55 protein-coding genes and 1 pseudogene (2 of these 56 cut by a window edge) are annotated in these 56,944 nt (G+C 56.7%); 49 read left to right on the forward strand and 7 right to left on the reverse strand.

Translation table 11 applies throughout. The features are described 5' to 3' along the window. On the forward strand, positions 1-102 hold the final stretch of the coding sequence (locus G5182_RS11220; protein ID WP_005338380.1) for a helix-turn-helix transcriptional regulator. Its footprint begins 756 nt before the window's first position; 102 of the gene's 858 nt are visible here — the last part of the coding sequence; its start codon lies beyond the left edge, outside the window; its stop codon occupies positions 100-102. A gap of 69 nt (positions 103-171) precedes the next feature. Beyond that, a complete protein-coding gene (locus G5182_RS11225; RefSeq protein ID WP_216951826.1) occupies positions 172-1,866 on the forward strand; it encodes an NAD-dependent malic enzyme in 1,695 nt (564 codons plus the stop codon). A 92-nt stretch (positions 1,867-1,958) separates the two neighbouring features. On the opposite strand, the gene G5182_RS11230 is transcribed toward G5182_RS11225, so the two are convergent. The 4 genes from G5182_RS11230 to G5182_RS11245 form a co-directional block, all read right to left on the reverse strand. After that, positions 1,959-2,996: an OmpA family protein gene (locus G5182_RS11230; RefSeq protein WP_266134075.1), complete on the reverse strand. Its 1,038-nt coding sequence runs from the start codon at positions 2,994-2,996 to the stop codon at positions 1,959-1,961. A 229-nt stretch (positions 2,997-3,225) separates the two neighbouring features. Then, complete coding sequence (gene ompA / locus G5182_RS11235) at positions 3,226-4,224, reverse strand: porin OmpA (protein ID WP_266134074.1); 999 nt, start codon at positions 4,222-4,224, stop codon at positions 3,226-3,228. 312 nt (positions 4,225-4,536) lie between these two features. Next, positions 4,537-5,556 (reverse strand): porin OmpA, encoded by a 1,020-nt coding sequence (gene ompA, locus G5182_RS11240; RefSeq protein WP_266134073.1) that lies wholly within the window; start codon positions 5,554-5,556, stop codon positions 4,537-4,539. Between the two features lie 308 nt (positions 5,557-5,864). Continuing rightward, positions 5,865-6,461, reverse strand: a complete 597-nt coding sequence (locus tag G5182_RS11245; RefSeq protein WP_266134072.1) for a hypothetical protein — start codon at positions 6,459-6,461, stop codon at positions 5,865-5,867. A 259-nt stretch (positions 6,462-6,720) separates the two neighbouring features. Here G5182_RS11245 and G5182_RS11250 point away from each other — a divergent pair, with 259 nt between their 5' ends. Both G5182_RS11250 and G5182_RS11255 read left to right on the forward strand, forming a co-directional pair. After that, positions 6,721-6,987: a helix-turn-helix domain-containing protein gene (locus G5182_RS11250; protein WP_005338367.1), complete on the forward strand. Its 267-nt coding sequence runs from the start codon at positions 6,721-6,723 to the stop codon at positions 6,985-6,987. Positions 6,988-7,184: 197 nt separating this feature from the next. Next, complete coding sequence (locus G5182_RS11255) at positions 7,185-8,525, forward strand: APC family permease (RefSeq protein ID WP_266134071.1); 1,341 nt, start codon at positions 7,185-7,187, stop codon at positions 8,523-8,525. 73 nt (positions 8,526-8,598) lie between these two features. Here G5182_RS11255 and G5182_RS11260 read toward each other — a convergent pair whose 3' ends face one another. Beyond that, positions 8,599-9,474: a patatin-like phospholipase family protein gene (locus G5182_RS11260; protein ID WP_139459998.1), complete on the reverse strand. Its 876-nt coding sequence runs from the start codon at positions 9,472-9,474 to the stop codon at positions 8,599-8,601. Positions 9,475-9,520: 46 nt separating this feature from the next. Beyond that, the gene (locus G5182_RS11265) at positions 9,521-11,059 is read right to left on the reverse strand and encodes a sensor domain-containing diguanylate cyclase (RefSeq protein WP_421254380.1); all 1,539 of its coding nucleotides are present in this window, start codon (positions 11,057-11,059) and stop codon (positions 9,521-9,523) included. Positions 11,060-11,258: 199 nt separating this feature from the next. Here G5182_RS11265 and G5182_RS11270 point away from each other — a divergent pair, with 199 nt between their 5' ends. The 41 genes from G5182_RS11270 (at position 11,259) to G5182_RS11470 (ending at position 51,597) form a co-directional block, all read left to right on the forward strand. Continuing rightward, positions 11,259-12,308, forward strand: a complete 1,050-nt coding sequence (locus G5182_RS11270) for an efflux RND transporter periplasmic adaptor subunit (RefSeq protein WP_216951819.1) — start codon at positions 11,259-11,261, stop codon at positions 12,306-12,308. Next, positions 12,308-15,412 carry an efflux RND transporter permease subunit gene (locus G5182_RS11275; RefSeq protein WP_216951818.1) on the forward strand — a complete coding sequence of 1,035 codons (3,105 nt, stop codon included), beginning with the start codon at positions 12,308-12,310 and terminating at the stop codon, positions 15,410-15,412. The genes G5182_RS11270 and G5182_RS11275 overlap by 1 nt, the downstream gene beginning before the upstream one ends. 347 nt (positions 15,413-15,759) lie before the next feature. Further along, entirely contained in the window at positions 15,760-16,077 is a 318-nt protein-coding gene (gene fliE, locus G5182_RS11280; protein WP_042011636.1) for a flagellar hook-basal body complex protein FliE, read from the forward strand. A gap of 45 nt (positions 16,078-16,122) precedes the next feature. Then, positions 16,123-17,829 carry a flagellar basal-body MS-ring/collar protein FliF gene (gene fliF, locus G5182_RS11285; RefSeq protein WP_266134068.1) on the forward strand — a complete coding sequence of 569 codons (1,707 nt, stop codon included), beginning with the start codon at positions 16,123-16,125 and terminating at the stop codon, positions 17,827-17,829. Continuing rightward, positions 17,822-18,883, forward strand: a complete 1,062-nt coding sequence (fliG, locus tag G5182_RS11290; RefSeq protein WP_421254381.1) for a flagellar motor switch protein FliG — start codon at positions 17,822-17,824, stop codon at positions 18,881-18,883. The genes fliF and fliG overlap by 8 nt, the downstream gene beginning before the upstream one ends. Positions 18,884-18,951: 68 nt before the next feature. Further along, entirely contained in the window at positions 18,952-19,770 is an 819-nt protein-coding gene (fliH, locus tag G5182_RS11295) for a flagellar assembly protein FliH (protein WP_421254382.1), read from the forward strand. Between the two features lie 52 nt (positions 19,771-19,822). Next, a complete protein-coding gene (fliI, locus tag G5182_RS11300; protein ID WP_421254383.1) occupies positions 19,823-21,154 on the forward strand; it encodes a flagellar protein export ATPase FliI in 1,332 nt (443 codons plus the stop codon). A 27-nt stretch (positions 21,155-21,181) separates the two neighbouring features. Then, the gene (fliJ, locus tag G5182_RS11305; RefSeq protein WP_421254384.1) at positions 21,182-21,622 is read left to right on the forward strand and encodes a flagellar export protein FliJ; all 441 of its coding nucleotides are present in this window, start codon (positions 21,182-21,184) and stop codon (positions 21,620-21,622) included. A 67-nt stretch (positions 21,623-21,689) separates the two neighbouring features. Beyond that, positions 21,690-23,624: a flagellar hook-length control protein FliK gene (locus G5182_RS11310; RefSeq protein ID WP_421254385.1), complete on the forward strand. Its 1,935-nt coding sequence runs from the start codon at positions 21,690-21,692 to the stop codon at positions 23,622-23,624. Positions 23,625-23,681: 57 nt separating this feature from the next. Further along, positions 23,682-24,197: a flagellar basal body-associated protein FliL gene (fliL, locus tag G5182_RS11315; RefSeq protein WP_227341088.1), complete on the forward strand. Its 516-nt coding sequence runs from the start codon at positions 23,682-23,684 to the stop codon at positions 24,195-24,197. A 7-nt stretch (positions 24,198-24,204) separates the two neighbouring features. Next, complete coding sequence (fliM, locus tag G5182_RS11320; protein ID WP_005343961.1) at positions 24,205-25,275, forward strand: flagellar motor switch protein FliM; 1,071 nt, start codon at positions 24,205-24,207, stop codon at positions 25,273-25,275. Between the two features lie 49 nt (positions 25,276-25,324). Further along, positions 25,325-25,717 carry a flagellar motor switch protein FliN gene (fliN, locus tag G5182_RS11325; protein WP_005343964.1) on the forward strand — a complete coding sequence of 131 codons (393 nt, stop codon included), beginning with the start codon at positions 25,325-25,327 and terminating at the stop codon, positions 25,715-25,717. Then, positions 25,714-26,094 carry a flagellar biosynthetic protein FliO gene (gene fliO, locus G5182_RS11330; RefSeq protein ID WP_216951810.1) on the forward strand — a complete coding sequence of 127 codons (381 nt, stop codon included), beginning with the start codon at positions 25,714-25,716 and terminating at the stop codon, positions 26,092-26,094. The genes fliN and fliO overlap by 4 nt, the downstream gene beginning before the upstream one ends. After that, on the forward strand, positions 26,081-26,854 hold the full coding sequence (gene fliP / locus G5182_RS11335; RefSeq protein ID WP_216951809.1) for a flagellar type III secretion system pore protein FliP: 774 nt from the start codon (positions 26,081-26,083) through the stop codon (positions 26,852-26,854). Before fliO ends, fliP begins: the two co-directional genes overlap by 14 nt. 25 nt (positions 26,855-26,879) lie before the next feature. Continuing rightward, the gene (gene fliQ / locus G5182_RS11340) at positions 26,880-27,149 is read left to right on the forward strand and encodes a flagellar biosynthesis protein FliQ (protein WP_005334727.1); all 270 of its coding nucleotides are present in this window, start codon (positions 26,880-26,882) and stop codon (positions 27,147-27,149) included. After that, complete coding sequence (gene fliR / locus G5182_RS11345) at positions 27,146-27,943, forward strand: flagellar biosynthetic protein FliR (RefSeq protein ID WP_216951808.1); 798 nt, start codon at positions 27,146-27,148, stop codon at positions 27,941-27,943. The genes fliQ and fliR overlap by 4 nt, the downstream gene beginning before the upstream one ends. Beyond that, positions 27,936-29,066, forward strand: coding sequence for a flagellar biosynthesis protein FlhB (gene flhB / locus G5182_RS11350; protein ID WP_216951807.1), 1,131 nt, complete (start codon positions 27,936-27,938; stop codon positions 29,064-29,066). The genes fliR and flhB overlap by 8 nt, the downstream gene beginning before the upstream one ends. Positions 29,067-29,173: 107 nt before the next feature. Continuing rightward, positions 29,174-31,279, forward strand: coding sequence for a flagellar biosynthesis protein FlhA (flhA, locus tag G5182_RS11355; RefSeq protein WP_421206218.1), 2,106 nt, complete (start codon positions 29,174-29,176; stop codon positions 31,277-31,279). A 16-nt stretch (positions 31,280-31,295) separates the two neighbouring features. Then, complete coding sequence (gene flhF / locus G5182_RS11360; RefSeq protein ID WP_227341085.1) at positions 31,296-32,720, forward strand: flagellar biosynthesis protein FlhF; 1,425 nt, start codon at positions 31,296-31,298, stop codon at positions 32,718-32,720. A 34-nt stretch (positions 32,721-32,754) separates the two neighbouring features. After that, a complete protein-coding gene (locus tag G5182_RS11365) occupies positions 32,755-33,597 on the forward strand; it encodes a MinD/ParA family protein (protein WP_408082997.1) in 843 nt (280 codons plus the stop codon). Continuing rightward, positions 33,590-34,309 carry an RNA polymerase sigma factor FliA gene (locus G5182_RS11370; RefSeq protein ID WP_216951804.1) on the forward strand — a complete coding sequence of 240 codons (720 nt, stop codon included), beginning with the start codon at positions 33,590-33,592 and terminating at the stop codon, positions 34,307-34,309. The genes G5182_RS11365 and G5182_RS11370 overlap by 8 nt, the downstream gene beginning before the upstream one ends. Positions 34,310-34,420: 111 nt before the next feature. Next, positions 34,421-34,804 carry a chemotaxis response regulator CheY gene (gene cheY / locus G5182_RS11375; RefSeq protein WP_041234108.1) on the forward strand — a complete coding sequence of 128 codons (384 nt, stop codon included), beginning with the start codon at positions 34,421-34,423 and terminating at the stop codon, positions 34,802-34,804. A gap of 12 nt (positions 34,805-34,816) precedes the next feature. Then, the gene (locus G5182_RS11380) at positions 34,817-35,557 is read left to right on the forward strand and encodes a protein phosphatase CheZ (RefSeq protein WP_216951803.1); all 741 of its coding nucleotides are present in this window, start codon (positions 34,817-34,819) and stop codon (positions 35,555-35,557) included. A gap of 11 nt (positions 35,558-35,568) precedes the next feature. Then, positions 35,569-37,806 carry a chemotaxis protein CheA gene (locus G5182_RS11385; protein ID WP_421222787.1) on the forward strand — a complete coding sequence of 746 codons (2,238 nt, stop codon included), beginning with the start codon at positions 35,569-35,571 and terminating at the stop codon, positions 37,804-37,806. Positions 37,807-37,838: 32 nt separating this feature from the next. Further along, positions 37,839-38,954, forward strand: coding sequence for a protein-glutamate methylesterase/protein-glutamine glutaminase (locus tag G5182_RS11390; RefSeq protein ID WP_227341083.1), 1,116 nt, complete (start codon positions 37,839-37,841; stop codon positions 38,952-38,954). 2 nt (positions 38,955-38,956) lie between these two features. Continuing rightward, a complete protein-coding gene (locus tag G5182_RS11395) occupies positions 38,957-39,694 on the forward strand; it encodes a flagellar motor protein (protein WP_227341082.1) in 738 nt (245 codons plus the stop codon). 2 nt (positions 39,695-39,696) lie between these two features. Next, on the forward strand, positions 39,697-40,617 hold the full coding sequence (locus tag G5182_RS11400) for a flagellar motor protein MotB (protein ID WP_421254386.1): 921 nt from the start codon (positions 39,697-39,699) through the stop codon (positions 40,615-40,617). Between the two features lie 4 nt (positions 40,618-40,621). Further along, on the forward strand, positions 40,622-41,416 hold the full coding sequence (locus tag G5182_RS11405) for a ParA family protein (protein WP_005334696.1): 795 nt from the start codon (positions 40,622-40,624) through the stop codon (positions 41,414-41,416). Further along, the gene (locus G5182_RS11410) at positions 41,413-42,285 is read left to right on the forward strand and encodes a chemotaxis protein CheW (protein ID WP_421254387.1); all 873 of its coding nucleotides are present in this window, start codon (positions 41,413-41,415) and stop codon (positions 42,283-42,285) included. The genes G5182_RS11405 and G5182_RS11410 overlap by 4 nt, the downstream gene beginning before the upstream one ends. Before the next feature lie 69 nt (positions 42,286-42,354). Continuing rightward, positions 42,355-42,843: a chemotaxis protein CheW gene (locus G5182_RS11415; protein ID WP_005343991.1), complete on the forward strand. Its 489-nt coding sequence runs from the start codon at positions 42,355-42,357 to the stop codon at positions 42,841-42,843. Positions 42,844-42,871: 28 nt separating this feature from the next. Continuing rightward, a complete protein-coding gene (locus G5182_RS11420) occupies positions 42,872-43,249 on the forward strand; it encodes a DUF2802 domain-containing protein (RefSeq protein ID WP_168769852.1) in 378 nt (125 codons plus the stop codon). 293 nt (positions 43,250-43,542) lie between these two features. Next, positions 43,543-44,178: a cytochrome c biogenesis heme-transporting ATPase CcmA gene (ccmA, locus tag G5182_RS11425; protein WP_216951798.1), complete on the forward strand. Its 636-nt coding sequence runs from the start codon at positions 43,543-43,545 to the stop codon at positions 44,176-44,178. Between the two features lie 5 nt (positions 44,179-44,183). Further along, a complete protein-coding gene (gene ccmB, locus G5182_RS11430; protein WP_421254388.1) occupies positions 44,184-44,852 on the forward strand; it encodes a heme exporter protein CcmB in 669 nt (222 codons plus the stop codon). Positions 44,853-45,025: 173 nt separating this feature from the next. Beyond that, positions 45,026-45,766 carry a heme ABC transporter permease gene (locus tag G5182_RS11435; RefSeq protein WP_005344000.1) on the forward strand — a complete coding sequence of 247 codons (741 nt, stop codon included), beginning with the start codon at positions 45,026-45,028 and terminating at the stop codon, positions 45,764-45,766. A 2-nt stretch (positions 45,767-45,768) separates the two neighbouring features. Continuing rightward, positions 45,769-45,975: a heme exporter protein CcmD gene (gene ccmD, locus G5182_RS11440; protein WP_005344002.1), complete on the forward strand. Its 207-nt coding sequence runs from the start codon at positions 45,769-45,771 to the stop codon at positions 45,973-45,975. Continuing rightward, a complete protein-coding gene (ccmE, locus tag G5182_RS11445) occupies positions 45,972-46,463 on the forward strand; it encodes a cytochrome c maturation protein CcmE (RefSeq protein WP_005344003.1) in 492 nt (163 codons plus the stop codon). Before ccmD ends, ccmE begins: the two co-directional genes overlap by 4 nt. Further along, a complete protein-coding gene (locus tag G5182_RS11450) occupies positions 46,460-48,415 on the forward strand; it encodes a heme lyase CcmF/NrfE family subunit (protein ID WP_421254389.1) in 1,956 nt (651 codons plus the stop codon). The genes ccmE and G5182_RS11450 overlap by 4 nt, the downstream gene beginning before the upstream one ends. Continuing rightward, positions 48,412-48,942, forward strand: a complete 531-nt coding sequence (locus tag G5182_RS11455) for a DsbE family thiol:disulfide interchange protein (protein WP_421254390.1) — start codon at positions 48,412-48,414, stop codon at positions 48,940-48,942. Before G5182_RS11450 ends, G5182_RS11455 begins: the two co-directional genes overlap by 4 nt. An 11-nt stretch (positions 48,943-48,953) precedes the next feature. Continuing rightward, on the forward strand, positions 48,954-49,433 hold the full coding sequence (locus G5182_RS11460; protein ID WP_227341076.1) for a cytochrome c-type biogenesis protein: 480 nt from the start codon (positions 48,954-48,956) through the stop codon (positions 49,431-49,433). Beyond that, complete coding sequence (gene ccmI / locus G5182_RS11465) at positions 49,430-50,698, forward strand: c-type cytochrome biogenesis protein CcmI (protein ID WP_421209524.1); 1,269 nt, start codon at positions 49,430-49,432, stop codon at positions 50,696-50,698. Before G5182_RS11460 ends, ccmI begins: the two co-directional genes overlap by 4 nt. Positions 50,699-50,784: 86 nt before the next feature. Continuing rightward, positions 50,785-51,597: an MlaA family lipoprotein gene (locus G5182_RS11470; protein WP_216951790.1), complete on the forward strand. Its 813-nt coding sequence runs from the start codon at positions 50,785-50,787 to the stop codon at positions 51,595-51,597. 112 nt (positions 51,598-51,709) lie between these two features. Here the strand turns inward: G5182_RS11470 and sodB are convergent, their stop codons facing one another. After that, positions 51,710-52,294, reverse strand: a complete 585-nt coding sequence (gene sodB, locus G5182_RS11475) for a superoxide dismutase [Fe] (RefSeq protein ID WP_005334664.1) — start codon at positions 52,292-52,294, stop codon at positions 51,710-51,712. A gap of 288 nt (positions 52,295-52,582) precedes the next feature. Between sodB and G5182_RS11480 the strand changes: the two genes are divergently transcribed. The 4 genes and pseudogenes from G5182_RS11480 to tdcD all read left to right on the forward strand — a co-directional run. Beyond that, entirely contained in the window at positions 52,583-52,927 is a 345-nt protein-coding gene (locus G5182_RS11480; protein ID WP_005353650.1) for a Grx4 family monothiol glutaredoxin, read from the forward strand. A gap of 359 nt (positions 52,928-53,286) precedes the next feature. Then, positions 53,287-54,291 (forward strand): bifunctional threonine ammonia-lyase/L-serine ammonia-lyase TdcB, encoded by a 1,005-nt coding sequence (gene tdcB / locus G5182_RS11485; protein ID WP_421254391.1) that lies wholly within the window; start codon positions 53,287-53,289, stop codon positions 54,289-54,291. A gap of 11 nt (positions 54,292-54,302) precedes the next feature. Beyond that, positions 54,303-55,665 (forward strand): annotated as a pseudogene (gene tdcC / locus G5182_RS11490) (threonine/serine transporter TdcC). A 201-nt stretch (positions 55,666-55,866) separates the two neighbouring features. Then, a protein-coding gene (gene tdcD, locus G5182_RS11495) for a propionate kinase (protein ID WP_216951787.1) crosses the window boundary here: on the forward strand, positions 55,867-56,944 show its 5' portion. Its footprint extends 131 nt past the window's final position; only the first 1,078 of its 1,209 coding nucleotides appear in the window; it begins with the start codon at positions 55,867-55,869; its stop codon lies off the right edge, out of view.

The raw sequence follows: 56,944 nt of genomic DNA on the forward strand, positions 1-56,944 counted from the left end.
GCCAACTTTGCCAACCGCTTTCGTCGTCTGACTGGTCAGACCCCCGGCGCCTTTCGTCGACTGGGTCGCAAACCTTTTGCAACGGATGTGCAAACTCTTTGAAATTAATGAGACAAGCCCCTAGGATCGGCGGGTCCCTGCGTCTAGCTAACCGTTTAGGTACCAAGATCCATGTTTGAAGATAATAACCAGAAACGTCCTCTCTACATTCCCTACGCCGGTCCCGCCCTGCTGGAGACCCCCTTGCTCAACAAGGGCAGCGCCTTCACCAGCGAAGAGCGCAGCAACTTCAACCTCGAAGGTCTGTTGCCCCAGAATATCGAGACCATCGAAGAGCAGGCCGAGCGCGCCTATCGCCAGTTTATGGCGTTTGGCAACGACATGGATAAGCACATCTATCTGCGCAACATCCAGGATACCAACGAGACGCTCTTCTACCGTCTGCTGCACAACCACCTGACCGAGATGCTGCCCATCATCTACACCCCGACGGTGGGCAAGGCGTGCGAGGAGTTTTCCAACATCTATCGCCGCGCCCGTGGCCTGTTTATCTCCTATCCGGACAAGGACAGGATCGATGACATGCTGCAAAACGCCACCAAGCAGAACGTCAAGGTGATCGTGGTGACCGATGGCGAGCGGATCCTGGGTCTGGGTGATCAGGGGATCGGCGGCATGGGCATTCCCATCGGCAAGCTGTCGCTTTACACCGCCTGTGGCGGCATCTCGCCTGCCTACTGCCTGCCGGTGGTGCTGGATGTGGGCACCAACAACCAGCAACTGCTCAATGACCCCTTCTATATGGGGTGGCGCAATCCGCGTATCTCGGGGGATGAGTACGCCGAGTTTGTCGATGCCTTCATTCAGGCGGTCAAGCGCCGCTGGCCCGATATTCTGCTGCAGTTCGAGGATTTCGCCCAGAACAACGCCATGCCGCTGCTCAACCGCTACAAGAACGAGCTCTGCTGCTTCAACGACGATATTCAGGGTACCGCGGCTGTGACGCTGGGCAGCCTGATCGCCGCCTGCAAGGCCTCCGGTGCCAAGCTCTCCGAGAAGCGGGTTGCCTTCCTCGGTGCGGGCAGCGCTGGTTGCGGCATCGCCGAGCAGATCGTGGCGCAGATGAAGGCCGAAGGGCTGACCGATGCGCAGGCCCGCAGCCGGGTCTTTATGGTGGACCGCTTTGGTCTTATCACCGACAAGATCCCCAACCAGCTCGACTTCCAGCGCCGTCTCTCCCAGCCGGTGGAGCGGATCAAAGACTGGCCAGTGGGGGACAATATCTCCCTGCTGGAGGTGATGGAGCACGGTCGCCCGGACATCCTGATCGGGGTATCCGGCCAGCCTGGGCTGTTTACCGAAGAGGTGGTCAAGACCATGCACAAGCACTGTGCCCGTCCCATCATCTTCCCGCTCTCCAACCCCACCTCCCGGGTCGAGGCGACGCCGGCAGACCTCATCCGCTGGACCGACGGTCAGGCGCTGGTGGCAACCGGCAGTCCGTTTGCACCGGTGGAGTACAAGGGCAAGCGCTACGTCATCGCCCAGTGCAACAACTCCTTCATCTTCCCGGGGATCGGCCTTGGCGTCATCGCCTCCGGCGCCACCCGGGTGACTGACGCCATGTTGATGTCGGCCAGCCGCGCGCTGGCGGAGTGCTCGCCGCTGGTGAAAGGGGAGGAGGGCTCCCTGCTGCCGGACCTGGCGGATATCCATCAGGTCTCCCGCTACATCGCCAAGATGGTGGCCAAGACCGCCATGCTGCAGGGCAAGGCGGTGCAGACCCCGGACGAGGTGATCGATCAGGCCATCGAAGCCAACTTCTGGCATCCGGAGTATCGCCGCTACCGCCGCACCTCCTTCTGATTGGGGAGAAGGGAATGCCACGGCAAAGCAAAAGGGATGCGAAAGCATCCCTTTTTACTGCACGTCTGACATGGTTATCGCCTCAAGATCAACTACTCGCTGGCGCCCTGTACGCCGGTGACGCGCACCTCGACCCGGCGATCCGGCCCAAGGCAGTCTATGAGGGCGGTTCTGGCTTTGATGTCGTCACACTGGTTGCCGGTGACCGGATTGCTCTCGCCATTGCCCTGAATGCTTACCTTGTCGGCAGGCAGCCCTTTGTTGATCAGAAAGTCGGCAACGGTTTGGGCCCGAGCTTCTGACAACCTCTGATTGCTGGCATCCGAGCCGATACGGTCGGTATATCCCATCACGACGGCACTGCCATCCTTGGGTTGTACATCGACGATCTGCTGGTAGAGAGCGTCCAGCGCGCTTATCCCCTCCGGTTTGAGGTCCGCTTTGCCAAAGGCGAACAACACATCGGAACTGAGGTTGAAGGTCTGATCTACCATCTCCGGTTCGGCCGGTGGCGGGGGGACCACGACCGGTGCGGGCGTGGGAGCCGGCTCTGTCGGCTGGCTGCGATTGGGATGGATCACTACTTCCAGGGTTGCTGTGCTGATGTCGCTGACCCAGCGCTGGGTGCCGCTGTTTGCCTTGTCATTGTCAGGATCATCGCCGACCCTTACCAGATAACGATACCTGGCCTGGAGATCGACCCAGTCATGGAGCCGGGCCGTCACTCCCAGGCCTGCCAGCGGTGCCAGGTTGTCGTCCCCGCCATTGATCGATTCAACGTGATAGATATAGCCACCACCCTCGGCAAACACCGAGAACATCTCGCTGAGCGGCAAACGACCAATCACAGACAGGGTAGCTCCCTTGCTGTTGAAGTCATGGCCGCTGATATCCCAGTCACCTGTGGAGAGGTAACCAATTTCGGCGCCCAGGTTCTCCGTGAAGTTGTAGCCGCCAAACAGGGAGAGCGCAGTCGCATCCTTGCTGACATCCTGGCTGAAATCATTCAGATCGTGGGCTATCGCCCAGCCACCGCCTATCCCGGCATACCAGTCATGGACCGGTACCGCTTGTGCGCCTGTGCTCGCCAATGCCAGTGCAATCCACACAGGTTTTAATCTTATGTTCATCGCGTATCCTCGTCGATGTGTGGTTTAGTGGGGCTGCTTGTTGGTCAAACCCCACACTTATGTATAGGTGACGGGTTGTTTTTAACCACTCAAGAGGTGTGGATTGCGGCAATAAGTGAACCTATGTCACTGAAACCATGCGGGAAGAGGAAAGATAGCCTGAGGTGGGCGGCATGGAAGACAATAAAAAGGAGGCCATATGGCCTCCTGCTTATCCAGGTGATCAGGATTATTGTGTGACTTGTTGCACACCGGTGACGCGCACTTCAACGCGGCGATCCGGCGCCAGGCAGGAGATCAGCTGAGCCTTGCCCTTGACGCTGTTGCACTGGGTGCCTGTGACCGGATTGGCTTCACCGCGGCCTTCGATGGCAACTTTGCCAGCCGGCAGGCCCTTGCCAACCAGGAAGTCGGCTACGGTACGGGCGCGTGCTTCGGAGAGTTTCTGGTTGTAGGCGTCAGTGCCGATACGGTCGGTGTAACCGACGACCACGGCACTGCCATCTTTTGGCTGTACGTCGACGATCTGCTGATACAGGGTGTTGAGCGCTGCGACACCTTCTGGCTTGAGGGTGGATTTGCCAAAGGCAAACAGCACGTCAGAGCTCAGGGCGAAGTTCTTGTCAACCACCACAGGCTCTGGGGTTGGCTCGGGTGCTGGTGCCGGAGCGGGGGCCACGTAAGTGGTGCGGTTCGGGTGCATCACCAGCTCCAGGGTTGCGACGCTCATGTCGCTCTCCCAGGTCTTCTGCTCGTCACCCAGACTCCACATGTAGCGGTAGCGGGCTTGCACATCGATAAGGTCGGAGAGCTTGGCAGTCAGGCCCAGACCCGCCAGCGGCGCAGTGCCGTTGTCGCTGTTGCCATTGCCGTTGACGTGGTTGAAGTAGGCACCACCTTCGGCAAACACCGAGAAGATGTCACCCAGTGGCAGGCGGGCGATACCGGAGAGGGTTGCACCCTGGGTTTTGAAATCGGCACCGTCAACGCCCGCTTTACCTGCGTAGAGGTATCCCAGTTCTGCCGAGTAGTAGTCGTTGAAGTTGTAGCCGCCGAACAGATTGAGCGCGGTGGCATCCTTGTCAGTGTCTGTCCCGAAGTCATCCAGGTTGTGAGCATAAGCCCAACCGGCACCGACACCGGTATACCAGTTATCGGCGGCCTGAGCCGTGGTTCCTGCGGCGGCGAGCGCCAGTGCAATCAGGGTAGGAGCCATTTTGAGTTTCATCGGTTTATCCTCGTTGTGTTAGCCCATGTCGGGCAATGCACTTGTTTTTATTGCTGCGAAAAAACCGCCAGCAAAGTGGATAGCGAAGGCTTATGGACACTCATGAGGCAGTGGCGTCATGGACAACAGACCGGACAAGAAGCGCTTTTTAGTGCTTATCCAATACCTTACAGGCGCAACTACTTTATGCTTTCGGGGCGGGGCAGGCAAGGGTAGGGAGGCGGGAGTGAGGGATGATGCAAGCGAGAATGAGGCAAACAAAAAGGGATGCCGCAGCATCCCTTTCTTTTGCATTATTTAAACGAGGTCAGATTATTGCTGAACTTCTTGTACGCCAGATACGCGAACTTCTACGCGACGATCCGGAGCCAGGCAGGAGATCAGCTGAGCTTTAGCGGTTACGCCGTTGCACTTGGTGCCGGTAACCGGGTTGGCTTCGCCACGACCTTCGATGGCAACCTTGCTGGCAGCCATACCTTTGCTCACCAGGAAGTTGGCAACGGTACGGGCACGGGCTTCAGACAGCTTCTGGTTGTACGCGTCGGAACCGATACGGTCGGTGTAACCAACAACAACAGCGTTGCCATCTTTCGGCTGGAACTCAACGATCTGCTGGTACAGCGCATTCAGGGCTGCAACGCCTTCCGGCTTCAGAGTCTCTTTGCCAAAGGCAAACAGCACGTCTGAGTTCAGTGCGAAGTTCTTCTCTACAACTTGCGGAGCAGGAGCCGGTGCTTCTTCAACAACCGGGGCAGCTACCGGAGCTACGTAGGAAGTGCGGAACGGGTGGTATACCGCTTCCAGAGTAGCGATGCTCTGGTTGGCCTTGTAACGCTCACCGTTGGCGTGCAGGTCAGCCACGTCCCACATGTAGCGGTAACGAGCTTGCAGATCCAGCGCGTCATTTACCTTGTAGGTCACACCGGCGCCAGCCAGCGGGGAAACTTTAGTGTCGCTGGTACCCAGACCATCGGTGTGACCCCAGTAGGCGCCGCCTTCAGCGAACAGGGAGAAGTCGTTGCCAACCGGCATACGGGCGATACCGGACAGGGTGGCGCCCTGGCTCTCGTAACGGTTGCCGTCGGTGTTGCCACGACCGGTGTACTGGTAGCCCAGTTCGGTACCGAAGTTCTCGGTGAAGTTGTAACCCATGAAGGCGTTGGCGGCAGCCGCGTCTTCCTGGCCTACATTGGTGCTTTCCAGCTTGTTCAGGCCGTTGAAGTGAGTAGCACCGACACCGGCACCGAAGTAGATGTCGTCAGCGGCGTGAGCAGCGGTAGCACCCAGAGCAGCCATGGCGATGGCGATCATGGAAGGAGCCATTTTCATCATAAAAAAATCCTCGTTGAGATCGCACGTTATTCACGTGCTTCACACTTTGTAATTTATGTAAGCTGCAGGCTCCGCCGTACGGCTGGCGTCGAGTCTGGCAGATGACCCGGTATAACCGGGTTGCACACTCTCCTGGTGTGTCGAGTGCGCTGGCATGGCACGCAATGCGTGAGAAACCACTGCCAGGCAACTGATGTCATTCCGATGACGAGGCGCACTCTATGCCGATTTTAAAACATGATCAAGCTCACAAATGAGCCTTGTGGCAAATTGTGTCGTGCCCTTAACTGGCTGTTTATCCAGATTAATTAGTGATCCAGATAGGCCCTGTGCAGTTTCTTTTCCAGCTTCATATAGGCCTGAACCCAGTCGCTATGCGGGTTGGCAGGATTCGCTCTGGCGGCAAAGACCGCAAGGTAATCTGCCTGGGTTGCGCTCTGCAGCAAGGGGGTAAATGTCATCAAGAAATGTCGGGCCAGATAGGGGTCAAGGGGCCAGATGTTGAGGATGGCGCGAGCCACAGGCTGAACCGCAGCTGAACAGATGAAATGACGGTGTCCCGCCTCCAGCCAGTCGGCCATCTCGCACATGCCCGATTCGGGCACCAGACCACCATCACCTTGGGTGGTTGCCAGCGCAATCGCCTGACCATTTACCGTGACGAGCTGCTCATTGTTATGCAGGGTGCCGTCGTGGCTGCGCAAGGCCAGGTCCGGGCATGCCTGTTCAAGAAACAGGCTGCAGCTCTCCGGCAGGGCGGCCAGCAACTCGCTGGCGTGGCTGGACATCAAGGCCGGAAGCCAGAATGCTTCGGCACGATATTGTGCACCTTGACTGAGCTGTTGTTGCAATTGGGCCGGGTCAGAAACCGGGTGCAGGCGAGAGATAATGCCGGGAAACGCCATACTTATTCCTCTTAATGGGTAGCTGGCGGATTATACGAGTTATTCTGGTGGCAACAATAAAGGTTTCTTTTCGAGACTGTTTACCTGAGACAGCTGAGCGATTACCATCCCCCGTTGAAGATAAGGGTTGTCGCCGAAAGGCGCTCATAAAGATAGAGGCTCGACCATAACGAGTCCGAACAAAACTGATACACTTGACTACGAGTCGTCGCGAAAAATAAAAGGCGGAGTAAATCCGCCAAACGGAGTATGGAACATTATGAATTCAAATATCGTCACTGTTGGCAAGAAGATCCGTCAGATCCGTGAAGCGGTCGGTTTGAGCCGTCCGAAGTTTGCAGATTTGCTGGGTGTTCCTCCCACCACGCTGAAAAACTACGAGCTGGGTTACCGTGAAGTTGGGGGCGCCTTCCTGGTTGCCCTGGCGCACCACCCGGATCTGCACAAGTTCACCCTCTGGCTGCTGGCAGACAAGAAAGTCGCCGAAATCGGCCAGATTGGCCCGGATGACCTCGCCAAGGCGTGATCATCGATGTGAATAGAAATGCCGCCTTCGGGCGGTATTTTTTTGGGTTGCCGATCGATATTTTGATCTAACACGCTTTGAATTGTCCATGCAGGCCAACGAGAATAAGCGGCCCCGAAAAGTGGGCCCTGGTGGTATCTGGCCACCGGAACACTATTACATTCAGGATGATATGAGCAATCGTATGGAGTATGGGTATGAGCAGTAATGAGTTGGATAAACGCTATGGCCTGATGACTGCCATTGCGATGGTGGTCGGCGTGGTGATCGGCTCCGGTGTCTTCTTCAAGGCCGATGATGTACTGCGTCTGACTGGCGGTAATCTGGCCATTGCGCTGCTGGCATGGGCGCTGGGGGCATTTTCGATGATCTTCGGCGCGCTGGTGTTTGCCGAGTTTGCCCAGCGGATCGAAAAGTCCAACGGTATCGTCGATTATGCCGAAGCGGCATACGGCAAAATGTTTGGTTATCTGGTGGGGTGGTTCAAAGGCGTACTCTATTACGCCCCTCTTTCCGCCATTCTTGCCTGGGTCGCCGCTCTGTACACCATGATCTTGCTCGGCAGTGATAATCCGACCAACTCTGGTGCGACCTGGATACTGGCGGCTGTCTATATGACGGTCACCTACCTGATTAACTTCTATACCCCGGTTCTGGCGGGCAAGCTGCAAGTGGGTTCTACCCTGATCAAGTTGATCCCGCTGATCCTGGTTGCCATTGTGGGCACCATTTCAGGGTTGCTCAATGGTGTCACCGTGACCAACTTTGTGCAGGCAATGGATGGGATTGGAAGCACCGGAGGCACGCTGGCCACGGCCGTGGTTGCCACCGCCTTCGCTTATGAGGGATGGATTGCCGCTGTGACCATCAACAGCGAAATTCGCGATTCCAAGAAGAATCTGCCCAGAGCACTGGTGATTGGCACCCTGATAGTCTTTGTGGTCTATGTCACCTATTTTCTGGGGATCGCCAGCGTCTTGCCGACGGACGAGATAGTGGTGCAAGGGGATAACGCGGTAAATCTCGCGACAACCAGCCTGTTTGGCGGGACTGCCTCGACCATTTTGACCGTGTTCGTGATTATCTCCTGCCTCGGCACCCTCAATGGTCTGGTGTTGGCGACCATGCGCATTCCCTACTCGCTGGCGATCCGCAATCAGGGGCCAGCCCCCAAGTGGATGAGCCGTATCGAACCGCATCACCACATGCCAATCAACTCGGCCCTCGCGGCAGCGTTGTTGTCGGTGATCTACTCAGTGCTGTGGTACTGCAGCATCAACGAGACATTCGGTCGTTACATCGCTCTGGACGAGATGCCGATCGTGCTGATTTATGGCCTCTATCTGTTCCTCTATGTCTGGTACATGCGCACCTTTACCGAGTTGGGCTGGATAAAGCGGTTTGTGATCCCGACCTGCGCCACTTTGGGGGCACTCATCATTCTGTATGGCGGTATCACCAATCCCAGTCTGGGACTCTATCTGCTGGTCTCTGTGGGGGTGATTCTGCTCGGGTTGCTCTTCTACCGTAAGGAGTGACCGGGTAAGTGAGTTGAAAAAAAAAGCGCCGAATGGCGCTTTTTTTCATTTGTAAACCGCAGCATGTCGACAACTAATTGCCCAGCAACCCGAGGCGGCCCAGTTCATCCTTGAGCTGATCGAGGTTGCGCTCGACACAGGCTTCCCCCTCGTTGATGGCATCGCTGGCGCGATGAAAATCCATGATGGAGAAGCTGCCAAGGCGCGGGCAGAGCTGGATCTCCGGTGGGTCACCGGCCATCCGGGCGCGGGTGATCCGCTCCTGCATGATGTTGATGGAGCCACTCATCACGCTCCACAGACCCGGGGTGGCTGGCGCGGATTCTCCGCGATTGAGCCACTGGCTGAGCAGACCGCCGCTGCCGGGTTGATCCGGCTCGTCGGTCCAGGGTTGGTGCATATCGGTGTTGAGGTTGACCGCAATCACCACCTCGGCCCCCATGGCGCGGGCCAGCGAGATGGGCACCGGATTGACCACGGCGCCATCGACCAGCCAGCGGTCGTTGATCCGGGTCGGGGTTAGGATCCCCGGCATACCGCAGGAGGCGCGCACCGACTGGCGCAGCGGGCCTTGTTGCAGCCAGATCTCGCGGCCGGTATCGAGCTCGGTGGCGATGCAGGCGAAGGGGATGGGCAGGCTCTCGAGATCGGGATCCCCCAGATGGCTGGCGGCAAGACCAAACACCTTTTCGCCGCGAAACAGACCGCCGGAGAGGGCCGGGTCGAGCAGGCTGACCACCTGCAGGCGGGTAAAGCCGCGCACCCAGGTTTCCAGCCGATCCAGTTCTCCGGCGGCATAGGCGGCACCGACAAAGCTGCCGATGGAGCAGCCAGCGATCAAATCCGGTTTGATGCCGAGACGTTCAAGGGCGCGGATGACGCCGATATGGGCCCATCCTCTGGCTGCGCCGCTCCCGAGAGCGAGCCCTACGCGGGGTTTACGTGGCACGACAGTCCTCCAAAAAAGGGGTTGAGGGCTCAGCTTACTCCGAGAGTCAGGAGGCGTCATCCTGCCATCTTTCGCTGCGGTTGCGACCGTTGGCCTTGGCCTGATAGAGCGCCACATCGGCGCGGCGTACCGCTTCGTGCAGGGGAAGGTTCTCCTGGTGGGGCAGATAGCCGAGACTGATGGTGACCTCCAGCCCGGGCTCGATGGCGGCCCAGTCGTGATCTGCCACCGCCTTTCTCAGCCGCTCCGCCAGTTCGCCGATCTGTGCGGCGTTACTGCGGCCAATCAGCAGCAGAAACTCTTCACCCCCCCAGCGGATCAGGCGATCAGTGGGCCCAAGCTGCTGCTGGCAGATCTGCACCAGCCGGATCAGCACGATATCGCCGACGGCATGGCCGAAGTTGTCATTGACCCGTTTGAAGTGATCCGCATCGAACATCAGGATCCCCGCTTGCAGCCGGGCCAGCTCTCCCGCCTGCTCCAGTAGCACCACATAGTGGCGGTTGAAAGCGCCGGTAAGGGCATCGTGGCAGGAGAGGTAGTTGAGCCGCTCGTTGAGGCGATGGGATCTCAGGTTGGAGAGGACGGCCAGCAGCATAAAGAGGATGGCGAGCAGGGTCGGCGCGGACTGGCAGAGCATGGCCCACACCAGCGGTAGCAGGGTCACGCTGTGCACCAGCCGCAACGGGGTATCGGGGATGGCCATGGTCAGCTGCAATGTGCCTTGCCGCCATTGATATTCGCCGGTCGGTTCGGTGTTTTGCGGCGCCACGGGTTGGCGCGCGCTGCTGGCCAGCACCTGGTGGTACTGATTGAGCAGCAGATATTCCCCCAGCGCCGGGGTCATCTGATCGAGCTGCTGCTGCAGGCGGGCGAGCAGCACATCCATGTTGATCATTCCCACCAGAGTTCCCTCTTTGTAGAGGGGCTGGGACATGGTGACCATGGGGCCGCGCCCGATAAAGTCCTCATAGGGGCGCGAGAGAACGGTCTTCTTGTCCGGATTGGTGCTGTGCAGCGCATCTTGCCAGAAACTCTTCTGGTAGATGGTGGGATAAAAGCGAAACCGGCTGGAGGGTTGCCAAGGGTAGAGATAGATAAAGTTGTCCACACCGGTGAAGTAGACCCAGGCGATCTCGTTGCCAAGGCGCTGGCTGGCGGTGGCAAGCAAGGGGGAGAGGCTCAGGGCCAGATGAATGCGTGCCTCACGCTCGCTGCCGGGGGGCGGCAGCGGGCCATCACCGGTGAGGTTGCCTGCCAGTCCGGCCGGCAAATCACCGGGGAGCTTGTCGAGAGCCAGCCCCTCTGGCAGCGTCTCGATATGGCGATAGAGCTGGCGGGTGAGCACCGACTGGGGGTCGCTGCGCAGTCGCTCCTCAGCCTGCCCGCGCATCGCCTCCAGAAATACTTCGGTCCGTTTGAACCGATCCCGCAGGTAGATGGCACTGTTGAGGGTATCGCTTTGATAGAGGCGTTCAATCTGTTTCAGGCTTTGCCACAAAGTCAAACCAATCAGCAGGATGACCACGGCGAACAGGAGCCAGGTCAGGCGTGTGAGAAAACGGTGGCCAGACATGTTGGGCATAGGCAGTCAGTCGGGTTGCGAAGGAAATTGTCGTTAGTGTATGCGATGTGGTGTGAAAACAAACTGAACTACCTGAAACCGGGTGAGTTCACCATGCACCTGTTACGTTTTGTCACATTTATACATAGTCACGGCATAGTCTGGGGCTAAAATGGCCCCCACTCAGATTTCCCCTTCTTAACACTTCATGGATTGTTTGATGAAAATGCGTATCTGGATTGGCCTCGGCCTGCTCTCTCTGGTAGCGGCCATCTGGTGGGCGGTTGGCCACTTGCAACCAGCAGCCAAAGCCCCTTCCCGCGAGATAAATATTCGTACCCAGACCGTCAAGCAGAGTCTGGCCGAGCCGACTCTCAAGCTGGTAGGTAAACTGGCGGCCAACCACTCGGTGGTGATCACTCCCGAGGTGACCGGGCGCCTGGTCAAGATTGCGGTGCAGTCGGGTCAGCAGGTCAACAAGGGCGATACGCTGGTCGCGCTGGATGCGGGCAAGCAACAGGCGGAGCTGGCCGAGCAGAGTGCCAGTCTGCGCGACGAGAATCGCAAGCTGACCGAGATGCGCAAGCTGGTCGCCCGTGGAGCCGTCACCCAGTCGGTGTTGGAGGGGCAGGAGGCCACCGTTGATCAGGTGCAGGCGCGGGTCGATGCCGCCCGTTACGAACTCTCCCAGCGCACTCTCACCGCTCCCTTTGCCGGTACCGTGAGCCTGATTGATTTGAGCGAAGGGGCCCTGGTCAATAGCGGCGATACCCTGTTGCACCTCGACGATATCGACACCCTGCGCCTCGATCTGGCAGTGCCGGAGCGCTACCTTTCCCTGCTGCGCCCCGGCATGGCGGTGACAGCGACCAGCGCAGCCTGGCCGGATCAGCGCTTTAACGGCACCCTCACCACCCTCGATAGCCGTATCTCCAACGAGACCCAGAACATCAAGGCGAGGGTCGAGTTACCCAATAATAACGGCCAGTTGCGCCCGGGCATGCTGCTCAACGTGGAGCTCTTGCTCCCTTCCCGCCAGCTCACTCTGATCCCTGCCCAGTCGGTGGAGTACGCCGGCGAGCAGCGTTTCGTCTATCGCCTTGAGGCCGATGGCCGGGTCAAGCGGGTGCCAGTGGTGCTCGGCGAGACCGAGGGTGAGACTGTCTGGGTTACCGAGGGGCTGAAAGTCGGCGATCGCATCGTGGTCGAGGGGCTGGTCAACTTGCGTGATGGTGCCAAGGTGCACGATCTGGCGGAGGTAAATGGCTGATGTGGCTCTCCGATATCTCAGTACGCCGACCGCTGGTGGCGGTGGTGCTCAGCGCCCTGCTCAGCGTGTTCGGTCTGGTCGCTTTTAGCAAATTGACGGTGCGGGAGATGCCGGACGTGCAGATCCCGTCGGTCTCCATCACCACCACCTATGAGGGAGCGGCTCCCGCAGTGATGGAGAGTCAGGTCACCAAGCCCATCGAGGATCAGCTCTCCGGCATCAGCGGTATCAAGAATATCAACTCGGTGACTCGCAAGGGGCGCTCGATGATCACGGTGGAGTTCAAGCTTGGCTGGAACATGGTGGAGGGGGTCTCCGATGTGCGCGACGCCCTGACTCGCGCCAAGAGCAAGCTGCCGGAGGATGCCGACGAACCGCTGGTGACCAAGGATAGCGGTAGCGGTGACGTGGCGGTCTGGCTCAACTTCAGCAGCAGCCAGATGGATCGCACCGCCATGACCGACTACGCCAACCGGGTGCTGGTCGACCCCTTGAGCCTGGTGGATGGGGTGAGTGAAGTGGCGCTCTCCGGCGATCTGACCCAGGTGATGTATGTGCGGTTGAGGCCGGCCGATATGGCGGCCCGCGGCGTGACGGTAGCGGATGTGCAGGATGCCCTCAAGCGCGAGAACATAGAGCTGCCGGGGGGGGAGATCCGCAACAACTCCATGACCATGTCGGTGCAGATTGCCCGGCTCTACCACACCGCCGAAGATTTCCAGCAGTTGCAGGTCCGTACCGCGACCAACGGTCAGAGTGTCTATCTGGCCGATATTGCCGATGTGGAGGTGGGAGCCAAGAACGAAGACAGCGCCTACCAGCGCAATGGCCGCGAGAGTCTGGGTATCGGCATCGTCGCCCAGTCCACTGCCAACCCGCTGGCGGTGGCACAGGGGGTGGAGAAGAAGCTGGTGGAGATGCAGCGCTTCCTGCCGGAGGGGGCCACCCTTGAGGTTGACTACGACTCCACCATCTTTATCAAGCAGGCCATCGACGAGGTATATGAGACACTGGCCATCTGTGCCGTGCTGGTGGTGGCAGTGCTCTATCTGTTCCTCGGGCAGGGGCGCACCACACTCATTCCGGCCATCACGGTCCCGGTGTCGCTCATCTCCGCCTTTATCGGCGCCTGGTATCTCGGTTTTTCCATCAACCTCATCACCCTGCTGGCGCTTATTCTCGCCATCGGTCTGGTGGTGGATGATGCCATCGTGGTGGTGGAGAACATTCACCACCATCTGCAGCGGGGTGAGCCCCCCCTGCTGGCGGCCTGGCACGGCACCCGCGAGGTGGGCTTTGCGGTCATCGCTACCACCGCCGTGCTGGTAATGGTCTTTATTCCCATCGCTTTTATGGATGGTATGGTGGGCAGGCTCTTTACCGAGTTTGCGATGTTGCTTTCGTTGGCGGTGCTCTGCTCCTCGCTGGTGGCGCTGACCCTCACGCCAGCCATGGGCTCCTGGCTGATGCGCCCGCTCGACAAGCCGAACCGGCTGACGGCGGCCCTCGATCGTGCTTTGGGCCGGATGGAGGGGCACTATCGTCATCTGCTGCAGGGGCTGCTGCGTCGCTCGCGCTGGATGCCGCTGGCGCTGCTGCTCTGTCTGGCCGGTATCGGTGCCCTCTTTACCCAGCTGCCTAGCAGTCTCACCCCGACGGAGGATCGCGGTGTGGTCTTCGTCTTCGTCAAGGGGGCGGAGGGGACCAGCATCGAGCGGATGAAGCGCAACATGCAGCAGGTGGAATCGACCATCATGCCGATGCTGGGCCAGGGGGTGGTCAAGGCGATGAGCTTCAGTACCCCCGCCTTTGGCCGTGGCGGCGATCAGACCGGCATGGTGATCATCCAGCTCACCGACTGGGCCGAGCGTGATGTGACCGCCACCGAGTTTTCCCGCTCGCTCGGGGCCAAGCTGTCGGTTATTCCCGATGTGATGATCCGCACCTTCCAGCCAGGCTTCCGTGGCGGCTCTACCGCTGCGGTGCAGTTCGTGCTGCAGGGCAACGACTATGCCGAGCTCTACCAGCAGGGGCTAGAGCTGCAAAAAGCAGCGCAGGCCAGTGGCCTGATGATAAGCCCGGATCTCGACTACGCCGAGAAAACGCCGGAGCTGCAGGTGACCGTCTCGCGCGACAGCGCCAGCCAGCTCGGCATACCGGTCTCCACCGTTGCCAGCACCCTGCAGGCGATGTTGGGCGGGGTGAGCAAGACCACCTATGTGGACAGGGGCGAGGAGTATGACGTCTATCTGCGCGCCAACCAGAAGGAGTTCAACGGCATCTCGGATCTCGGCCGCATCTACCTGAAAGCGGCCAATGGCGAGATGGTGAGCCTCTCGACCCTGGCGACCGTCAAGCAGGTGGCGACCGCCAATCGCCTCAACCACTATCAGCGCCAGAAGGCGGTGACCCTGACCGCCGATGTGGCACCGGATCACACCCTGGGCGAGGCGCTCGACTTCCTCGACGGCTGGGCCAACGAGCATCTGCCGAGCGGCATGACGGTCGATTACGCCGGTGACTCCAAGGATTACCGCGACAATCAGGGGGAGATGGCGATGGTCTTCGGCCTCGCCCTGCTGGTGGTCTATCTGGTGCTGGTGGCCCAGTTCGAGAGCACCCTCACCCCGACCGTGGTGATGATGACGGTGCCGCTCGGCATCTTCGGCGGTCTGCTTGGCCTCTGGCTGACGGGGCAGGAGATGAGCATCTACAGCCAGATCGGGATGATCATGCTGATCGGCATGGTGACCAAGAACGGTATTCTCATCGTCGAGTTCATCAACCAGTTGCGTCAGCGCGGTGAAGGATTCGAAGAGGCGATCATCGCGGGTTCGGTGCGCCGTCTTCGGCCGATCCTGATGACCTCGCTCACCGCCATCATCGGCGCTGTGCCGCTGATGCTCTCCATGGGGGCTGGCTACGAGAGCCGGATGGCGGTGGGGACCGTGGTCTTCTTCGGTCTCTCCTTGGCGACCCTGGTTACCCTGCTGGTGGTGCCCGCCACCTACCACCTGATCGCCCGTCACGCCGGCATGACCGGGCAGCGGGATCAGCAGGTAGATGAGGCGCTGGCCGCCAGGGGGGACACTTCTGAGCCATAACGGCAGTGTCCGATGCCAGCTTTGACTGGGGCCGTGGAGCGCATCAGTCCGCACCCACAAGCGTGCAGAGCCCGATAGCCGGCTCTGCACGCGCCATCCCCCCGGACTGATAGCCCGTCGAGTGGTTAATCTTCACAACAAACCACTGGTCAAGTGGCTCGACAAACATCACGGTTCTACGGTGTGGCCGGTTACGGAGCCGTGCCGTGCGTGAAGCGGCCTATTCCCCGATCCCCCTCATCATCTCTTTTTCCCCTCCATTTCTGCGGCTTGAGAACGTTTTTACCTAATTGGCACTTTTATTGCTTTTGGTCCGTCAGCGTCAATGATTTGTCTGGGGACAGAAAATGGAAATTAGTGCAAGCAGCCTGATGCAAGAGATGCAGGCTCTCAAGGTAGAGGCCGGTGCAACCCCGCTGTCACAGCCTGGCCGTCAGGTGACCTCCGATTTTGGCCTGCTGTTGCAGCAGGCGCTCGGTAACGTCAACGAGTTGCAGGGCGCAGCCAATGATCTGCGCACCCGTTTCGATATGGGCGACAAGTCGGTGGATCTGGCCGAGGTGATGATCGCGGGCCAAAAATCCTCCATCGCCTTTGAGGCGACGGTGCAAGTGCGCAACAAGATGGTTGATGCCTACAAAACCATCATGAATATGCCGGTCTGAGCGATGACCGTGCATCATGACATGTCAGCAATAAGGACATAAATCGTGGCTACTGACCAAAATGGCGATCTGCTGATAAACGATGAGGGCACCGCCGCCCTCGATGCCAACGAGCAGAAGAGCTCGGCACTGGGATTCTTGTCCAATACCGATGTACTGCGCCAGATCACTCTGATCCTGGGGCTTGCCATCTGCCTGGCCATCGCCGTCTTCATCCTGCTGTGGGGCAAGGAGCCGGATATGCGCCCTCTTGGCACCTATACCACTCAGGAGCTGGTCAAGACCCTCGACTTTCTCGATCAGCAGAAGATCCCCTATGAGGTCGATGGCAAGAGCGTGCTGGTCAGTGCCGAGAACTTTGCCAGTATCCGGTTGGCACTGACCCGGGCCGGCCTCACCAATGCGGCCGATGTAGCCAATGGTGGAGAGGATATTCTGCTCAAGGACTCCAGTTTCGGTGTCAGCCAGCGGATGGAGGCCGAGCGCCTCAAGTTGAGTCGCGAGCGCCAGTTGGCGAGCGCCATTGAACAGTTCCAGAATGTGGCCAAGGCCCAGGTGCTGCTGGCCATCCCCAAAGATAACGTCTTTGCCCGCAACGAGCGCAAGCCCAGTGCTACCGTGGTACTCAACCTGAAAGGGGCGGCACTGGGGCAGGGGGAGGTGGACTCCATCGTCGATATGGTGGCCTCTGCGGTACATGGCCTGGAGCCGACTCGTGTCACCGTCACCGACCAGAATGGCCGCCTGCTTAATTCCGGCTCCCAGGATCCCGTCTCTGCCCAGACGCGCAAGGAATTTGCGATGCAACAGAAGCAGGAGCTGGAGTACAAGCAAAAAATTGACGCCATTCTGATCCCGGTGCTTGGCGCCGACAATTATACGGCGGAAGTGGATCTCTCCCTCGACTTCTCCCAGCAGGAGCAGACCCGCAAAACCTACAACCCGGATCTGCCTGCAGTGCGCTCCGAGATGACGTTGGAAGAGAACAGCTCCGGCGGCAGCAATGGCGGAGTGCCGGGGGCTCTCAGCAACCAGCCCCCTGCCGCGTCCAATATTCCTGAACAGGCCACTGGCGGTGATGGGGCCAGCGCTGCTGCCTCGGGGCGTTCTCGCAAAGAGGCGACCCGCAACTTCGAACTGGATACCACCGTCAGCCATACCCGGCGTCAGATGGGGGGCATTCGCCGCATGACCGTCTCGGTCGCGGTGGATTACAAGGCGGTGCCCGGTGCCGACGGGGCTGTGACCCGCGAAGCGCGCACCCAGGCGGAACTCGATACCCTGCGCCGTTTGCTGAGCGGTGGCCTTGGCTTTGATGTGACCCGTGGTGATACCCTCGAGGTGGTCGCCATTCCGTTCAATCGTCCCGAGCTTGATACCGTGGCCGAGGTGCCGCTCTACGATCAGCCCTGGTTCTGGCGTGCGGTACGGATTGCCGCCTCGGTACTGGTGATTATTGTCTTGATCGTCACCGTGGTTCGCCCCATGCTCAAGCGGTTGCTCTATCCGGATGCCAAGCCGGAAGGGGAAGTGGACTTTGACAACCACACCGTATTGGGGGGTGACGACGAGCTCAGCTTGCTGGCAGCCCAGGTTGAGGGAGAGCAGGTATTCGGGGTGCGCGATGGTCAGCTGAAACTGCCGGATCTGCACCGTGACGAAGATTTGCTCAAGGCGGTGCGTGCGCTGGTGGCGAACGAACCGGATCTGGCCGCTCAGGTCATTAAAGAGTGGGTAACCAAAGATGCCTGAAGAAACTAAAAGCCAGGTGACCGGCAACGACATTACCGACAGCCAGCGCCAGTTGCTGGATCAGATGTCCGGTATGGATATGGCGGCTGTATTGATGTTGAGCCTCAACGAAGAGGATGCCGCCCAGATCTTCCGCCATCTCGAACCCAAGCAGGTGCAGCGGCTCGGTATGTCGATGGCCTCCATGTCCGATTTCAGTCACGATCGGGTGGCGGCGGTGCACCGTCAATTCATCGACGATATCCAGAAGTACACCAACATAGGTATCGGTAGTGAAGACTTTGTGCGCAAGGCGTTGGTGGCGGCCCTTGGCGAGGACAAGGCGAGCAATCTGGTGGACCAGATCATTCTCGGTTCCGGCGCCCGTGGCCTCGATTCGCTCAAGTGGATGGATGCCCGTCAGGTGGCCAGCATCATCCAGAACGAACACCCGCAGATCCAGACCATAGTGCTCTCCTATCTGGAGCCGGAGCAGTCCGCCGAGATCCTGAGCCAGTTCCCGGAGCAGGTGCGCCTCGATCTGGTGATGCGTATCGCCAACCTCGAAGAGGTACAACCGGCGGCACTGCAAGAGTTGAACGACATCATGGAGAAACAGTTCGCCGGTGCGGCCGGTGCCCAGGCAGCCAAGATGGGCGGCCTGAAGGCAGCCGCCAACATCATGAACTATCTGGATACCAATATCGAAGGCCAGTTGATGGACTCCATCCGCGAGTCGGACGAAGAGATGAGCCAGCAGATCCAGGATTTGATGTTCGTGTTCGAAAACCTCATCGATGTGGACGATCGCGGTATCCAGACTCTGCTGCGGGAAGTGCCTGGGGATCTGTTGCAGCGCGCCCTCAAGGGGTCCGACGATCAGATGCGCGAGAAGATCTTCAAGAACATGTCGAAACGGGCGGCAGAAATGCTGGCAGACGATCTGGAGGCCATGGGGCCGATCCGGGTCTCCGAGGTGGAGGCTGCCCAGAAGGAGATCCTCTCCATCGCCCGCCGTCTGGCGGATGCCGGCGAGATCATGCTGGGTTCCGGCGGTGGCGAGGAGTTCCTCTAAACCATGGCCAACTCATGTAACCTGTCTGCCGCCCAGTATGTTGTCTTGGCAAGGAGCGGCGCGAATAGATGAACAACAAGCTGCGTGGTTATGTGCGGCCTGAAGGGGAAGAGACCCGGGTAGAGGCCTGGGGCTGGCCCGAAATGGACGTGGTGGCTGAGGCCGAGACCAATGCGCTCGGTCTTGCACCTGACTGGTATCAGCAGGAAGAGGAGGTGGTGGAGCCGGAACCCGAGCAGGAGCCGACCCCCAGCATCACCGCCGAAGAGCTCGAAGCGATCCGTCAGGCCGCCTGGGAAGAGGGGATGGCCGAGGGGCGCGAGTCCGGTTATGCCAAGGGGATGGAAGAGGGCAAGCTGGAAGGATTGCAACAGGGCCACTCTGCCGGTCTCGAACAGGGGCGCGAGGAGGGGCTGGCTATGGGGCGCGAGCTGGTGGAGCAGGAGATCGCCCACTGGCAGGGGCTCGCCGCCCGCCTTGCCAATCCGCTTAACGAGCTGGATCAGGCGGTGGAGCAGCAGTTGGTCTCGCTGGTGATGCAACTGGCTCGTGCGCTTATTCGTCACGAAGCGGAGACCTCCCCCCGCATTCTGCTGGAGGCGCTTAAAGAGGGGCTGGCCTTGCTGCCTGCCGCCGAACAGGGGGTGACTCTGATGCTGCATCCCGACGATATCGCGCGAATCGAACAGGCATTTGGCGCCGACGAGTGCGCCAAGCGCCACTGGCGATTGCAGAGCGATCCCACCCTCTCCCCCGGCGATCTGCAATTGGCTACCGAGCTCTCCAGCATCGATTTGACCCTCTCCGGGCGCATCGATCAGTTGCTGCGCAACTTCTTGCGGGACAATGCGTCGCAGAAACCGGCTTCGCAGGATCCACGCCCATAACCGATGCCGGACGTTGCTGTCCGGCTGCACTTTTTAGCTCTCAGGAGGCCAGATGAGCGGCTCGCTACTGAACCGGTTGCAAGGGTACAAGGTACGCGACAGCGCCCCCAAACCGCCGGTCGCCGGTAAATTGACCCGGGTGGTGGGGCTGACCCTCGAAGCCATCGGCTGCCGTGCCGCCATCGGTGCCCTCTGCCGTATCGATACCCTTGATGGGACGCTGGAGGCTGAGGTGGTCGGCTTCTCTGGCGATCGCCTCTATCTTATGCCGAGCGAGCAGCTCAAGGGGGTCATTCCCGGTGCTCGGGTGGTGCCCATCACCGAAGAGCACGGTATTCCTGTTGGCATGAACCTGCTTGGTCGGGTCATCGACGGCATCGGCCAGCCACTCGATGGGCTCGGCCCCATTTTCTCCTCCCAGACCGTGCAGTTTGCCCAGCATCGCATCAACCCGCTCTCTCGCCGCCCGATCCATCAACCGATGGATGTCGGGGTGCGCGCCATCAACGCCGTGCTGACGGTGGGTCAGGGCCAGCGGATGGGGCTGTTTGCCGGTTCCGGTGTCGGTAAATCGGTGCTGCTTGGCATGATGACTCGCGGCTCGGTGGCGGATGTGGTGGTGGTCGGCCTCATCGGTGAACGGGGCCGGGAGGTGAAAGAGTTTATCGAGGACATTCTGGGGGAGGAGGGGCGTGCCCGCTCCGTGGTGGTGGCCGCTCCCGCCGATGCTTCGCCGCTGATGCGGCTCAAGGGGTGTGAAACGGCGCTGGCCATTGCCGAGTATTTTCGCGATCAGGGGCTCAATGTGCTGCTCTTGATGGATTCGCTGACCCGTTACGCCCAGGCTCAGCGGGAAATCGCACTGGCGGTGGGCGAGCCGCCAGCGACCAAGGGCTATCCACCGTCGGTATTTGCCAAATTACCGGCGCTGGTAGAGCGGGCTGGTAACGGCAGCGACGGCCAGGGCTCCATCACCGCCTTCTTCACCGTACTGACCGAGGGGGATGACCTGCAAGATCCCATTGCCGATGCGGCGCGGGCGATCCTCGATGGCCACATAGTTCTGTCGCGCGATCTGGCCGATGCAGGCCACTATCCGGCCATTGACATCGAGAAATCCATCAGCCGGGTTATGCCCATGGTCACTTCACCTGAGCACATGGAGTTGGCGCGCACCCTCAAGCAGTTTTACTCCCTCTATCAGCAGAACCGGGATCTCATCACCATCGGTGCCTACAGTCAGGGTTCCGACCCCCGCATCGACCGCGCCATCATTCAAAAACCCTACCTGGATCAGTTCTTGCAGCAGGGGATGCGCGAGGTCATTCACTACGATGATGGCCTGCAAGCCTTGCAGATGGTGGCGATGCCCTTGATGCGTTGATGACGGTTGGGAAGAGAGGGTGCGGCTATGAGTAAAGGGTTGCTATTGTTGGCAGAGCGGCTGGCTGAGGCAGAGCAGCAGTGTGCGCAGGCGCTGGTGAAGGCGCAGCAGGATCTCAAGCTGTTTATGGATCAGCAAAATGCCCTCAACCAGTACCGCCAGATCTACCACCAGCAGTGGACCGATCGCGGTTTACAAGGGATTTCGCCCCAGCAAAACAGCCAGTATCACGCCTTTATCAACAAGCTTGAGCAGGCGGCGACCCAGCAATACGAAGGGGTGCTGCAGGTGCGTCAGGCGCTGGAGCAACGTCGTGGAGAGTGGCTGGCTGCCCAGCAGCGACGCAAGGCGGTAGAGCTGTTGCTGGAGAAGCAGGCGAGCCGCGAGCAGCAGAAAGCTCTGCGTCAGGAGCAGAAGATGCTGGATGAGTACGCCATGTTGCGGCGTTTTCATCAATCTGGCCTGTAACTTGCTTTGATCTGGACATTGTCGGCGGCCATCTCGTAGGGGGCCGCCAGAATTCAGGGATGCCATCATGATGCAGACAGTGTTGACACAAACGCCTTCGGCTCCGGCCAACGGGTTGGACAAAGCGCCTCTGAGCAGCTCAGTCGAGAGCAATGGCATCGATCTGGGGGGGCGCGACAGCAAGGGTGATTTCGCCACTCTGATTGCCAAGGCCCGGAACAGCGAACACGGCGCCGCCGAGGCTACTCAGGGCGATAAAAATGTCCGATCAGCCAAATCTTTGGCGACCGAAAGCGCCTCTCCCAAAGAGGAGATCGGCAAGGAGGAGGATCCTGACGCCGTCAACAAGGCGGAGGAGCTCCCTGCCACCGACTTTCTGCTCCGTCTGCAAGACTCCCTCAAGCTCGATACCTCGCTAGTGACTCCCCAGCTGGCGGTGGCGGCCCAACAGAGCGCCACTGCGGCAGACGGCAATCCGTTGCCGCAAGAGGGTGCGCTGGAGGGGATTGCGCTTGATGAAAGCGAGCAGTCCCCTGCAACTGTCAGGACTGTACGCCAACTTGCCGATCAGTCCGGGGCGCAGTCGCTTCTGGCTACGACTGGTAAATCTTCCCTTGAAACTCCGGTTTCACTCTCTGCAGGAGGAGTGATTGAGCAGGGCGACGCCTCGACCGCCGTACTGTCCTCCGCTTCCAACACTTCTGAGGGGAAGGATGCCGCCGCCACCCAAGATGGTCAGCCCGGGGAGAAAGTCTTTGCCAAGGGTGAAACTCTCGGGGCAGATGGCAAGCTCACCAAGCCCCTTACGGTGGCTGAGCGGATGGCCCAACTGGCCAGGGTGTTGCCGGTTGAGGCGTCCGCCAATGCGGCAAATAGTGGTGAGTCACCCGCAGTGAAAGAGGGAGATGACAGCAAATCCGACCCCGCTGCCAGCAGCGTCGTGACCGGCAAGGGACAAGCTGCTCAAGCCACGACTCAGGGGGCGGTGCTCAAGGCATTCGGTGAGGGGGGCAAACAACCAGATGCGGGTAGCTCAACCACTTCTACTGCCGTAGAGAGCACCGCTAATGGGTCTGGCAAGGGAGCTGATAAGAGTAGCGCCGAGGGGGGACAGCAGGCAGCGACAACCACATCCTCCAATCCAGGTGCGGCGCAAGTGACGACAGTGCAAAGTGCCACAGCCCAGAGCAGCGTGACGGCAAATGTGACGACTCAGACCGATAGCGCTGCCGCACCCGTGATGGTGGCGCCGCAGCAGGTGTTGGCGCAGTCCGAATCTCAGGGGCCGCAAGCGCCGCTGTCGAGCATTTCAGCCGGGATCAGGCAGATGGAAGTGACGGGCACCGACGAGGTGCGCAAAGCGGTTTCGCTTGAGGTAAAACCGAAGGTCGGTGAGTCTGAGAAGAGTCTTGTCGCTACGACATCGAGCAGCGAGAGCAGCCAGAGCCAGACTGTACAGCATGGCCAGAACAGCCAGCCTCAGCCCCAGGTGGCCGACAGCCGGGCGCCCGCCGCTGAGGGCACGTTGCGCCGTGAACCGCAGAATTTACCCCATTTGAAACTGTCTAGTCAGGAAGCACCCGCCGAATTGCACCAGAAGGTCAACCTGATGCTGGCCGACAAGCTGCAGCAGGCCGAGCTTCAGCTAGACCCCATCGGCCTTGGCAAGATGAAGATCAAGATCCAGATCGACGCATCCAGCCAGGCGAGCGTCCATTTTGTAGTTCAGCACGGACAGACCCGTGAGATGCTGGAGCAGGCGATGCCCCGTCTGCGTGAAATGCTGGCGGGGCAGGGGATCCAGCTTGGCCAGACCCAGGTGCAGCAGCAGTCACAACAGTCACCGCAGCAACAACAGCAGGGTCAGTCGGCGTTTGCCGGGCAGGGACAATCAGGAGAGGGACACTCCGGTCATAGCCATCTTGACGGGGAGGTCACTACGACCAACCCCAATTTGTCGGTGGAATCGACAAACGGTTCAGGAATAGATTTCTATGCTTGATGCAATCCCGAGTAAGTTTATGATATCGAACAAGTTTGAGACTAGGGTGGACAAGGGATGGCTGACGATAACGAATTGACGCTAAAAGACCCGGCTGCGGGCAAGAAAAAGAAGCTGATTATTATCATTGCCCTGGCGGTCATTTTGCTGGGCGGTGGTGGAGCAGGCGCTTGGCTTATGCTGTCCGGCTCGGATACCCCCCCTGCCGAAGCGGCGGAGGGTGCTGAGGCCAAACCCAAGGTGGAAGCACCCCAGCCATCCCTTTATGTCGGGATGCCGCGTCCCTTTGTCTTCAACGTCGCGGGAGCCCAGCGGGATCGACTGGTGCAGATCAAGATCCAGCTGATGGTGCGCGGCACCGCCGACGAGACGCTGGCCAAACAGAATATACCCCTGATTGAAGGCACCTTGCTGCGGGTGTTCAGTGCAGCCAGTGCCGAACAGCTGATGACCTTTGAAGGCAAGGAGAAGCTGCGCAAGGATTCACTGGAAGAGTGCCGTCGGGTGCTTAAGGACCTGGTCTCTTCCCCCGTTATCGAACAAGTGCTGTTTACCGGCTTTGTAATGCAGTAGGTGAAGCGTGAGCGATCTGTTAAGTCAGGACGAAATTGATGCCCTCTTGCACGGTGTCGATGATGTCGAAGAGGAAGAGATAGGCGGCGCCGGAGACCCCGGCGTTGCCCAGTTTGACTTCTCCTCCCAGGACCGCATCGTCCGTGGCCGGATGCCGACCCTGGAGCTGGTGAACGAACGTTTTGCTCGCCACATGCGGATCAGCCTGTTCAACATGATGCGTCGTACCGCCGAGGTCTCCATCAACGGGGTGCAGATGCTGAAGTTTGGTGAGTATGTTCACACCCTGTTCGTGCCGACCAGCCTCAATATGGTGCGTTTCCGGCCATTGAAAGGAACCGCACTCATCACCATGGAGGCACGACTGGTTTTCATCCTAGTGGAGAACTTCTTCGGTGGTGACGGGCGCTACCACGCCAAGATTGAGGGGCGCGAGTTCACGCCGACCGAGCGACGGATCATCCAGATGCTGCTCAAACTGGTGTTTGAGGATTACAAGGATGCCTGGGCGCCGGTGATGGACGTAGGGTTCGAGTATCTCGACTCTGAAGTGAACCCGGCGATGGCCAACATCGTCAGCCCGACCGAAGTGATTGTGGTGAGCTCGTTTCACATCGAACTCGATGGTGGCGGCGGCGATTTCCACGTGGCCATGCCCTACTCCATGCTGGAGCCGATCCGTGAACTGCTCGATGCCGGTGTGCAGAGTGACAAGGGTGACACAGACGTGCGCTGGAGCAAGGCACTTCGTGACGAGATCATGGATGTAAAGGTCGAGTTGAGGGCCAAACTGCTGGAGACCGAACTCACTCTGCGTGAACTGATGGAGCTGCAGCCGGGAGATATTATTCCGGTCGACATGCCCGAACATTTGCTGGTCTACGTGGAAGATTTGCCCACCTTCCATGCCAAGATGGGGCGGACCAAGGAGAATGTGGCACTCAAGATCACCGACAAGCTCAAGCGCCCGGAAGGGGTCAAGACCGAGATGCATCTGGTGACCCGGGGTGGTGTACGTATCGATGGTGAGGCCGAGCTTGAAGAGCTTGAGCGCAGCATCGAAGAACAACAGCGTTAATCGACGGTTTGCAGTTATTGATCGTCACGAAGTGGTATAAGGAAACAAGATGAGCGGAACAGAGGAAGAGGATCTGATGGCTGATGCCTGGGCGGCAGCACTGGAGGAGCAGGTGACGGCGGAAGCCAAACCGGCCCCGCTGGAAGAGCTCAAGGACGATGCCCCCATCAGTGCCGAGGAGCGGCGCAAGCTTGACACCATTCTGGATATTCCGGTCACCATCTCGATGGAGGTCGGTCGCAGCCAGATTAGCATTCGTAACCTGCTGCAGCTCAACCAGGGCTCGGTCGTGGAGCTGGATAGGGTGGCGGGCGAGCCCCTCGACGTGCTGGTTAACGGTACCCTGATCGCTCACGGCGAGGTGGTGGTGGTGAACGACAAGTTCGGTATTCGCCTGACCGACGTCATCAGCCAGATTGAACGGATTAAGAAACTCAAATGATGCGTCTGCTGCTGTTGTGGCTGCCATTGCCGGTGTTTGCCGAGGTGGGGGGGGCCGCCAACCCTCCCAGCCTGAGCTCCTGGCTGCTCTCCAGCCTGATGGTGATCGGGCTTATTCTGGTGCTGGGTTTCTTGCTCAAGAAGAGCAAAATTGCCACCGCCATGGGGGGCGGGCAGATGAGAGTGATTGCTACGCTGCCTGTGGGCTACAAGGAGAAGTTGCTGGTGGTCAAGGTGGGTGAGCAGCAGCTGCTGGTCGGCGTAACGCCGCAGCAGGTCAACTTTCTCTATCGGCTGGAGGAGCCGCTGGACGAACAGCAGCCGCAGGCGTTTTCCCAGCAGCTGGGTAAGTTGATGGGCAAACATGAAAAAAACTAACGGCTTGTTGTGGCAAAGCGGATTGCTGGCCAGCCTGTTGATTTCGCTGTTTTGCGCCTGGCCTGCGCTGGCGCAGGACGGCATGTCGGCAGTGACCGTCAAGACCATGGGGGATGGCTCTCAGGAGTACAGCCTGACCCTGCAGGTGCTGGCGTTGATGACGGCACTTTCATTCCTGCCGGCAATGGTCATCATGATGACCTCGTTTACCCGTATCATCATAGTGTTGGGTATCTTGCGTCAGGCGATCGGTCTGCAACAGAGCCCCTCCAATCAGGTGTTGATCGGCATCGCCCTGTTCATGTCGTTCTTCATCATGTCGCCTGTGCTGGATCGCATAAATGACGAGGCACTGCAGCCCTATCTGGCCGAAACCATTGAGGCCAAGGAGGCGCTGGAACGGGCTGAATTGCCCATCCACCAGTTCATGCTGGCCCAGACCCGGATCAAGGATCTCAATACTTTTATGGAGATCGCCAACGTGCAGGTGGAGAAGCCTGCCGATGTGCCGCTGCGGGTGCTGATCCCGGCCTTTGTCACCAGCGAACTGAAAACAGCCTTCCAGATTGGCTTTATGCTGTTCTTGCCGTTTCTGGTCATCGATCTGGTGGTCGCCAGTATCTTGATGGCGATGGGGATGATGATGCTCTCGCCGATGATCGTCTCGTTGCCTTTCAAACTGATGCTGTTTGTGATGGTGGATGGCTGGAACCTGATCCTGGGTTCGCTGGCCAACAGTTTCGGACTGGGTGCCGGTTAACCGGTCCCATGCAAGGAGCCCGAACATGAGTCCAGAAACCTTTGTCGATGTATTTCGTGAGGCGCTCTGGCTGGTCAATATCATGGTCAGCGCCGTGATCCTGCCCAGCCTTGCTATCGGGTTGGTGGTAGCCATCTTTCAGGCCGCCACCTCCATCAACGAACAGACCTTGAGCTTTCTGCCCCGTCTCATCGTGACCCTTTTGGCCCTAGGGATTGGTGCTCACTGGGGAATGCAGAGTCTGATGGACTTCTTCATCCTGATGGTCAATCAAATTCCCGAGGTGGTGGGGTGACCTATACCACCGCTCTGATCATGGAGTGGTTGTCGTCCATTCTCTGGCCACTGGCTAGAATAAGCAGCCTTTTCATGGTGATGGCGGTATTTGGCAGCCGGCTGGTCGCCGCTCGGATCAGGTTGGGGCTGGCGGTAGCCGTGACGTTTCTGGTTGCTCCTCTGCTCCCTCCCATGCCCCCAGTGGAGCTCTTCTCTGCCGGCAGTTTTCTGGTCTTGGGCCAGCAGCTGCTGATCGGTATTGCGCTGGGGTTGATGACCCAGTTTCTGATGGAAAGCTTCGTGATGGCGGGGCAGGTGATAGCCATGCAAACCAGTCTGGGTTTTGCCACCCTGGTGGATCCGATGAATGGCCAGTCGGCCCCTGTGGTCGGTCAGTTTTATCTGATGCTGGCGACTCTGGTATTTCTGGCGCTTGATGGTCATCTGGTGATGCTACGCCTGGTTATCCTCAGTTTTGAGACGCTACCCATCTCCGATAGCGGTCTGTCACTCTCTTCTATGCAAACCCTGAGCGCGTTCCTGGGGGTCATGTATCAGGCCTCGCTGGTGATGGCCCTCTCTGCCATCGTGGCGCTGTTGCTCATCAACTTCGCTTTTGGCGTGATGACCCGGGCAGCCCCCCAGCTCAATATTTTCAGTATCGGTTTTGCCGTCAGCATGATGTCGGGTTTGCTTATCCTCTGGCTTACGATCGGCGGGTTCCTCGGCCATTTCGACACCTTGTGGGAGCGGGTGCAGGAGGTCAGTTGCGAGCTGATTGACACCCAATGTTTCGGAGGTGTCAATGGCTGATACCGACCAGGAACGTACCGAACAACCCACGGGCAAACGACTGCAACAGGCCCGTGAAAAAGGGCAGATTGCACGTTCAAAGGAGCTGGGAACAGCCAGTGTGCTGTTGTCAGCCGTATTTGGCCTGCTGTTTATCAAGGGTTACCTGGCGAACGCCATGCTCAAGGTGGTGACCATGGGCTTCACGCTGAACAGAGAGCAGGCTTTCGATCCCAATGCCATGGTTGCCATGGTGCCGGCGCTGCTGGGGGAACTGGTGTTTCCGCTCGGATTGCTATTCGCTCTGGTCGCTATTGCAGCTTTTATCGGCAATATCCTGATGGGGGGGATGAACTTCTCCACTGAAGCAATGATGCCGAAATTCAGCAAGATGAGCCCCATCAGCGGGTTCAAGCGGATGTTTGGGGTGCAGTCGCTGATTGAGCTGGTCAAGTCCATCGCCAAGGTGGTGTTCATCACCCTGTTTGCCTGGTGGATGCTCTCCAGCCAGTTTGATCATCTGCTCAACCTCTCCATGGAGGGATTCCCCGGTGGGATTATAGATGCCCTCGACCTTTTTTTGTGGATGCTGATCATTCTTTGCTGTGCCCTGTTGCCTATTGTGGCCATCGATGTGCCGTTCCAAAAATGGAACCATATGCGTCAGCTCAAGATGACCAAGCAGGAGGTGAAGGACGAGTTCAAGGATAGCGAGGGTAAACCCGAGGTAAAGGGCAAGATCCGCCAGTTGCAGATGCAGATGGCGATGCGCCGGATGATGGGGGATGTACCCAAGGCTGATGTGGTGATCACCAACCCGACTCACTACTCGGTAGCGCTCAAGTATGATGCGGGCAAACCCGGTGCTGCGCCCAAGGTCTTGGCCAAGGGAACTGATGAAATTGCAATGAAGATCAGGGAGATAGCTAGAGAATACGAGATACCCATCATGCCGTCACCGGCCTTGACCCGGGCTATCTACCACTCTACCGAGTTGGGCCACGAGATCCCGGAAGGGTTGTTTGCGGCGGTTGCCCAGGTTCTGGCCTATGTCTTCCAGCTCAAGAAATTCCGCCGTGGCCAGGGGCGCCGTCCTCAGCCGCTGGCTAAAGATCTGCCCATTCCGACCGAATATCGCAAATGACAAAGTTCTGACGTTGTCAAAATAAATTCATTGCATTTCAATGTGTTGCATTGTTGGCTTAATGTTTGCTTTAATCTGGCACCAGCAGGTTGACATTGAGAAGAGCGATGGAATTCAAGGCAGTATTGGGCCAGTTAAAACAGTCTCGGGGAGTATTGAGCAAAGGCCTTGGTACCCCTCTGCTGGTATTGGCCGCGCTCGGCATGGTGGTGTTGCCCATCCCGCCACTGATGCTGGATGTGCTCTTCTCCTTCAACATTGCGCTCTCTATCGTGGTGCTGCTGGTATCCGTCTATACCCGGCGCCCCCTCGAATTTGCTGCTTTCCCGACCGTATTGCTGCTGGCCACCTTGCTGCGGTTGGCATTGAACGTGGCCTCGACCCGAGTGGTGTTGCTGGAAGGTCACAATGGCAGTGCAGCGGCAGGCCATGTGATCGAGGCATTCGGTAATGTGGTGATCGGCGGTAACTATGCAGTCGGCATCATCGTCTTTACTATCCTGATGATCATCAACTTTGTGGTTATCACCAAGGGGGCCGGGCGGATCGCGGAAGTGAGCGCCCGTTTTACTCTGGATGCGATGCCGGGCAAACAGATGGCCATCGATGCCGATTTGAATGCCGGCCTCATCAACCAGGAAGAGGCGAAGAAGCGTCGCCAGGATGTGACCCAGGAAGCGGACTTCTATGGCTCTATGGATGGTGCTTCCAAGTTCGTCAAAGGGGATGCCATTGCGGGCATCATGATCCTCTTCATCAACATCATCGGCGGCTTTATCATCGGGATGATGCAGCATCATCTTACCTTCAGGGAGTCTGCCGAGATCTATACCCTGCTGGCGATAGGTGACGGTCTGGTGGCGCAGATCCCCTCCCTGTTGCTCTCTATCGCCGCCGCCATCATAGTGACCCGTCAGAATACCGATCAGGATATGGGCACGGCGGTATTGGGCCAACTGTTCGACAATCCCAAGGCCTTGATCATCTCTGCCGGTATCCTGCTGATGATGGGACTGGTGCCGGGGATGCCGCACTTCGCCTTCCTGAGTCTGGGGGCGATCGCTGCCGCTGGAGCCTGGTGGCTGCTGCGCCGCGAGAAGCTGGCGGTAGCCAAAGCAGCCAGCGGCGAGTTGATGCCGACCAGTACTGACCAGCCATCGCATGAACAGAAAGAGTTGAGCTGGGACGATGTGATGCCGGTAGACATCATCGGGCTGGAAGTGGGTTACCAGCTAATCCCGCTGGTGGATCGCAATCAGGGGGGCGAACTGCTCAACCGGATCAAAGGGGTGCGCAAGAAACTCTCGCAAGAACTGGGCTTTCTGGTGCCTGCCGTCCACATCCGCGACAACCTGGATCTGGCACCAAATCAATATCGCATCACCTTGATGGGAGTCAGTACCGGCGAGGCCAGCGTCTACCATGATAAAGAGATGGCCATCAACCCGGGGCAGGTATTCGGCCAAATTCAGGGGATTGCTACCCGGGATCCCGCGTTTGGACTTGAAGCAGTGTGGGTAGCCAAGGAGCAGGTGTCACAGGCGCAGACCCTGGGGTATACAGTGGTGGATACTGCGACCGTAGTTGCCACCCATTTGAGTCAGATCTTGACCAACCATGCCTCACTGTTGCTCGGCCATGACGAGGTACAACAACTGCTCGACATGATTGGCAAACACCAGAGCAAGTTGGTCGAAGGGCTGGTGCCGGAAGTGATCAGCATGGGTAACCTTGTGAAGGTATTGCAGAATTTGCTCGATGAAGGGGTGCCAATCCGCGATATGCGCACTATCCTGCAGACCCTGGTTGAATACGCGCCGCGCAGTCCGGATCCGGAAGTGCTCACCGCGGCTTGCCGGATTGCCCTGCGTCGTCTGATTGTGCAGGAGATTGCCGGCCCAGACCCAGAGCTACCGGTGATAACATTGGCACCTGAATTGGAACGTATATTGCATCAATCCCTGCAGGCGGGTGGAGGTGATGGTGCCGGTATTGAGCCGGGTCTGGCGGAGCGAATGCAGCGCTCGCTGGTGGAAGCCACTCAACGACAAGAATTGGAAGGCCAACCGGCCGTGCTTCTGACATCGGGGATCTTGCGCAATACCCTGGCAAAATTTGTCAAGAATGCCATTCCTGGGTTGCGTGTTCTGTCTTATCAGGAAGTGCCCGACGACAAGCAGATCCGCATCGTCAGTGCGGTAGGGCAGAACTAGTTAGCGGAGACGATGGGTGAAGATTAAGCGGTTTTTTGCCAAGGACATGCGAACGGCTCTGGCCGAGGTCAAGGAGACGCTCGGGCCTGACGCTGTCATCATGTCCAACAAGAAGGTCACCGGAGGGGTAGAGATAGTCGCCGCAGTCGATTATCAATCCCAGGTTCCGGGGCCCAAAGATGCGCCGGTTCGCCGTCAGCTGAACGATGAGAGTGTCAATATTTCGTCTGCTGCTCGGCAGATGACCCGCCCCGAGCCCACAAAGGTTCAGGAACAGAACGAACATTATGCCGATACCCTGGCAGCCTTGCTGGCGCGCCAGCAGAAGCTCAAGCCGGGCAATGGGGCGCCAATGGGCAATACCCAATCGGCCGGTCTGGCCGCTGCCAATGCAGCGCCCAGAACATTGGCCGAGCAGGGGCAATGGGGCGCCGCCCCGGAACCTGTCAAGCCCAAAGCCCGGGTTGCCTCCGCCCAGCGTTCTTCTCAACCTGCTCAGCGGGATCAGGAGATGGAGGGGATGCGCAAGGAGATGGCCAGTATCCGCAAATTGCTGGAGCACCAGATCTCCGGTCTGATGTGGCAGGAAGTTGAGCGACGTGAGCCGATGCGGGCTCTGCTGATCAAGGAGCTCAAAAAGATGGGCTTTGACGATGCGTTTGCCGATCAACTGGCGGGGCTGATCCCTGAAGACATGCCCATCCATCAGGCGATGGCCCAGTTGGCGGAAGTGTTGACGGCTCAGCTCAAGATCAGCGAGGACGAGATTTTACGTCAGGGGGGCGCCGTTGCCCTGCTGGGGCCGACCGGGGTGGGCAAGACCACCACCATCGCCAAATTAGCCGCCCGTTTTGCCATGAAGTATGGTGCCGAGCAGGTGGCCCTTATCACCACTGACAACTACCGGATCGGTGCTCATGAGCAATTACAGACTTATGGCCGGATCATGGGCTGTCCGGTACGTCAGGTGCGTGATGCCGAAGAGCTGGCCAATGCCCTCTATCAGTTCCGCCACCGTCGGCTGGTATTGATCGATACGGCAGGCGTGGGGCAGCGGGATATCCGTCTGACCGAGCAGCTCGATACCCTGGTCAAGAATGCCAAGGTGAGGATCCGCAGCTATCTGGTGATGTCGGCAACCTCCCAGCGTCGGGTAATGCAGGAAGCGGTTGACCATTTCCGGCGCATTCCCTTGAGCGGCTGCATACTTACAAAGTTGGATGAGAGTCTGAATCTGGGCGAAGTAATTAACGTGTGTATCCAGAATGCCTTGCCTATCAGTTACATCACGGATGGGCAGCGGGTTCCGGAAGATATTCAGGTTGCCAATGCGGCGCAGCTTGTCGGCGCAGCCATGGGCTCGCTGGAGCGAGAAACAGAAGAGCCCTATTTCTGGGGCACAGGCTTTGGCGAGGCCGAAGATTCGGAGTTTTATGAGTAACATGTATATGGATCAGGCGAGTGGTCTGCGCAAAATGCGTCAAAACAATCGAGTAAAAGTGATCGCCGTTTCCGGTGGTAAAGGTGGCGTGGGCAAGACCAACGTGACCCTGAACGTGGCCGGAGCCATGGCGGCCCAAGGCAAACGGGTAATGGTGCTGGATGCTGACCTTGGTCTGGCCAACGTCGACGTCATGCTGGGGCTGCGGGTTCATCGCAATCTCTCTCACGTGCTGGCAGGTGAGTGCACTATCGACGACATTATCGTTGAGGGACCGTATGGCATGATGATTGTGCCTGCAACCTCGGGGACCCAGTCCATGGTCGAGCTTTCACCGGTACAACATGCCGGACTGATCCGCGCCTTCAGCGAGATGAAGACCCAGGTCGATATTCTGATGGTGGATACGGCGGCGGGGATCTCGGACATGGTTTTGAGTTTCACCCGTGCTGCGCAGGACATCATGGTGGTGGTGTGTGACGAGCCGACTTCCATTACCGATGCCTATGCCCTCATCAAGATCCTCTCCAAAGAGCACGGTGTATTTCGCTTCAAGGTAGTGGCAAATATGGTGCGCAGCCTGCGTGAAGGGCAGGAGCTTTTTGCCAAGCTGACCCGGGTAACCGATCGTTTCCTCGATACGTCACTGGAACTGGTTGCCTGCGTGCCTTATGACACCAATCTGCGTGCAGCCGTGCGCAAGCAGAAACTGATTGTCGAGGCGTTTCCCAAGTCGCCGGCGGCTTTGGCTTTCCGCGCATTGGCCAACAAAGCAGCTAGCTGGCCGGTACCAAACCAGCCTGGCGGTCATCTGGAGTTTTTCCTGGAGAATCTGTTGCAGACTCAGGCCACCACACAGGAAGGTTCCCGTGAATAAAGCCCAAGCGTACTTGCGTCATCAGGATTCCTATCTGCTGGTAGAGCGCCATGCTCCACTGGTCAAGCGGATTGCCCAGCATTTGCTGGCTCGCCTGCCAAGCAGTGTCTTGCTGGATGACCTGATACAGGCAGGTATGATTGGGCTGCTCGAAGCGTCACGGAACTTTGATGGTAGCAAGGGAGCCAGTTTCGAGACCTATGCCGGGATCCGTATCCGTGGTGCCATGCTGGATGAGATCCGGCGTGGTGATTGGGTGCCCCGTTCCGTGCATCGAAACAGCAGAGCGATTGCCGAAGCGATCGAAAATGTGGAGCAAGCCAATGGACGGGATGCTCGCGACGCGGAAGTCGCAGCGCAAATGGGGGTCTCTCTCGCTGATTATCATGTCATGCTGCAGGATGTCTCCTGTGGCAAGATCATCGGTATCGAGGATCTGGGGGTCAGTGAGGATGTGATCGGTAACCCTGATGAAGCTCCGTCAGGCTCGGGGTTTGATGAACTGGCCACAGAACGATTTCAAATTCAACTGTCGGAGCAAATTGGTCGCTTACCGGAGAGAGAAGCCCTGGTTCTCTCTCTTTACTACGATGAAGAGCTGAATTTACGTGAAATTGGCGAGGTTTTGAATGTGAGTGAGTCGCGCGTGAGTCAGATACATAGTCAGGCAATGCACAGACTACGCGCTCGTTTGAGAGATTGGCATCTATAAGTGTTTGTACTGGCTACACTGAGATGAAACTCTAAGGCATAATCCGCATGACACAACCCGTTTTTAGCATCATGTAAGTGAGCCACTGAGGTGGCTATTGAGGAGGGAATTTTGGACAAGAACATGAAAATCCTCATTGTTGACGATTTTTCAACGATGCGCCGGATTATCAAGAACTTGCTTCGCGACCTTGGGTTCAACAATACCCATGAAGCGGATGACGGCAACACAGCATTGCCGATGCTGAAAAATGGTGATTTCCAGTTTGTGGTTACCGACTGGAACATGCCAGGCATGCAAGGTATCGACCTGCTGAAAGCCATTCGTGTCGATGAAAAGCTCAAGCATCTGCCGGTACTGATGGTGACGGCAGAAGCCAAACGCGAGCAGATCATCGAAGCCGCGCAAGCCGGCGTTAACGGTTATATCGTCAAGCCTTTCACTGCAGCAACGCTCAAAGAAAAACTCGACAAAATTTTTGAACGCCTTGGCTAAGGAGCAGCAGGGATGATGGCCAAAACGAAAGCAATGATTTCGCTCGACCAGGCAAGGATGCTTGTTGCTCATCTGGAGCAAGGTGAATTCGAGCTGGCCGATGAACTGCTTGCCAATGTATGTGCCCCCAACGCAGCCGATCTGTTTGAAAAAGTTGGTCAGCTGACCCGACAACTGCATAACTCACTTCAAGAATTTCGTCTCGACCCCCGAATTCCCGATTTGGCCACCCATGACATTCCCGATGCGAGGGAGCGCCTCAATTACGTCATAGATATGACCGACAAGGCTGCTAATCGCACCATGGATGCGGTAGAGGCCAGTCTGCCAATAGCGGATCGCCTGAATGATAATATCCAGCTGGTGATGCCCAACTGGAATGCACTGATGTCCAGAGATATGAGCGTGGGGCAGTTTAAGTCCTTATGCCATCAACTTGATGATTTCATTAAGGCTTCTGAGTCAGATGCCGATAAGTTACGACAACTGCTGACAGAAATTCTGATGGCACAAGACTTTCAGGATTTGACAGGCCAGATGATCCGCAAGGTCATAAAACTGGTTCAGGAAGTTGAAACAAAATTAATAGAAATGCTGACTATGTTTGGTGAGGCTGCAGCTGAGCATTCAACTCGTACTCTCCCTGTGAACGGGATTGAAGCCGAAGGCCCAATCATGAATCCAGAGGCGCGTGCCGATGTAGTCAATGGTCAGGATGATGTGGACGATCTGCTGTCTAGCTTGGGATTCTAATGGAGTGACGCATGGCCTTCGAAGTTGATGAAGACATACTGCAAGACTTTCTGGTCGAAGCATCCGAAATATTGGAACAGTTGTCTGAGCAACTGGTCGACTTGGAAAAGCGGCCTGATGACAAGAATCTGTTAAATGCCATCTTTCGCGGTTTCCATACCGTAAAAGGTGGTGCCGGTTTCCTGTCTTTGGGGGAGTTGGTTGACGTATGCCACGGCGCTGAAAACGTATTTGATATCTTGCGTAATGGCAAGCGAACCGTGACTGCCGAACTGATGGACGTGATCCTGCAAGCGCTGGACGCCATAAACGTCATGTTCGCCCAAGTACAAAACCGTGAAGCGCCAAGTCCTGCGTCTGATGATCTGCTCCATGACCTCCACGAGTTGTGCAAGCCTGAAGGAGAAGAGCAACTCCGAACCGCGACAAGTGGCGCTATTGCCATGGAGCAGGAGGCTGTCACTCCTGTTGTTGAGGTTGTCTCCGACCCCGAGGTTGTTGAACCGATAAACCAGGCCAGCGATCCTGCTCCTGTTAACGGGGGCGGATCCATAGACGAGATTTCAGCTGATGAATTCGAGCGTCTGCTGGATGAGCTGCATGGCGTGGGGGGCACACCAACCAAGAGTGCGGCAGGAGCGACTGTTGCTGGCGAATCTGGCGATATAACCGATGATGAGTTTGAGGCCTTGCTGGATCAACTCCATGGTCAGGGACAGCACATGGGGGCGCCAGAGGTGAATCCTCTGAAGTCGGTGCAAAAAGAGGTGGACGAGCTTATCGATGATGATGAGTTTGAACGCCTGCTTGATGAATTGCATGGTCGTGGCCAAGGTCCTCAGAGTAGTATGGCACCTGCCGCACCTGCCGCACCTGCCGCACCTGCCGCACCTGCCGCACCTGCCGCACCTGCCGCACCTGCCGCACCTACCGCACCTGCCGCGGTGACTGCGCCCAAACCGACAACACCTGTAGCCAAACCTGTACAGGCTGACCCCGCAAAACCTGCCGAAGCAGCCAAGGCATCAGCGCCTGCCGCCAAGGCTACGCCAGCTCCTGCCGAAAACAGTGCAGTGCAAAGCGATACGACGGTGCGGGTGGATACCAAGACCCTTGATGTCATTATGAACATGGTAGGTGAGTTGGTACTGGTTCGTAACCGGCTGGTGAGTCTGGGTATTGCCAGTAATGATGAAGAGATGTCAAAGGCGGTTGCCAATCTGGATGTGGTAACGGCTGACCTGCAAGGTGCGGTGATGAAAACCCGCATGCAGCCAATCAAGAAGGTATTTGGTCGTTTCCCGCGCGTGGTGCGTGATCTGGCCAGAACCCTCAAAAAAGAGATTGAGCTGGTGATGGTTGGGGAAGAGACCGACCTCGACAAAAACCTGGTGGAGGCGCTCGCCGATCCTCTTGTTCACCTTGTTCGCAACTCCTGCGATCACGGGGTCGAAATGCCGGATGTGCGGGAGAAAGCGGGCAAGCCGCGGCAAGGGACGATCACCCTTAGCGCCTCCCAGCAAGGCGATCATATCCTGCTTTGCATTGAGGATGATGGCGCCGGGATGGACCCGGAAAAACTCAAGTCTATTGCGATCAGCCGCGGTGTGCTGGATGCAGATACTGCCGCGCGCATGAGTGATAACGATGCCTATAACCTGATCTTTGCCCCCGGATTTTCGACCAAGTCCGAGATCTCCGATATCTCTGGCCGTGGTGTCGGAATGGACGTGGTTAAAACCAGTATTGTCAGCCTCAATGGGTCAGTGCACATCGATTCTACCTGGGGGAAAGGCACCCGTCTCGAAATCAAGGTTCCGTTGACGCTAGCCATTCTGCCGACCCTGATGGTTGAAGTGGGTGAGCAGACCTTCGCTCTTCCCCTTGGTTGTGTGAACGAGATTTTCCATCTGGATCTGAAAAAGGCCAATATGGTCGATGGTCAGCTCACCATCATTGTGCGTGATAAGGCGATTCCCCTCTTTTATCTACACAAGTGGTTGATCCGTGGTACCAACAAGCGCTCACGTCAGGATACCGGGCATGTGGTGATCGTGCAGATTGGCACTCAGCAAATCGGGTTTGTGGTCGACAGCTTGATTGGTCAAGAAGAGGTGGTGATCAAGCCGCTCGATAATCTGCTGCAAGGCACCCCGGGGATGGCTGGTGCAACCATTACCAGCGATGGCGGTATTGCCCTTATTCTGGATGTACCGAGTCTGCTCAAAGCATATGCGCGTAGACATTAATCGCTCAGGCCCAAGGAGTTAGAAAAATAACAATGGCAGTCAAGGTATTAGTTGTCGACGATTCGAGCTTCTTTCGCCGCCGGGTGAGCGAGATAATCAATCAGGATCCCATGCTGACGGTGATAGATACTGCTCAGAATGGGCGTGAAGCCGTAGACAAGGCCATGTCGCTGCGCCCTGATGTGATCACCATGGACATCGAGATGCCCGTGATGGATGGCATCAGTGCAGTGCGGGAGATCATGGCCAAGTGTCCAACTCCCATTCTGATGTTCTCCTCCCTGACTCATGAAGGCGCCAAGGCAACGCTGGATGCACTGGACGCCGGTGCTCTTGACTTCTTGCCCAAAAAATTTGAAGACATTGCCAGAGACAAGGACGAAGCGGTCAGACTGTTGCAACAACGGGTGAAGGAGATCTCCCGCAAGCGCTTCCTGATGACATCCGCTGCTCGCCCCAAAGCACCTGAACCGGTTGCTCGTGCTCCGCTGGGTAGCACTGCGCCCAGATCTTCAGAGCGTCAGCCTGACCTGCAACGCACTGTGCCAAGTGCCTCATTCAAGCGAAGTGGCAAGAGTTATCAATTGGTGGCGATCGGGACTTCTACCGGCGGCCCGGTAGCCTTGCAAAATGTGCTGACCAAGTTGCCAGGGGATTTTCCTCACCCAATATTGCTTATCCAGCATATGCCTGCCACCTTCACCGCAGCTTTTGCTGCCCGTCTAAACGGGTTATGCCAGATAGGTGTCAAGGAGGCCGAGGATGGAGACGTCCTCAAACCGGGCCATGCCTACCTGGCCCCCGGTGGCAAGCAGATGCTGTTGGAGGGTCGTGGTGCAGGCGCCCGTATTCGCATCGTTGATGGCAACGACAAGGTAAATTACAAGCCTTGCGTGGACATTACCTTTGCCTCTGCTGCCAAGACCTATGCCGACAAGGTATTGGCGATTGTGCTAACCGGTATGGGGGCTGATGGCCGTGATGGTGCCAGACTGCTGAAAGAGCAGGGCTCTACAATCTGGGCTCAGGATGAGGCTTCCTGCGTGGTATATGGCATGCCTCAAGCGGTTGCAAAGGCAGGTATTGCCAGTGAATCACTTCCTCTGGACAAGGTGGCCCAGCGTATTCTGGTTGAGTTGGGGCGCTAATCATGGGCTTGCTCGGTCTGCTCCTCGCACTGGGGGCTATTGCTATTGCCCAGCTGTGGCATGGTGGCTCCCTGTTGACGTTGTTGGACGGGCCTGCTTTTCTCATTGTTCTTGGCGGTACAGTTGGTGCCGTTACATTGCAGACCCCTGCCAAGTTTGTTTTGCTGGCATTGCGCCAGTGTCTATGGATTTTCAATCCGCCACGGCAGGATCTCTCTGCCCAGGCTGAACGGCTACAATCCTGGGCTGCCTTTGCACGCCAGCAGGGGCTGCTGGCCCTCGAAAATCAGGCTGAGCAGGAGGAGGACCATTTTACCCGCCAAGGGTTGAACATGATTGTCGATGGTGTCTCCACGGAGGATATTCGCATGTTGCTCGAAGCCGATATCGATATCGAGCAGGAGCGTAATGAACATGCGGCCCGGGTGTTCGAAGCCATGGGGGGATATAGTCCGACAATCGGGATTATCGGCGCTGTCTTGGGCCTTATCCAGGCCATGTTTCATCTTGAAGAGCCATCTGCTCTGGGGGCTGGCATCGCAGTGGCATTTGTGGCAACCATCTATGGTGTCGGGTTTGCCAACCTGATCTATCTACCGATAGCCAACCGGTTGCGAGCGTTTCACTATCACTATGCACTGTTTCAGGAGATGACCCTGGAAGGGCTGTTAGCCATTGCCCATGGTGAGAATGGTTTACAGGTTGAACGTCGGCTCAGGGCCTATTTGAAAGGAGAGTAGCCATGCGCAAGCGCTATCGTTTGCACTTGCAGGGGCGTGAACACCTTGACCGTTGGCTGGTCTCCTATGCCGATTACATGACGCTGATATTTGCTCTGTTTGTGGTGCTCTACTCTGTTGCGCTGGTGAACAAGGACAAATATCGTGCGGTGATAGATGGCATGAGTCAGGCGTTCAGTGTCATGCAGTCTCGCAGTGATGGTCTGCTGGAGGGGCAGGGCAATTCACTGTTGGAGAATGCTGTTTCTGCCTCCCCCTCGTTGCTGGAAAGCGCAACGTCCCCCTCTCCTTCACTTGCCCCCATTTCTGGTGTCCCTGTGCTGCAAGATGGCACGACACTTGCCAAACTTGATATGCAGTTGCAAGAGAGCATGGGGTCACTGGTGGATGCCGGGATAGTCAAAATGACGCAAGACGAGAACTGGCTGACTGTGGAACTCAGTTCAGGTCTGCTGTTTGGCAGTGGCAGCGCCTTTATGGGACCGAATGCTGCACCGGTAATCAATACTCTTTCAAGTATTCTCAAACCGGTCGATAACTATATAAGGGTCCGAGGATATACAGATAACCAACAGATAAATAATGAAATTTATCATTCTAATTGGGCGCTTTCTGCTGCGAGGGCCGAAGCGGTGCTCAATGGCTTGATTGCTGATGGCATCGCACCCCAGCGTCTGGCCTTTGAGGCATATGGCGAGTTTTCCCCTTTTGCCGATAACAGCACTGAGCAAGGCCGGCTGCAAAATCGCAAGGTTGTGGTCGCAATTTCCAAATTCGCCTGGGTGCCGCCAGCTCCTGTGGCGGTAAAGCCCCCGGTGGTTGCCGAACCGGTTCCTGTGGTGCAGCAGGCGGTGGATGCTGGAGAGATAAAGGTTATCTCTTTGCCCGGTGGCGGCATACGTATAACAACAAGGCAGGATTGATACAGTGATTGTTTGGACGGTTGCCAACCAGAAAGGTGGTGTGGGTAAAACCACCACAGTGGTCTCGCTTGCCGGGATCCTGGCCCAGCGTGGTCAGCGAGTGCTGTTGATTGACACCGATCCTCACGCCTCGCTGACTGCATATCTTGATTTTGATTCAGATCGTCTGGATGGAACCCTCTATGAGTTGTTTCAAGCTGTCAAACCGACAGCCGAGCTTGTCAATAAACTGACGCTCAAGACCAAGTTCGAGAATATCAATTTACTACCCGCATCTATTACCCTGGCGACTCTTGATCGGGTAATGGGAAATCGTGAGGGAATGGGGCTGGTGCTGAAGCGGGCGCTGCTGCGCATTCAGGATCAATATGATTATGTGCTGATCGACTGCCCGCCTGTGCTTGGGGTGATGATGGTCAATGCGCTGGCTGCCTGCGATCGTATTCTTGTGCCGGTTCAGACCGAGTTTCTCGCTCTCAAAGGATTGGAGCGGATGATGAAGACATTCGAGATCATGCAGCGTTCCAAGCGTGACAAATTCCGTTATACCGTGATCCCGACTATGTTCGACAAGCGCACCCGTGCCTCTCTGATGACCTTGAAGTCGATCAAGGATCAATATGGAGATTCAGTGTGGAATGCGGTGATCCCTATTGATACCAAGTTTCGGGATGCCAGCTTGCTGCATATCCCCCCGTCTATCTATTCTCCCGGGAGTCGTGGAACCTATGCCTATGAGACGCTGCTCAACCATCTTGATGCCCTTGAGCGGCAACGGGTTCATGAGGTGACGGCATGAGAGATACCATTCAAGTACGGGCGATGGATGACTATTTCCACTCCCTGCTGCTCGATGAGCCGCTGGTGCTGGATGAGGTGGAAGAGGTTCAATCCGCCCCTGTTTTACAGTTGCAACGTCAGCCCCACAGCGTCCCCGAGGTGGTTGCTGCACCTTATTTGGAAAGTGATCCACGCCTTGCCCAGCTTGGCGAACTGTTGGCTCAGGTGGGACAAGTTCAGTTTGAAAATGATGCCTTCACCCAGGAGGTGACACTGACGGCCCCATTGGAGATTGTGGCCGAGGAGTCATTGTTGCCGGTAGAGCCTGAATGGCCTGAGGAGGTGCTGCTGCCCGAAGTTGCAGAGCCCCACACCACCATCTTGACTAAAACTGCGCTGGAGGTTGCTCCGGTAGAAGCCACTGAACCTGTCACTTGGGAGAATATCGATACCGGTAAAGAGTTTCAGGCCCTCTTTTTTGAAGTCGCGGGCGTGACGTTTGCGGTGCCGTTGACCGAGCTTGGTGGTATTCACCAGTTGGGCGAGATCACCTCCCTGTTTGGCCAGCCGGGCTGGTACAAGGGGATCATGACCTCTCGCGAGCAGAAGATGAATGTGGTCGATACCGCCCAGTGGGTCATGCCGGGTCAGCATCTCGAGATGGATGATTACAAGTATCTGATTATGCTTGGTGAATCGCCGTGGGGATTAGCCTGCCACCATCTCAAAGGGACTGAATTGTTACACCGTGACCAGGTTAAATGGCGCCATCAGGAGGGCAAGCGCCCTTGGTTGGCGGGCATGGTCAAAGAAAAAATGTGTGCCCTGTTACACGTTCGTGAACTGCTCTTGTTGCTGGAGCGTGGGGTTAACATAGAAGGTCGCTGATAACTTCTGCAATCGAGCTGTTTTATTGCTAGTTTTAGCAGTAGACGTTTTCATAAAAGGAATAAAAACATGACAGAAAAGCGCAATATCGCACAGAATCTGGCCGAAGATGAAGTGCTGCAATGGGTAACCTTCCAGCTGGAAAACGAAACCTATGGCATCAATGTGATGCAGGTTCAGGAGGTGTTGCGCTACACCGAAATTGCACCGGTGCCGGGTGCGCCTGAGTACGTACTGGGGATCATCAACCTGCGTGGCAATGTGGTGACTGTCATCGATACCCGTTCCCGTTTCGGTCTGCCTTCCGGCGATGTGAGCGAAAATTCCCGGATTGTGATCATCGAAGCCGAGAAGCAGGTGATTGGCATCATGGTCGACAGCGTGGCAGAAGTGGTATATCTGAAATCTTCCGAAATCGATGCTGCTCCAGCTGTAGGTACCGAAGAGAGCGCCAAGTTCATTCAGGGGGTCAGCAACCGTGATGGGCAACTGCTGATCCTGGTTGACTTGAACAAGCTGCTCTCCGATGAAGAGTGGGAAGATATCGGTTCCCTCTGATAAGTAAGGTGATGTTTTGATAATCGAGATGGTTGCCTTGGGGTTGTCCCTGATTGCCTTGGCGTTTGCCTCTTATATCTGGTTCAAGAGCAAGCGTAGCAAGCAGGAGTCCGAGGCTAGTGTGGCAACGCTGCAAGGTCAGTTGGAAAGCTTGCGCAAGCAGATGATGGAGCTTCATACCGGCGCCATCGGCATGGGACAGCGGTTACAGTCGGTAGAAGGGGCGATGCAGCAGGTCAATGAACGCCAGCAAGAATTGACCATGCAGGATCCCGAGCGACGGCTTTACAGTCGAGCGGCCAAGATGGTCGAACTGGGCGCCGACCTTGATGAGGTCATGAGTGAGTGCGAGTTGCCAAAGGCAGAAGCCGAGCTCTTGATATCGTTGCGAAAAGGCCGCTCTTGATGATTCAGGAAGGCAACTTGCCTTCCTGAATTTTTTCTGTTGCATGTATGGCGCTCTTTCATGGAGCGCCATGTACAGTGATCGAGAAGAATAGTTATTTGCTAATACTGGTTTGTTATGAGGTTTCCAGTTTGATCTATTTGGATGCCTTTGATTGTCATCATTTTCCACGCCTATTTTTCCTTGTGCGCGATCTTCTCCACAAAAACAGTGGATGAAGGGCATCTTGGAAAAGACGTATTCCAATACTGTGTTAAGATGCAAGCCGCTTCATTTTCTCTGAAAAAATCTCCATGCTGCTTCAAGTTAACAATCTGAGCTGCGTGCGTGAAGATCGCACTCTGTTTGAACATCTCTCCTTTGCGGTAGTTCCCGGTGATCTGGTGCAAATTGAAGGTCCCAACGGGGTTGGCAAGACCAGCCTGCTGCGTCTGCTGACTGGCCTGTCTCAGCCGTTTTCCGGTGAAGTGTGCTGGAATGGTGAAAATATTCGCCATTGCCGTGATGAGTACCATGCCAATCTGCTCTATCTCGGTCATCAGCCCGGGGTCAAAGCTGCCTTGACTCCGCTCGAAAATCTCGCCTTTTATCAGAAGCTGCATCATGTATCCCGGCAGACAGTGGATTTGTGGCAGGTGCTTGCCCAGGTTGGGTTGGCCGGTTTTGAAGAGAACCCGACCGGACAGCTCTCGGCAGGTCAACAGCGTCGGGTGGCTCTGGCCAGGCTCTGGCTCAGTGACAAACCGGCTCTCTGGATCCTGGATGAGCCTTTTACCGCCATTGATAAGCAGGGGGTCAAGGTGCTGGAGAGGTTGTTTCTGGCTCATGCCGAGCGGGGGGGGATGGTGATCCTCACCACTCATCAGGATATGACGCTGATGCAGGGTCGACTGAAAACACTCTCGCTTACGCCCTTGCTGCAGGAGTAGTTTCGATGTTGCGTGCCGTCATGTATTTGATCCACCGCGAGTTATTGATGGCCCTGCGCCAGCGTGCAGATATTCTTAACCCGCTCTGGTTTTTCCTTATTGTCATCACCCTGTTCCCACTCGGTATCGGCCCTGAGCCCAAGTTATTGGCTCGCATTGCTCCCGGCATCATCTGGGTTGCGGCTTTGCTGGCGGCCATGCTGTCGCTGGAGCGGCTGTTTCGCGACGACTTTGGCGACGGTTCGCTGGAGCAGCTGATGTTGATGCCCCATTCACTCGGGTTGCTGGCGCTGGCCAAAGTGATTGCTCACTGGTTACTGACTGGATTGCCGCTGCTGCTGATTTCGCCCTTGCTGGCGATTTTGCTGTCGCTGGATATGGACAGTTATCTGGCGGTAGTCGCCACTCTGGCACTCGGCACTCCGGTGCTGAGCCTGCTCGGTGCGGTCGGTGTAGCCCTTACGGTCGGACTGCGCAAAGGTGGAGTGCTGCTCAGTCTGCTGATCCTGCCGCTCTATATTCCGGTGCTGATTTTTGCTACCTCTGCTATTGATGCGGCGGGGATGGGCTTGCCCTATGGCGGTCAGCTTGCCATTCTGGCCGCCATGATGGTTGGTGCCTTGACGCTAACGCCACTGGCCGTTTCGGCTGCCTTGAGGGTCAGTCTTAACTGATGGTCTATTGGTAGAACGCAGTGTGGTTTCGTGTGGGGGCTTTCTTTTCCTGAAATAAAGTTGCGATGGATCAAGCGGATTGCCGCTTATTGCTTTCGAGGTATTTGATGTTATCCCGAGGTCAGTATGTTTAGGCCTCGCCAAACAATTAATAACAAAAAGGTTTGTGAGTTATGTGGAAATGGTTGCACCCTTACGCTAAACCCGAACGGGCATATCGGTTGGCTGGGACCCTGTTGCCCTGGTTTGCCGTGATAAGTCTGCTGTCGTTCATCATCGGCACTGTTTGGGGGCTGGCTTTTGCCCCCGCCGATTATCAGCAGGGTGACTCCTTCCGGATCATCTATATCCATGTTCCTTCCGCCATTCTTTCAATGGGAGCTTACTCTACCATGGCTGTGGCAGCCTTTATCGGGCTGGTATGGCAACTGCGGATGGCGGACATGACAGTGGCGGCTATTGCTCCTGTCGGTGCCGTGTTCACTTTTATTGCACTGTTTACCGGTGCAGCCTGGGGCAAACCCATGTGGGGAACCTGGTGGGTGTGGGATGCACGGCTCACCTCCGAGCTGATCCTGCTGTTTCTCTATCTTGGCGTGATTGCCCTCTACAACGCCTTCAGTGACAAGGTTGTTGCTGGCCGTGCCGCCGGCATTCTGGCGCTGGTCGGGGTGATCAATCTCCCCATCATTCACTACTCGGTTGAGTGGTGGAATACCCTGCACCAGGGGGCCACTATTACCAAGTTTGACAAACCCTCTATCTCTCCCGAGATGCTTTGGCCATTACTCATCATGATCCTGGCGTTTGCTGCCTTTCTCGGGGCCCTTACCCTGATGCGTTTTCGAAACGAGCTCTTGATGCGGGAGTGGCATCGTCCCTGGGTTCAAGAGATTGCCGAGCAGGAGAAGTAAGCATGTACTTTGCCTCATTCAGTGACTTTCTGGCGATGGGCGGTTACGCCTTTTACGTCTGGCTCTCCTTCGGACTGACCTTGCTCTGTCTGGTCGGTATCATCATTTCCACCCGTATGAAAACCCGTAGTCTGTTTAATGAGTTACGCAGCAAGCAGGCACGCGAGAGCCGTCGCAAGGCAGCTCGGCAGATGGAGAACACCCTATGAACCCGAGACGCAAAAAACGCCTCACCATTATTCTGGCCATCACGCTGGGCCTCGCTACCGTGAGCGGGCTGGTGCTTTACGCCCTCAGTCAGAATATCGACCTCTTCTATACCCCGAGCGAGCTGGTGGAAGGGAAGGGGCCGGACAAGATCAAACCGGAAGAGGGGCAGCGCCTGCGCATTGGTGGTCTGGTGGTCCCCGGCACAGTCAAGCGTGATCCGAACAGCCTCAAGGTCAGCTTTAACCTGATCGACAATGGTGGTCATCAGGTGATGGTGCAATTTGATGGCATCCTCCCGGATCTGTTCCGCGAGGGGCAGGGGATTGTGGCGCAAGGAACTCTCAAAGATGCCACCACGGTCGAAGCCTTCGAGGTACTGGCCAAACACGATGAAAACTACATGCCGCCAGAAGTGGCCGATGCCACCAGTGGCATGCACTTCAAACCGGAATACACTGATGCGCAGTTGAAGGGGAATAAGCCATGATCCCGGAATTAGGACAGTTTGCGCTGATCCTGGCCTTTGCGACCTCTCTGTTGCTGGGTAGCTATCCGCTGCTTGGTGCAAGTTGGGGGCGTCTTGGCATGATGTCGGCAGCGCGTCCGCTCGCCTATGCCCAGTTTTTGTTACTGCTGCTGTCGTTTCTCTGCCTGACCTGGGCCTTTATCGACAACGACTTCACCGTGCAGTATGTGGCCACTAACTCCAACAGCCTGCTGCCGCTTGCCTATCGCATTTCCGCAGTATGGGGCGCCCATGAGGGCTCTTTGTTGCTGTGGGTGCTGACCCTGGGCGGCTGGACTGCGGCGGTGGCCATGTTCAGCCGCCGTCTGCCGCTCGATGCGGTGGCGCGGGTGCTTGGCGTGTTGGGGCTGATCTCGGTCGGCTTCACCGCGTTCGTGCTGTTCACCTCTGATCCCTTCACCCGCACCTTGCCCTATTTTCCGGTCGATGGCCGCGACCTCAATCCGCTGCTGCAGGATCCGGGTCTGATCTTCCATCCACCGATGCTTTACATGGGCTATGTGGGATTCTCGGTGGCGTTTGCTTTCGCCATAGCCTCATTGATGACCGGTCGTCTCGATGCAACCTGGGCCCGCTGGTCGCGCCCCTGGACCATGGCGGCCTGGGTATTCCTGACCCTCGGCATCGTGCTGGGCTCCTGGTGGGCCTACTACGAGCTCGGTTGGGGCGGCTGGTGGTTCTGGGATCCGGTAGAAAACGCCTCCTTCATGCCCTGGCTGGCGGGTACGGCCCTGCTGCACTCGCTTGCGGTGAGCGAGAAGCGCGCAACCTTCAAGGCGTGGACCGTGCTGCTGGCCCTCTCGGCCTTCTCGTTGAGCCTGCTCGGTACCTTCCTGGTGCGCTCCGGCGTGCTGGTGTCGGTTCATGCGTTTGCCTCCGACCCGACCCGCGGCCTGTTTATTCTCGGCTTTTTGCTGGCGGTGATCGGCTCATCCTTGCTGCTGTTTGCCTTTAAAGGTTCGCAGGTGAAAAGTCACGGCAAGCATGAGCTGTGGAGTCGCGAAACCCTGCTGCTGGCCAACAACATCATGCTGGTGGCGGGCCTGCTCACCGTGCTGTTAGGCACCTTGTTACCGCTGGTGCACAAGGAGCTGGGGCTGGGGAGCATCTCTATCGGTACCCCCTTCTTCAACCATATCTACAGTTGGCTGATCATTCCGTTTGCTCTGCTACTGGGGGTTGGTCCGCTGTTTCGCTGGCGCCGCCAGGAGCTTGGCGAGCTCAAGGGCAAAGTGATCCTTGCGCTGGTGCTGAGCCTGGCTGCAGCCCTGCTGTTGCCGCTGCTCTTGGCCGAAACCTTCAAGCCGTGGGCGGCGGTGGGGATTGGTCTGGGGGTCTGGATCATCGTTACCAGCCTGCAGGAGACCTGGGTGCGGGCCACCCACAAGCACCATTTTGCGGTCGGTGTGCGCAAGCTTGGCAACAGTCACTGGGCGATGATCCTTGGCCATGTGGGGCTGGCAGTCAGCATCATAGGCATCGCCTGTACCCAGAACTACAGCATCGAGAAGGATCTGCGGATGCAGGCGGGTGATCGGGTGCACTTTGCTGATTACGAGTTCGTCTTCACCGGTATCAAGGAGAAGAATGGCCCCAACTATGATGGCTTCAAAGGCGTGCTGGAAGTACACAAGAATGGCAAACAGGTAGCCCTGCTCAAACCCGAGAAGCGGATGTACACAGTGACCCGGATGCCGATGACCGAAGCGGCCATTGATGCCGGTTTCACGCGAGATCTTTATGCGGCCCTTGGCGAGCAGCTAGACAACAATGCCTGGGCATTGAGGATCTACTACAAGCCTTTCGTGCGCTGGATCTGGTTCGGCGGCGTCTTTATGGCTATCGGTGGCGTGCTGGCGATGCTCGACAAGCGTTACCGTTTCGGCCGTCGTGAGGAGGAAGCCAAGGCATGAACAAAAAGGTCTGGTTGTTTTTAATTCCCTTTATCGTCTTTTTGCTGGGGGCTGTGTTCCTGTTCAAGGGGCTCTACTCCGATCCCACCAAGCTCGAATCTGTGATGGTGGGCAAGGAGGTACCGGTGTTTACCCTGCAGGACATTTACGATCTGAACAAACAGCACGATCGCACCATCCTGACCGGCCGGCCCATGTTGCTCAACGTCTGGGCTACCTGGTGTCCCACCTGCTATGGCGAGCACACCTACCTCAAACAGCTGGCGGGGCAGGGCATTCCCATCATCGGCATGAACTACAAGGATGAGCGCGACAAGGCGATCAAATGGCTGGCGGAGCTGGGCAACCCCTATCAGGTCAACCTCTATGATCCGGACGGCATGCTGGGGCTGGATCTCGGGGTATATGGCGCGCCGGAGACCTTCTTTATCGACAGCAAGGGGATCATCCGTTATCGCCACGTGGGGGACATCAACCCCGAGAACTGGGCGTCGACCCTCAAACCCATCTTTGATGCCATGAAGTGAGGGGAGTCCTGATGAGAGTATTTATTGCTTCCCTGCTGCTGTTGCTGGGATGGGTGGTACAAACGCCGGTCATGGCTGCTATCGATGTCTACACCTTCGATAACGACAATCAGGAGCAGGTCTTTCGCGAACTGACCAAAGAGCTGCGCTGCCCCAAGTGCCAGAACCAGGATATCGCCGATTCCAATGCGGGGCTGGCCAAGGACTTGCGTGACAAGACCTACCAGATGGTGCGCGAGGGTAAGGATAAAGAGGAGATCGTGGACTATATGGTTGCCCGCTATGGCAACTTTATCCTCTATAACCCGCCCCTGATGGCATCGACCCTGATCCTCTGGCTTGGCCCGCTGTTAGTGATCGTTATCGGCATCGGCGTGGTGGTGATACGTAGCCGACGCTCTGCGGCAACGTCAGAGCCTGTGGAAAGCACCCTGAGCGATGAAGAGCAGCGTCGCCTGGCCGAGCTGCTCAAAGAGGAAGAGAAACAATGACCGCCTTTTGGATTGTGATTGCGGCCCTGCTGGTGCTGGTGAGTCTGGCTCTGGTGTTACCGTTGTGGCGCAGTGAGGGAAACCAGAGCATCAGTCGCTCGGCGCTCAACAAACAGCTCTATCGTCAGCGCTTGCTAGAGATTGGCGAGGAGCGAGAGCAGGGTGTGCTTGCCGAGGAGCCCGAATCGCTGGTCGAGTTGCAGCGCAGCCTCTTGGATGATATTCCCGATGTGGAGCAGACAGCCCGCAGTGGCAAGAGTCTGAGCTGGATCCCAGGTGTGCTGGTGCTGGTGGTGGTGAGCCTGGGTATCTACTACAAGCTGGGTTCATGGCAGGAGGTGAGCCGCTGGCAGGATGCCAGCAGCCGTCTTGGTGAGCTCAGCAACCGGATTCTTGTGGAGCGTGATGCCCAGGTAACCGAGCAGGATCTGCTGGACTTCACGCTGGCACTGCGTACCCGCCTAAAGGATGAACCGAACGACTACCGCGGTTGGCTGCTGCTGGGACGCTTGGCGCTGGATGGCAATGATCCCGAGATGGCCAACGATGCGCTGTCGCGTGCCTACAAGCTTGCTCCCCAGAAATCGCTGGTGGCGGTGCCCTATGCCCAAGCGCTGATGATGACGGGGGAGGAGGTGCAGGCCGATGCACTGCTGCGTGCAGCCATCGCGCAGGAGCCTGATAATATCGAGGCGCGCTCCGTCTATGCCTTTATGGCGCTGCAGAAAGAGGACTTCCAGACCGCGCTGTCTCGCTGGCAGGCGATGTTGCCCTTGATGGAAAAAGGCTCTCCCCGTTATGTGATGGTTGAGCGCTCCATGGAGTATGCCCGCACGCAGCTCAAGCAGCGTGGCATAGAGGTGACGAATTCAGGCGCAGCCAAAACGGGAACAGAGCAGGTAAAGCAGTCTGACGTTAATGAGGGAGAGTTCCCCATCCACATCACGCTGGCTGCGGGCATCCAGATGCCGGAAGATGCTCACCTCTTCGTCTTTGCCGTGGTGCCCAACGGACCACCCATGCCCATCGCGGTGAAACGTATCGCTGGGCCAACCCTGCCTGTCACCCTTTCACTGGGGGATGGTGACGCCATGATGGAGGGCAGCAAGCTGGAAGCGTATCCAGAACTGCAGTTCAAGGCACGTCTCTCCCGCGGTGGCAATGTGATGAACAAGGAAGGAGCCTTCGAAGGGGTATCCGTGCCGGTCAAGACGGCCGAGACCCCTACTGCTCCGATTGACATCCGTATCGATCACGCCCTCTAATATGTCCTTTGAATAACCCGGCTCCTTGATAGGGGCCGGGTTATCTATACTTCTGATAAATCAAAATAAAACGTCAGGACAATCATATGTATCTTCGTTCAGGGGCCATACTGGCAGCCCTCTTGCTGGCTGGTTGTGCCGGTGGCCCGCCCAAGCCTGGCCCAGAGAGTCTGGATCTCAATCCCGGTATGAATCGTCCGGGCGCCACCAGTACGGCGGCCGACCCGCGTGATCCCTTCCAGGGAGCAAACCGTGCCATGTGGGCGGTCAATTATGATGTGCTGGAGCCCTATGTAGCACGTCCTGTGGTACATGCTTACGCTCGCTATATTCCGGTGGGGGTGAAGGATGGCATTGCCAACTTTGTTGCCAACTTTGATGAACCGAGCAGCATGGTGAACCACCTGATCACCGGTGATTTGAAGGGGGCGGGGACCAACCTGGGGCGCTTTACCCTCAACACCACCGTCGGTCTGCTGGGTATCTTCGATGTGGCCAAACATGCCGGTCTCGAGCGCAACAAGCTGGAGATGGACACAGTGCTGGGCAGGGCCGATATCGGTAATGGTGCCTACATCATGGTGCCTGTCTACGGCCCGACCACCACTCGGGAGCTGGTTGGTGACACCATTGACACCATCTACTTCCCCTATGCCTTGCTGACTATCCCGTTAAGGGTTACTCATTGGGTTCTGGATGGCTTGGGCAATCGCGCCAAGCTGATCGATCAGGAGCGGATCATCGACAACTCCCTCGACCCCTATGCGCTGACCAAGGACTTCTACCTGCAATATAACCAGGGCAAGGTGACGGGCAAGCAGACCGAGCTGAAAGCGTCTCAGCAAGAGCAGGCCGACGATGCCAATCTGGATGAATACATGGACGAGCTGGACCAGTAAACTGGCTATCTCGATATGTAAAAGGCGCCTGCGGGCGCCTCTTTCATTTACGCAGCCATCTAGATATAAAAAAACGCCCCGCAGTGCGGGGCGTTTTGGCAAGCGAGGCTGATTAGGCAGCCAAGTTCTTGGCCACGAATTCCCAGTTAACCAGAGCCCAGAAGGTTTCCATGTACTTCGGACGCAGGTTGCGGAAGTCGATGTAGTAGGCGTGCTCCCACAGGTCAACGGTCAGCAGCGGGGTGGTACCGGCTTCAGTCAGCGGGCAGCCAGCGTTGGAGGTGTTGACGATAGCCAGAGAGCCGTCAGCTTTTTTCACCAGCCAAGTCCAGCTGGAACCGAAGTTGCCGATGGCTGATTTGGTGAAGGCATCTTTGAACTCGGCGAAGGAGCCGAATGCCTTGTTGATAGCATCAGCCAGGGCGCCAGTCGGCTCGCCACCGCCATTCGGGGAGAGGCAGTGCCAGTAGAAGGTGTGGTTCCAGATCTGGGCGGCGTTGTTGAAGATGCCGCCGTTGGAGGTCTTGATGATCTCTTCCAGAGACTTGCCTTCAAACTCGGTACCCGGCACCAGATTGTTCAGGTTGACCACGTAGGTGTTGTGGTGCTTGCCGTGGTGATATTCCAGAGTTTCCTGGGAGATGTGCGGTTCCAGAGCGTTGATTGCATAGGGCAGAGCGGGAAGTTCGAATGCCATTTTCTACTCTCCATTGGCTGGACCGTGCGAAGGCGACGGTTGCAAGACATTGCGTACTCTTTTCTATATGTGAAAAGAGTTGTTTTTAAAATGATGGGGCTGGGTAGCCCAAAGCCAAGGGATTGTAGCAGTATCAAAGATGGCCTAACAACTCTTGATTGGCGCCATGATCGCGATCAATCCTGTGTGGGTTCTTTGCACAATTCGAGCCGGGTCACCCCTTTGTCAGTTTGTGCTCGGGCAAGATTGCAGTAGAATGGCCGCCGAAATCGCTCTAGTGAGGCACCTATGGAAACTATTGAAAAGATTAAGCAGCAGCTGGCTGACAACCCCATCATCATCTACATGAAGGGCTCCCCCAAGCTACCCAGCTGTGGCTTCTCTGCCCAGGCCTCCCAGGCTCTGATGTCCTGCGGCGAGCCGTTTGCCTACGTTGATATCCTGCAGAATCCGGATATCCGCGCCGAATTGCCAAAATTCGCCAACTGGCCGACCTTCCCGCAACTGTGGGTTGAAGGTGAGCTGATCGGTGGCTGTGACATCATGATCGAGATGTTCCAGGCTGGCGAGTTGCAGGCTCTGATCAAAGAGACTGCTGCCAAGTACAAGAAAGATGATGCAGCAGCCGAGTAATCGGTCCTGTGTTGTCGATAGGGAGCCACATCGGCTCCTTTTTTATTATCCCGGTTCTGGCAGGCAAGCAACTGATTGCCGGTTGCAAAAAGCAACGCGTTCGCCCTGAAAAATCTAATCTTTGCCGCTTTGTTTTGGAGTTGTTAATCATATTGATTTTCCAATCTGCGATTACTTTTTTTAATCATTTTGGATTCAAGTGTTGCTGCCATCACATTTTTTGATAATTTCACCGTAACGCAGTCTCTTTGTAGATTTTTTTGTGTTTATACTCACATTAATTGCAAGTGATAGAACCTAGTATCGCTTCGCCCAGTGAAATAAAACCCTACAAATTAATAAATAAAAAGAGATTTGCGATGAAGATGTATAGCAATCTGCCCATTGGTCTTCATGATATTACCGAAGCCAAAAAAAGACTGACCAACCATATATACAAGACCGCGCAATTACCCTCTAACTACATCAGTGAACGTTGCCATGGCGAGGTTTACCTCAAGCTTGAAAACATGCAACGTACAGGCTCTTTTAAAATTCGCGGTGCCTTCAACAAACTCAGTTCATTAAGTCTGGAGGATCGTCAAAAAGGTGTTGTCGCCTGCTCTGCCGGTAATCACGCGCAGGGGGTATCTTTGTCCAGTGCCATGCTGGGAATTGATGCCAAGGTGGTCATGCCTTGCTGCGCACCCAAATCAAAAATTGCTGCAACCAGTGACTATTCAGCCAAAGTGATCATCCATGGAAATAGCTTCAATGACACCATTGCCAAAGTCAGCGAAATCGTGGAGATGGAAGGCCGCGTATTTATCCCCCCCTTTGACGATGCAAAAGTGATTGCCGGCCAGGGAACCATCGGCCTGGAAATTATCGAAGATTTGTATGATGTCGATAACATCATAGTGCCGATTGGCGGTGGTGGTCTGATTGCCGGTGTCGCCATGGCCATCAAATCCATCAACCCGACTATCCGGGTGATTGGCGTGCAGTCGGAGAATGTCCACGGCATGGCGGCTTCATACTACGCAGGCACCATTACCAATCACAGAACCAGCAGCACGCTGGCCGATGGCTGTGATGTGGCAAGACCCGGTTCACTGACCTTCGAAATCGTCAAACAATTGGTGGATGATATTGTACTGGTCACCGAGGATGATATTCGTCATAGCATGATTGACCTTATTCAGCGCAACAAGGTGATTACCGAAGGGGCGGGAGCTCTGGCCTCGGCAGCGCTGCTCAGTGGCAAGCTGAAACATTATGTCGAAGGTAAAAAGACCGTCAGCATTATTTCGGGTGGCAATATTGATCTGACCAGGATCGCCGAAATTATCGAACAGAACAATATTCGTCAATTTAGCCTGTAAGGAATGCAGTCATGATATTAGACAGTGTTGTCACCGGCAGTAAAGAGAATACGCGTGCATGGCGTAAATCGGATACCACATGGGGATTAGGTCTGTTCGGTACTGCTATCGGGGCGGGGGTCTTGTTCTTTCCAATCCGGGCCGGATATGGTGGCCTGATCCCAATATTAATCATGCTGGTGCTAGCTTACCCCATTGCATTTTATTGCCACAGAGCGTTGGCCAGATTATGTCTTTCTGGCAGTAATCCATCGGCAAATATTACCGAGACCGTTGAAGAGCATTTTGGAAAAATGGGGGGGTAGTAATTACCTTCCTCTATTTCTTTGCCATCTGCCCACTGCTGTGGATATATGGTGTGACGATCACCAATACCTTCATGGCATTCTGGGAACATCAACTACAGTTGGTTCCACTTAATCGAGGTGTGGTTGCACTGGCATTGTTGATGTTGATGGCATTCGTGATCTACTTCGGTAAAGATCTGATGGTCAAGGTGATGAGTTATCTGGTCTTTCCCTTTATTGCCAGTCTGATCGTTATCTCTCTCTCCCTCGTCCCGTACTGGAACAGTGCCGTCTTTGATCAGGTCAATCTGAGCGAGATAGCGATGTTTGGTCACGATGGTATTCTGGTTACCGTCTGGCTGGGGATCTCCATCATGGTCTTCTCCTTCAACTTCTCGCCGATTGTCTCCTCTTTCATTGTCTCCAAACGGGAAGAGTATGAGCAGGAGTTCGGGCGTGATTTTACCGAGAAGCGCTGCTCGAAGATTATCTCCGGTGCCAGCATGCTGATGGTGGCCGTGGTGATGTTCTTTGCCTTCAGCTGCCTCTTTACCCTGTCACCGCAAAATATGGCGGAAGCCAAAGCCCAGAACATTCCGGTGCTCTCCTATCTGGCCAACCACTTCTCCTCAATGACGGGCAGCAAGTCTGCGTTTGCCACCACTTTGGAGTATGCGGCGTCCATCATTGCGCTGGTTGCCATCATGCGGCGTCCATCATTGCGCTGGTTGCCATCTTCAAATCCTTCTTTGGCCACTATCTGGGGACGCTGGAAGGGTTGAACGGCCTTATCCTCCGCTTTGGCTACCAGGGCGACAAGAGCAAGGTTTCCAGTAAAAAACTCAACATGGTCAGTATGTTGTTCATCATGGGTTCGACCTGGCTGGTCGCTTATGTGAACCCCAACATCCTCGACCTGATTGAGGCCATGGGGGCGCCGATCATCGCTTCCCTGCTCTGTCTGCTACCGATGTATGCGGTGAGCAAGACACCGGCACTGGCAAAATATAAAGGTCAGGCCAGCAACCTGTTTGTCACCATCATCGGTGTACTGACCATCCTGAATATTGTTTCCAAGCTGTTCTGAAAACCTTTTCTGCAAGTCATCAGCCATTCAGATCCCCTTGGCGGGGTCTGCATGGCGTAGTCAGAAGCGCGCAATAACCGGTTCTTGGTTGGCCCAATTATTTGGGCCGAGGGCAAGGCTATCCGTTATTTGGCCACTAAACACAGTGGTAAATATGTTCTGACAGCAGTGACTCGACAGCATAAATATCGAGGCGATGTAATGAAGTTTGATTCGTTGGTTCTGGTTATCAATTGCGGCTCTTCGTCGGTCAAATTCTCGGTACTGGATAGTAAAACCTGCGAGGTGGTGATATCCGGTATGGCGGATGGTATTGAGACGGCCCATCCCCAATTGCAAGTGGGTAAAGAGCCCGCAATGTCATTAGCTGAAAATAACCACACCTGTGCATTGGCTGCCATCGCGGCGGAATTGAAAAAACGGGATCTGCTGGATGCCATTGCACTGGTGGGTCATCGCATTGCTCATGGTGGCAGTGAATTTAGCGAAGCCGTGATCATTGATGAACATGTATTGGCCAAAATAAAGCAGGTGTCACCCTTGGCTCCCCTGCACAATCACGCCAATTTGAGTGGTGTGATGGCGGCTCGTCAGCTATTTCCCACACAACCCCAAATTGCGGTATTTGATACCGGTTTTCACCAGACCCTGAAGCCGGAAGCCTATATCTATGGGCTGCCTTACCAATATCTGCAGGATTATGGCGTGCGCCGCTATGGCTTCCATGGCACCTCCCATCGCTATGTCGCCGAGCAGGCGGTCTCCTTCCTTGGGTTGAATGGCCACGATGCCGGTCTGGTCATTGCTCATCTGGGTAATGGCGCCTCTGTTTGCGCAGTACAGGATGGCAAGAGCGTCGATACCTCGATGGGGATGACGCCGCTGGAGGGGCTGATCATGGGCAGCCGCAGCGGTGATATCGATTTTGGCGCGCTGGCCTATATCGCCAGCAAGACGGGGCAATCCATCGAGGATATCGAGCGGGTATTGAACAAGCAGTCCGGCCTGCTGGGTATTTCGGGGCTCTCCTCCGATATGCGGGTATTGGAAGCTGCCTATCACGAAGGACATCCCGGGGCAAAATTGGCCATTCACGCTTTTGTCCATCGTATTGCCCGCCATATCGGCGGCCATGCCACCTCATTGCGCCGGCTGGATGCCGTTATTTTCACCGGCGGGATCGGCGAGAACTCGGCCTTTATCAGAAAGCTGGTATGCGAACGACTTCAGGTATTTGGCGTAGCGATCAGTGAGCCGTTTAACCAGCGTCCCAATAGCG

The organism is Aeromonas sp. 600948 (assembly GCF_049174875.1).
GTDB classification, from domain to species: Bacteria; Pseudomonadota; Gammaproteobacteria; order Enterobacterales; family Aeromonadaceae; genus Aeromonas; species Aeromonas veronii_A.

What these genes read in the sequence shown, in the direction of transcription:
- G5182_RS11225 (WP_216951826.1), top strand. Translation starts at nt 172, where the DNA reads ATGTTTGAAGATAATAACCAGAAACGTCCTCTCTACATTCCCTACGCC.
- G5182_RS11230 (WP_266134075.1), bottom strand. Translation starts at nt 2,996, where the DNA reads ATGAACATAAGATTAAAACCTGTGTGGATTGCACTGGCATTGGCGAGC.
- ompA (WP_266134074.1), bottom strand. Translation starts at nt 4,224, where the DNA reads ATGAAACTCAAAATGGCTCCTACCCTGATTGCACTGGCGCTCGCCGCC.
- ompA (WP_266134073.1), bottom strand. Translation starts at nt 5,556, where the DNA reads ATGATGAAAATGGCTCCTTCCATGATCGCCATCGCCATGGCTGCTCTG.
- G5182_RS11245 (WP_266134072.1), bottom strand. Translation starts at nt 6,461, where the DNA reads ATGGCGTTTCCCGGCATTATCTCTCGCCTGCACCCGGTTTCTGACCCG.
- G5182_RS11250 (WP_005338367.1), top strand. Translation starts at nt 6,721, where the DNA reads ATGAATTCAAATATCGTCACTGTTGGCAAGAAGATCCGTCAGATCCGT.
- G5182_RS11255 (WP_266134071.1), top strand. Translation starts at nt 7,185, where the DNA reads ATGAGCAGTAATGAGTTGGATAAACGCTATGGCCTGATGACTGCCATT.
- G5182_RS11265 (WP_421254380.1), bottom strand. Translation starts at nt 11,059, where the DNA reads ATGCCCAACATGTCTGGCCACCGTTTTCTCACACGCCTGACCTGGCTC.
- G5182_RS11270 (WP_216951819.1), top strand. Translation starts at nt 11,259, where the DNA reads ATGAAAATGCGTATCTGGATTGGCCTCGGCCTGCTCTCTCTGGTAGCG.
- G5182_RS11275 (WP_216951818.1), top strand. Translation starts at nt 12,308, where the DNA reads ATGTGGCTCTCCGATATCTCAGTACGCCGACCGCTGGTGGCGGTGGTG.
- fliE (WP_042011636.1), top strand. Translation starts at nt 15,760, where the DNA reads ATGGAAATTAGTGCAAGCAGCCTGATGCAAGAGATGCAGGCTCTCAAG.
- fliG (WP_421254381.1), top strand. Translation starts at nt 17,822, where the DNA reads ATGCCTGAAGAAACTAAAAGCCAGGTGACCGGCAACGACATTACCGAC.
- fliH (WP_421254382.1), top strand. Translation starts at nt 18,952, where the DNA reads ATGAACAACAAGCTGCGTGGTTATGTGCGGCCTGAAGGGGAAGAGACC.
- fliI (WP_421254383.1), top strand. Translation starts at nt 19,823, where the DNA reads ATGAGCGGCTCGCTACTGAACCGGTTGCAAGGGTACAAGGTACGCGAC.
- fliJ (WP_421254384.1), top strand. Translation starts at nt 21,182, where the DNA reads ATGAGTAAAGGGTTGCTATTGTTGGCAGAGCGGCTGGCTGAGGCAGAG.
- G5182_RS11310 (WP_421254385.1), top strand. Translation starts at nt 21,690, where the DNA reads ATGATGCAGACAGTGTTGACACAAACGCCTTCGGCTCCGGCCAACGGG.
- fliL (WP_227341088.1), top strand. Translation starts at nt 23,682, where the DNA reads ATGGCTGACGATAACGAATTGACGCTAAAAGACCCGGCTGCGGGCAAG.
- fliN (WP_005343964.1), top strand. Translation starts at nt 25,325, where the DNA reads ATGAGCGGAACAGAGGAAGAGGATCTGATGGCTGATGCCTGGGCGGCA.
- fliO (WP_216951810.1), top strand. Translation starts at nt 25,714, where the DNA reads ATGATGCGTCTGCTGCTGTTGTGGCTGCCATTGCCGGTGTTTGCCGAG.
- fliP (WP_216951809.1), top strand. Translation starts at nt 26,081, where the DNA reads ATGAAAAAAACTAACGGCTTGTTGTGGCAAAGCGGATTGCTGGCCAGC.
- fliQ (WP_005334727.1), top strand. Translation starts at nt 26,880, where the DNA reads ATGAGTCCAGAAACCTTTGTCGATGTATTTCGTGAGGCGCTCTGGCTG.
- flhB (WP_216951807.1), top strand. Translation starts at nt 27,936, where the DNA reads ATGGCTGATACCGACCAGGAACGTACCGAACAACCCACGGGCAAACGA.
- flhA (WP_421206218.1), top strand. Translation starts at nt 29,174, where the DNA reads ATGGAATTCAAGGCAGTATTGGGCCAGTTAAAACAGTCTCGGGGAGTA.
- G5182_RS11365 (WP_408082997.1), top strand. Translation starts at nt 32,755, where the DNA reads ATGCGTCAAAACAATCGAGTAAAAGTGATCGCCGTTTCCGGTGGTAAA.
- G5182_RS11380 (WP_216951803.1), top strand. Translation starts at nt 34,817, where the DNA reads ATGATGGCCAAAACGAAAGCAATGATTTCGCTCGACCAGGCAAGGATG.
- G5182_RS11385 (WP_421222787.1), top strand. Translation starts at nt 35,569, where the DNA reads ATGGCCTTCGAAGTTGATGAAGACATACTGCAAGACTTTCTGGTCGAA.
- G5182_RS11390 (WP_227341083.1), top strand. Translation starts at nt 37,839, where the DNA reads ATGGCAGTCAAGGTATTAGTTGTCGACGATTCGAGCTTCTTTCGCCGC.
- G5182_RS11395 (WP_227341082.1), top strand. Translation starts at nt 38,957, where the DNA reads ATGGGCTTGCTCGGTCTGCTCCTCGCACTGGGGGCTATTGCTATTGCC.
- G5182_RS11400 (WP_421254386.1), top strand. Translation starts at nt 39,697, where the DNA reads ATGCGCAAGCGCTATCGTTTGCACTTGCAGGGGCGTGAACACCTTGAC.
- G5182_RS11410 (WP_421254387.1), top strand. Translation starts at nt 41,413, where the DNA reads ATGAGAGATACCATTCAAGTACGGGCGATGGATGACTATTTCCACTCC.
- G5182_RS11415 (WP_005343991.1), top strand. Translation starts at nt 42,355, where the DNA reads ATGACAGAAAAGCGCAATATCGCACAGAATCTGGCCGAAGATGAAGTG.
- G5182_RS11420 (WP_168769852.1), top strand. Translation starts at nt 42,872, where the DNA reads ATGGTTGCCTTGGGGTTGTCCCTGATTGCCTTGGCGTTTGCCTCTTAT.
- ccmA (WP_216951798.1), top strand. Translation starts at nt 43,543, where the DNA reads ATGCTGCTTCAAGTTAACAATCTGAGCTGCGTGCGTGAAGATCGCACT.
- ccmB (WP_421254388.1), top strand. Translation starts at nt 44,184, where the DNA reads ATGTTGCGTGCCGTCATGTATTTGATCCACCGCGAGTTATTGATGGCC.
- G5182_RS11435 (WP_005344000.1), top strand. Translation starts at nt 45,026, where the DNA reads ATGTGGAAATGGTTGCACCCTTACGCTAAACCCGAACGGGCATATCGG.
- ccmD (WP_005344002.1), top strand. Translation starts at nt 45,769, where the DNA reads ATGTACTTTGCCTCATTCAGTGACTTTCTGGCGATGGGCGGTTACGCC.
- ccmE (WP_005344003.1), top strand. Translation starts at nt 45,972, where the DNA reads ATGAACCCGAGACGCAAAAAACGCCTCACCATTATTCTGGCCATCACG.
- G5182_RS11450 (WP_421254389.1), top strand. Translation starts at nt 46,460, where the DNA reads ATGATCCCGGAATTAGGACAGTTTGCGCTGATCCTGGCCTTTGCGACC.
- G5182_RS11455 (WP_421254390.1), top strand. Translation starts at nt 48,412, where the DNA reads ATGAACAAAAAGGTCTGGTTGTTTTTAATTCCCTTTATCGTCTTTTTG.
- G5182_RS11460 (WP_227341076.1), top strand. Translation starts at nt 48,954, where the DNA reads ATGAGAGTATTTATTGCTTCCCTGCTGCTGTTGCTGGGATGGGTGGTA.
- ccmI (WP_421209524.1), top strand. Translation starts at nt 49,430, where the DNA reads ATGACCGCCTTTTGGATTGTGATTGCGGCCCTGCTGGTGCTGGTGAGT.
- G5182_RS11470 (WP_216951790.1), top strand. Translation starts at nt 50,785, where the DNA reads ATGTATCTTCGTTCAGGGGCCATACTGGCAGCCCTCTTGCTGGCTGGT.
- sodB (WP_005334664.1), bottom strand. Translation starts at nt 52,294, where the DNA reads ATGGCATTCGAACTTCCCGCTCTGCCCTATGCAATCAACGCTCTGGAA.
- G5182_RS11480 (WP_005353650.1), top strand. Translation starts at nt 52,583, where the DNA reads ATGGAAACTATTGAAAAGATTAAGCAGCAGCTGGCTGACAACCCCATC.
- tdcB (WP_421254391.1), top strand. Translation starts at nt 53,287, where the DNA reads ATGAAGATGTATAGCAATCTGCCCATTGGTCTTCATGATATTACCGAA.